This window comes from Candidatus Hydrogenedentota bacterium (assembly GCA_035450225.1).
Classification (GTDB): Bacteria; Hydrogenedentota; Hydrogenedentia; order Hydrogenedentales; family SLHB01; genus DSVR01.
Genome location: DAOTMJ010000036.1, coordinates 1 through 49,815 on the forward strand (window position 1 = coordinate 1; position 49,815 = coordinate 49,815).

At 59.9% G+C, this 49,815-nt stretch carries 42 protein-coding genes; 26 read left to right on the forward strand and 16 right to left on the reverse strand.

Annotation, left to right across the window (positions count from 1 at the left end):
* Positions 1-294: 294 nt before the first annotated feature.
* Positions 295-603: a response regulator gene (locus tag P5540_15640; protein ID HRT66250.1), complete on the reverse strand. Its 309-nt coding sequence runs from the start codon at positions 601-603 to the stop codon at positions 295-297.
* Positions 604-611: 8 nt separating this feature from the next.
* Positions 612-3,854 carry a PAS domain S-box protein gene (locus tag P5540_15645; protein ID HRT66251.1) on the reverse strand — a complete coding sequence of 1,081 codons (3,243 nt, stop codon included), beginning with the start codon at positions 3,852-3,854 and terminating at the stop codon, positions 612-614.
* A gap of 263 nt (positions 3,855-4,117) precedes the next feature.
* Here P5540_15645 and P5540_15650 point away from each other — a divergent pair, with 263 nt between their 5' ends.
* The 7 genes from P5540_15650 (at position 4,118) to P5540_15680 (ending at position 11,801) form a co-directional block, all read left to right on the forward strand.
* Positions 4,118-5,683: a sodium/solute symporter gene (locus P5540_15650; protein HRT66252.1), complete on the forward strand. Its 1,566-nt coding sequence runs from the start codon at positions 4,118-4,120 to the stop codon at positions 5,681-5,683.
* Positions 5,683-5,961: a hypothetical protein gene (locus tag P5540_15655; GenBank protein HRT66253.1), complete on the forward strand. Its 279-nt coding sequence runs from the start codon at positions 5,683-5,685 to the stop codon at positions 5,959-5,961. Before P5540_15650 ends, P5540_15655 begins: the two co-directional genes overlap by 1 nt.
* A gap of 119 nt (positions 5,962-6,080) precedes the next feature.
* On the forward strand, positions 6,081-6,746 hold the full coding sequence (locus P5540_15660; GenBank protein HRT66254.1) for a phosphatase PAP2-related protein: 666 nt from the start codon (positions 6,081-6,083) through the stop codon (positions 6,744-6,746).
* A gap of 265 nt (positions 6,747-7,011) precedes the next feature.
* Complete coding sequence (locus P5540_15665; GenBank protein ID HRT66255.1) at positions 7,012-7,815, forward strand: thermonuclease family protein; 804 nt, start codon at positions 7,012-7,014, stop codon at positions 7,813-7,815.
* An 18-nt stretch (positions 7,816-7,833) separates the two neighbouring features.
* Positions 7,834-9,048 (forward strand): GDSL-type esterase/lipase family protein, encoded by a 1,215-nt coding sequence (locus tag P5540_15670; protein HRT66256.1) that lies wholly within the window; start codon positions 7,834-7,836, stop codon positions 9,046-9,048.
* Between the two features lie 133 nt (positions 9,049-9,181).
* On the forward strand, positions 9,182-10,120 hold the full coding sequence (locus P5540_15675; GenBank protein ID HRT66257.1) for a glycosyltransferase family 2 protein: 939 nt from the start codon (positions 9,182-9,184) through the stop codon (positions 10,118-10,120).
* Between the two features lie 121 nt (positions 10,121-10,241).
* A complete protein-coding gene (locus P5540_15680; GenBank protein HRT66258.1) occupies positions 10,242-11,801 on the forward strand; it encodes a GDSL-type esterase/lipase family protein in 1,560 nt (519 codons plus the stop codon).
* A gap of 33 nt (positions 11,802-11,834) precedes the next feature.
* On the opposite strand, the gene P5540_15685 is transcribed toward P5540_15680, so the two are convergent.
* The 5 genes from P5540_15685 to recF form a co-directional block, all read right to left on the reverse strand.
* On the reverse strand, positions 11,835-12,017 hold the full coding sequence (locus tag P5540_15685; GenBank protein HRT66259.1) for a hypothetical protein: 183 nt from the start codon (positions 12,015-12,017) through the stop codon (positions 11,835-11,837).
* A complete protein-coding gene (locus P5540_15690; GenBank protein HRT66260.1) occupies positions 11,995-12,387 on the reverse strand; it encodes a DUF2304 domain-containing protein in 393 nt (130 codons plus the stop codon). The genes P5540_15685 and P5540_15690 overlap by 23 nt, the downstream gene beginning before the upstream one ends.
* A gap of 3 nt (positions 12,388-12,390) precedes the next feature.
* Positions 12,391-13,098: a glycosyltransferase family 2 protein gene (locus tag P5540_15695; GenBank protein HRT66261.1), complete on the reverse strand. Its 708-nt coding sequence runs from the start codon at positions 13,096-13,098 to the stop codon at positions 12,391-12,393.
* Positions 13,099-13,156: 58 nt separating this feature from the next.
* A complete protein-coding gene (locus P5540_15700; protein HRT66262.1) occupies positions 13,157-13,498 on the reverse strand; it encodes a DUF721 domain-containing protein in 342 nt (113 codons plus the stop codon).
* 136 nt (positions 13,499-13,634) lie between these two features.
* Complete coding sequence (gene recF / locus P5540_15705) at positions 13,635-14,708, reverse strand: DNA replication/repair protein RecF (GenBank protein ID HRT66263.1); 1,074 nt, start codon at positions 14,706-14,708, stop codon at positions 13,635-13,637.
* 370 nt (positions 14,709-15,078) lie between these two features.
* Here recF and P5540_15710 point away from each other — a divergent pair, with 370 nt between their 5' ends.
* The 4 genes from P5540_15710 to P5540_15725 all read left to right on the forward strand — a co-directional run bounded on the left by P5540_15710 (position 15,079) and on the right by P5540_15725 (position 20,967).
* Entirely contained in the window at positions 15,079-16,524 is a 1,446-nt protein-coding gene (locus P5540_15710) for a radical SAM protein (GenBank protein ID HRT66264.1), read from the forward strand.
* 85 nt (positions 16,525-16,609) lie between these two features.
* Positions 16,610-18,832: a glycosyltransferase family 39 protein gene (locus P5540_15715; protein HRT66265.1), complete on the forward strand. Its 2,223-nt coding sequence runs from the start codon at positions 16,610-16,612 to the stop codon at positions 18,830-18,832.
* A gap of 10 nt (positions 18,833-18,842) precedes the next feature.
* Complete coding sequence (locus tag P5540_15720; GenBank protein HRT66266.1) at positions 18,843-20,027, forward strand: GDSL-type esterase/lipase family protein; 1,185 nt, start codon at positions 18,843-18,845, stop codon at positions 20,025-20,027.
* A gap of 91 nt (positions 20,028-20,118) precedes the next feature.
* Positions 20,119-20,967, forward strand: a complete 849-nt coding sequence (locus P5540_15725; GenBank protein HRT66267.1) for a PmoA family protein — start codon at positions 20,119-20,121, stop codon at positions 20,965-20,967.
* A 2-nt stretch (positions 20,968-20,969) separates the two neighbouring features.
* On the opposite strand, the gene flgK is transcribed toward P5540_15725, so the two are convergent.
* Positions 20,970-22,664: a flagellar hook-associated protein FlgK gene (gene flgK, locus P5540_15730; GenBank protein HRT66268.1), complete on the reverse strand. Its 1,695-nt coding sequence runs from the start codon at positions 22,662-22,664 to the stop codon at positions 20,970-20,972.
* A gap of 274 nt (positions 22,665-22,938) precedes the next feature.
* Entirely contained in the window at positions 22,939-23,886 is a 948-nt protein-coding gene (locus P5540_15735) for a phage tail protein (protein HRT66269.1), read from the reverse strand.
* A gap of 303 nt (positions 23,887-24,189) precedes the next feature.
* Here P5540_15735 and P5540_15740 point away from each other — a divergent pair, with 303 nt between their 5' ends.
* From P5540_15740 to P5540_15755, 4 genes are all read left to right on the forward strand, one after another.
* Positions 24,190-25,236, forward strand: coding sequence for an alpha-L-fucosidase (locus tag P5540_15740; protein HRT66270.1), 1,047 nt, complete (start codon positions 24,190-24,192; stop codon positions 25,234-25,236).
* Positions 25,237-25,249: 13 nt separating this feature from the next.
* Positions 25,250-27,250, forward strand: coding sequence for a hypothetical protein (locus P5540_15745; protein ID HRT66271.1), 2,001 nt, complete (start codon positions 25,250-25,252; stop codon positions 27,248-27,250).
* Between the two features lie 3 nt (positions 27,251-27,253).
* Positions 27,254-27,622, forward strand: a complete 369-nt coding sequence (locus tag P5540_15750; GenBank protein HRT66272.1) for a response regulator — start codon at positions 27,254-27,256, stop codon at positions 27,620-27,622.
* A 73-nt stretch (positions 27,623-27,695) separates the two neighbouring features.
* Positions 27,696-29,045 (forward strand): sigma-54 dependent transcriptional regulator, encoded by a 1,350-nt coding sequence (locus P5540_15755; protein HRT66273.1) that lies wholly within the window; start codon positions 27,696-27,698, stop codon positions 29,043-29,045.
* A 42-nt stretch (positions 29,046-29,087) separates the two neighbouring features.
* On the opposite strand, the gene P5540_15760 is transcribed toward P5540_15755, so the two are convergent.
* From P5540_15760 to P5540_15780, 5 genes are all read right to left on the reverse strand, one after another.
* On the reverse strand, positions 29,088-29,798 hold the full coding sequence (locus P5540_15760) for an HAD family hydrolase (protein ID HRT66274.1): 711 nt from the start codon (positions 29,796-29,798) through the stop codon (positions 29,088-29,090).
* Positions 29,799-29,917: 119 nt separating this feature from the next.
* On the reverse strand, positions 29,918-30,640 hold the full coding sequence (locus P5540_15765; protein ID HRT66275.1) for a PIG-L family deacetylase: 723 nt from the start codon (positions 30,638-30,640) through the stop codon (positions 29,918-29,920).
* A complete protein-coding gene (locus tag P5540_15770) occupies positions 30,630-31,796 on the reverse strand; it encodes a glycosyltransferase family 4 protein (protein HRT66276.1) in 1,167 nt (388 codons plus the stop codon). Before P5540_15770 ends, P5540_15765 begins: the two co-directional genes overlap by 11 nt.
* A complete protein-coding gene (locus tag P5540_15775) occupies positions 31,793-32,923 on the reverse strand; it encodes a glycosyltransferase family 4 protein (protein HRT66277.1) in 1,131 nt (376 codons plus the stop codon). Before P5540_15775 ends, P5540_15770 begins: the two co-directional genes overlap by 4 nt.
* Complete coding sequence (locus P5540_15780) at positions 32,920-34,608, reverse strand: carbamoyltransferase C-terminal domain-containing protein (GenBank protein HRT66278.1); 1,689 nt, start codon at positions 34,606-34,608, stop codon at positions 32,920-32,922. Before P5540_15780 ends, P5540_15775 begins: the two co-directional genes overlap by 4 nt.
* A gap of 234 nt (positions 34,609-34,842) precedes the next feature.
* On the opposite strand from P5540_15780, the gene P5540_15785 reads away from it, so the two are divergent.
* The 11 genes from P5540_15785 (at position 34,843) to P5540_15835 (ending at position 47,428) form a co-directional block, all read left to right on the forward strand.
* Entirely contained in the window at positions 34,843-36,336 is a 1,494-nt protein-coding gene (locus P5540_15785) for a glycosyltransferase family 39 protein (GenBank protein ID HRT66279.1), read from the forward strand.
* 362 nt (positions 36,337-36,698) lie between these two features.
* The gene (locus P5540_15790; protein HRT66280.1) at positions 36,699-37,361 is read left to right on the forward strand and encodes a response regulator; all 663 of its coding nucleotides are present in this window, start codon (positions 36,699-36,701) and stop codon (positions 37,359-37,361) included.
* An 8-nt stretch (positions 37,362-37,369) separates the two neighbouring features.
* A complete protein-coding gene (locus P5540_15795; protein HRT66281.1) occupies positions 37,370-38,086 on the forward strand; it encodes a glycosyltransferase family 2 protein in 717 nt (238 codons plus the stop codon).
* Position 38,087: 1 nt separating this feature from the next.
* On the forward strand, positions 38,088-38,786 hold the full coding sequence (ubiE, locus tag P5540_15800; protein HRT66282.1) for a bifunctional demethylmenaquinone methyltransferase/2-methoxy-6-polyprenyl-1,4-benzoquinol methylase UbiE: 699 nt from the start codon (positions 38,088-38,090) through the stop codon (positions 38,784-38,786).
* A 54-nt stretch (positions 38,787-38,840) separates the two neighbouring features.
* Complete coding sequence (locus P5540_15805) at positions 38,841-40,187, forward strand: isochorismate synthase (protein HRT66283.1); 1,347 nt, start codon at positions 38,841-38,843, stop codon at positions 40,185-40,187.
* Positions 40,177-41,970: a 2-succinyl-5-enolpyruvyl-6-hydroxy-3-cyclohexene-1-carboxylic-acid synthase gene (gene menD, locus P5540_15810; protein HRT66284.1), complete on the forward strand. Its 1,794-nt coding sequence runs from the start codon at positions 40,177-40,179 to the stop codon at positions 41,968-41,970. The genes P5540_15805 and menD overlap by 11 nt, the downstream gene beginning before the upstream one ends.
* Before the next feature lie 11 nt (positions 41,971-41,981).
* Positions 41,982-42,779 (forward strand): 2-succinyl-6-hydroxy-2,4-cyclohexadiene-1-carboxylate synthase, encoded by a 798-nt coding sequence (gene menH, locus P5540_15815; GenBank protein HRT66285.1) that lies wholly within the window; start codon positions 41,982-41,984, stop codon positions 42,777-42,779.
* 32 nt (positions 42,780-42,811) lie between these two features.
* The gene (menB, locus tag P5540_15820) at positions 42,812-43,657 is read left to right on the forward strand and encodes a 1,4-dihydroxy-2-naphthoyl-CoA synthase (protein HRT66286.1); all 846 of its coding nucleotides are present in this window, start codon (positions 42,812-42,814) and stop codon (positions 43,655-43,657) included.
* Positions 43,658-43,924: 267 nt separating this feature from the next.
* Positions 43,925-44,872, forward strand: a complete 948-nt coding sequence (locus P5540_15825; GenBank protein ID HRT66287.1) for a 1,4-dihydroxy-2-naphthoate polyprenyltransferase — start codon at positions 43,925-43,927, stop codon at positions 44,870-44,872.
* Positions 44,857-45,936 (forward strand): o-succinylbenzoate synthase, encoded by a 1,080-nt coding sequence (gene menC, locus P5540_15830; GenBank protein HRT66288.1) that lies wholly within the window; start codon positions 44,857-44,859, stop codon positions 45,934-45,936. The genes P5540_15825 and menC overlap by 16 nt, the downstream gene beginning before the upstream one ends.
* Positions 45,926-47,428: an AMP-binding protein gene (locus tag P5540_15835; protein ID HRT66289.1), complete on the forward strand. Its 1,503-nt coding sequence runs from the start codon at positions 45,926-45,928 to the stop codon at positions 47,426-47,428. Before menC ends, P5540_15835 begins: the two co-directional genes overlap by 11 nt.
* On the opposite strand, the gene P5540_15840 is transcribed toward P5540_15835, so the two are convergent.
* Together P5540_15840 and P5540_15845 are read right to left on the reverse strand one after the other, a co-directional pair.
* Positions 47,397-48,596 carry a hypothetical protein gene (locus tag P5540_15840; GenBank protein HRT66290.1) on the reverse strand — a complete coding sequence of 400 codons (1,200 nt, stop codon included), beginning with the start codon at positions 48,594-48,596 and terminating at the stop codon, positions 47,397-47,399. The genes P5540_15835 and P5540_15840 overlap by 32 nt on opposite strands.
* 133 nt (positions 48,597-48,729) lie before the next feature.
* The gene (locus tag P5540_15845) at positions 48,730-49,755 is read right to left on the reverse strand and encodes a deoxyguanosinetriphosphate triphosphohydrolase (GenBank protein HRT66291.1); all 1,026 of its coding nucleotides are present in this window, start codon (positions 49,753-49,755) and stop codon (positions 48,730-48,732) included.
* Positions 49,756-49,815 lie beyond the last annotated feature (60 nt).

Here is a 49,815-nt window from a genome sequence, read left to right on the forward strand (position 1 = left end):
GTCCCTCCGGGACTTCGTGTCGAACACCGTCTCATTCGACCGATCTGAAAATGTATAAACTCCAGAGACAGACTGGACAGTCTGTCCCACGTTCCGCGGCCAAAAGATTTCCCATGCGCGTTCAGGGTAGGTGAATACAAGCAAGAACACGGTACTCTCAAAGTCTGTACATTAGGGTTTCAACCCATTGTTTTCCGTGGGAATCCAACCCTATGCGTCATTGCGACTTTGCGTTAATTTTGTTTTCAACACAGCCCGATCGGAAAGCATTCGGCGCCTACTGCCGCCTTGGGCTTATTCGTCCAAAACTTTCCGGACCGCGCGAAGCAGCGAGTCGCGCTGGTAGGGTTTCTGAAGCAGGTGCATGCCGGATTCGAGGATGAAATTCGTGTGGACGGCATTCTCGCTGTACCCGCTCGCAAACAGGCACCGAATCCCCGGGCGTTTCGCGCGGATTTCGTCGTATACGGCGCGCCCGCCTTTCTTGGGCATGACGACGTCCAACAGGAGCAGGTCCACGGCGCGGCCGTGCTGCCGGTATAAGACCAGGGCTTCCTCTCCATCGGCCGCGTCGAGCACCGCGTATCCGGCGCCTTCAAGAATCCGCTTGGCTAGCTTGCGAATCTGAAGGTTATCCTCGGCGAGCAGAATCGTTTCGCCCCCCCGAGCACCGGTTCGGGAATCGCGCGTTCGACGACCGCCGCGGATTGTTCGATAGCCGGCAAGTACACCTTGAATTTCGATCCCTTTCCGACTTCGCTGTAAACCTGGATCATGCCGTCATGCTGCCGCACGATGCCGTACACCGTCGCCAGCCCAAGCCCGGTGCCCCGGCCCTTTTCCTTCGTCGTGAAAAACGGATCGAAGATGCGCTGCATCGTGTCCGATTCCATGCCGCATCCGGAATCCGTGACGCTCAGCAGGACGTACCGGCCCGGAACCGCCCACTCGTGGGTGGCGCAGTATTGCGTGTCGAACACGACGTTCTGCGTTTCGATCGTCAGCCGTCCGCCTTCGGACATGGCGTCGCGGGCATTCACGCACAGATTCATGAGCACCTGTTCGATCTGGCTGCGGTCCGCCCGTACGGTCGCAAGGTCGTGGCCAGGGATCACGTCGAGTTCGATATGTTCACCGATTACGCGGCGGATCATGCGCGCCAGTTCGGCCACCACCGCGTTGAGATCCATGGGTTGCGGATCGATGACCTGGCGGCGGCTGAATGCCAGCAGTTGCCGGGTCAACTGGGCCGCGCGCTCGGCCGCACGCTGTACTTCGATCAGATCCGCCCGGATCTTGTCGCCGAGCGATGAATCGCACAGCACCAACTCCGTATAGCCTAGAATGCCCTGCAACAGATTGTTGAAATCATGCGCCACGCCCCCCGCCAACAGGCCCACCGCCTCCATCTTCTGCGCCTGCCGCAACTGTGCCTCGAGCCGCTTCCGATCCTCTTCCTCCCTGCGCCGATCGGTGATATCGCGCGCCGACGAAATGGCGCCGACGGGTTGCCCGTTTTCGTCCTTGAGCACCCGGCACCACCAGGCGAGCAAACGCGGTTCCCCGTCGCGCCGGCGCTGCATGCTTTCGATATAAATCACGTTTTCGTCGCCATTGAACAGCGGTTGAACTTCCTCGTAAACATGCTGATCGCCGACAAAATAATCGGCCGCTTCCTTGCCGACCACGTCATCCCCGAAAAACGCGAGGCCGGCCTCGTTGGCGTAGGTGTAAATTTTGTTGGCATCCACCTCCATAACGATGTCGGGTATGGCGGCCAACAACGCCTTTTCGTATTCAAAGAGCGCCCGCAATTCCTTCTCGGTCCGCAAACGTTCGGAAATGTCGCGGATAAGGCCGATGGTTCCCGCGGCCCGGCCGTCTTTCCAGAGGATGGAACTGTTCAATTCCCCCGTGAAACAGGAACCGTCGCGGCGCTTCATCTCCGCCCGGAAACCCTCTTGGGGATGCCCGGACTGAATCGCCGTCCAAAAGACGTCCAACGCATGGGAAGCCTCCCCTTCCGCCAGAAATTCCGAGAAAGATCGCCCAATCATGTCTTCCGGATCCAGGCCGAACACCAGCCGGACCGACGGGGAGACGTAGGTGATAACCCCCTTGTCATCGGTTGTATACAGGACGTCGGCCAAATGCTCGGCCATGCCCCGGAATTTTTCCTCGCTCGCGCGCAACGCCTCGGCGGCACGGTATCGCTCCTGGTAGAAGCGCAGATGCTGTTGCCGGAAGACCGATCCCACGGCCACGGCGGCCCCGACAAGCAGGAAGGCGATTACCGCAATCATCTGCCACAAGCGTTCGCGCAAAGGCGCATAGGCCTCGTCCAAGTCCTTCTGGGCAACGAGCAGCCATGGCGAATCGGGCACGGCGCGCAATGCGGCCAGCACGGGCGTCCCTTTGTAGTTGCGCCCTTCGACGATCCCCTCCTGCCCCAGCGCCGCCTTTGCCGCGGGCATGTCCGTATCGTCCAAGGAGAAACGCAAGACAAGCGCCGTGTTCTTCTGGAACCGAAGATCGTTCAGGTGAACGATCTCGTTTCCTTCCCGGCGAACGATTACGGCCTCGGCGGTTTCGCTCGGTGTGGGCCAGCGGTTGATAAACGGGTAGAGATAGGTCTGCGGATCGATGCGCAAGGCCAGAACACCTATCCCGCGTCCGCCATCCCGATCGTCCATTATGGGGATCAGAACGGTCAGGTATACACAGTCGTCGTATTCGTTCCGGTGAAAATCCTGCAAGGCCACGCGGCCTGTCCGCAGCACGTCCGCCGCGCCCGCCCGCACAGCGGACGATGCCGGCGACGACGCCTCGGGCGCCGACAGGCGTTCGGCACAATCCGCATCCATCAGGAAGACGCGATCATATTGATAGTGTTCCTGATACTTGGCCAGCCAACTCTGCAATTGACTTGCGATCATTGCGTTTTCCGGCTCGGCAAAGAAAGACTTGACCAGTCCGGCAAAGGCCTTGTTGCCAAAGAATGTGGCGCCATCGGCCAGTCGCTCGTTGCGATACTGCACGAGTTCGCTCACTTTGAGTTCGGCCACGGACGTCAATTCGCGCTCGATCTCGGCCCGGAAATGGTTCTTGTAATTTTGATAGTAGAAATGCCCCGCGGCAATCGTCCCGGCTATGAGTCCAAGGAACACCATTACGAGCAGCGAGGATGCACGGCGAACCGGCTCGTTATGCGGCCACAAACCCACCCGGGAAAACGACAGCAAAGCCACGCCCAGCGCCAGAAAAGCCAGCAGGGTTGAGACGGCCGGTGGAATAATGGAACCGCCATAGAAAAACGGGCGCCCGGAAAGATATCCCAGCAGCAAAACGGCGCATATCGCCACAAGCAGGCAAGCCAGAAAAAAGGCCTCGATGGCCAGCCGTGGACGTTCGGGCGTGGACGCAAACGAAGCCAGAAACGAAAAACCCGCCAACACGAAGCAAAACGCCGTGATGGGCGACATGTGGCCAAGCGGCGCGCCGCCGAAGGTGTCGGCAACGGATAATCCCAAGTGCTCGACCGGGAGTTGCACCTCGAGACACGACAACACCAGCAGAACGATCGCCGTTAAGGTTCCCACCAGATCGAGCGTCTTCCCCAGCCGCCGGGTTCCCTTCGCCGTCGCACACGCGCGCAGCATAATCGCCGACCCAAACACGATGAACAGCGCCGCCGTGCTCGGCGCCATGGGGATGAAATCCTTCGAAAAACTGGCCAGCCGCAGCCAGCCGAACGTCCATCCGGCCAGCGTGCAAACACCCAACCCTGCCGCCAGCGCGCCGCCGGCAAAAGCCGCGCGGAATGAGATCCTCGCCTCGCCTGCCTTATGCGCCATCACGCCGTTACCCCAAAACCGATTATCATGGTAGTGTTCCCCATGTGCGAAGTCAACCGCTTTGGAAAACTGTATTGGAAGAAGCGCATGGGTAAAAAAACAGGCTCATCCCTCGGTTACGGGCACGATACGAAACGAGCGAGGCTCGGTAAAAGGGATGATCTGAATTCTTGTATGGCCTTACGAATCGTGGCATACTTGGGCCTTCCAAGCGGCCCGCAGCGGGCAGTGTAACGTTTGATGCACGAAGCAGGGAGTGGTACATGGAACAATATATCGGGCTTCATTTTATAGACGTCATCATCATTTTCGTCTATATGGCCGGTTCCCTCATGCTGGGAATCTATTGCACGCGCTTCGTGGGCAGCGCCGAGGACTTTTTCATCGCCGGCAAGGCGTTGCCGTTCTGGGCGATCGGCTTTTCGATCGTGACCAGCGACATCGGGGCGACGGATTTCGTGGCGGTGGCGGGCGCGGCATACCGCAACGGCGTGTCGGCGGCGAATTTCGACTGGATGGGTTCAATGCCGGCGATGGTCATCGCGGCTTTCGTATTCGTGCCGTACTTCTGGCGGTCGGGCGTGTTCACGATCCCGGAATTCCTGGGCCGCCGGTACAACACGGCCGTCCAGTTCATCAACGGGCTCATCTGGGCGGTGGTGCTGTTCTTCATGCTGGCCATCATGCAATGGCTGTCCGCCGATAAACTCATGGGGACGGTACTGGGCTGGAATCCCTACTGGACGTTGTGGATTACGGCGGGCATCACAGGCATTTACACGTTTTCGGGCGGTTTGACCGCCGTCGTCTTCACTGACGTGGTCCAGTTGATCGTGATGTATGTCGGCGGTTTCGGACTGCTGGCGCTCAGTCTGTGGGAAGTCGGCGGATGGTCGGTGCTCAAGGAAAAGGTCCTGGCCAGGGGACCGGAATTCCAGGATCATTTCACCCTCTTGTTGCCCCATGACACGACGGGACCTTTTCCATGGACGGGCATCGTGTTCGGCCTTGGCCTCGTGATGGCCGTCGCCTACATGAGCGGCAACCAAGTCATCGTGCAGCGCACGCTCGGCGCGCGATCCGAGTGGGACGCAAAAGGCGGCATGTTGTTCGGCGGTCTCCTCAAAGCCTTCATCCCCCTGATGGTGGCCTTGCCGGGACTTTGCGCGATTGTGCTGGTTCCCCAGTTGGGACCCGAAAACGCCGATCGCGCCGTGCCTGAAATGATTCGTCTGTTGATGCCGGCGGGACTGCGCGGGTTGATGTTCGCCGCCCTCTTTGCCGCGATGATGTCGCATATCTCGGCCACCCTGAATTCCACCAGCACTATTTTTATCACCGACATCATCGGACAACTCCGCAACTGGGTCGGCAAGGGGCCGATGAGCGAAAAAACGGCGCTTCGCATGGGCCGGGTCATCACCGCGTCGCTGATCGTCTCGACGGCACTTCTGGCCGAGCCGATCGCGAACCGCGAGCAAATTTACGTCTTCATGCAGACGATTCTCTCGTTGTTCCAAGGGCCGTTGTTGGCGATTCTGCTCTTGGGTATCATCTGGCGCCGCGCAACGGGATACGGCGGGCTGGCCGGACTGGTTCTCGGCGTGATGTGCTGCTTTGTGCTCAAGTATACCCCCGGACTATTCCCGTCCGAGGAACCGTTCCTCTTCGTGGCGTGGTGGTCGTTTGTTTTTGCGCTCATTGTCACGATTGTGGTCAGTCTGCTGACCAAGCCCGAATCGGACGAAAAACTGCGCGGAATGGTGTGGAGTTCCGTCGTGCTGGACGAGGAGGCCCAGGAAGCACTGCAAGAAAGGATCGCGCACTAATGGAAGAAATGCTTCAGAATTTCTGCAAGGTCGTGTTCTATCCCGTCCTCTCGCCCATCTTCACCCCGATCGACAATGCCTTGCGCATGTTGCCCGACTGGGCCGCCGGCGTTTGCGGCGTGGGGTTGTTTCTGACCGCCATGGCATGGGTCGGCCTGTTTTTGAACAAGGATTATGTGAACCGGGGCCGTCCCTACAAGTCGGTATGGACCGATCTGCGACTATGGACCGTCATCTCCATGACCCCCCACGTGATTGTCTATTTCTATTTTAGATAACGTTTTTCCCGTGGAATTCCCGCTATTCCCCGCTTTTCTTGCGTGGCGGAACAGAAACGGGGGAAATGCGCGGCCCCGAATTCTTCGGAAGAGCGGTCACCGCCTGAAGAGATAACAGCATGTCATCGGAAACGGTTCCGGAAAAGCCCTCGATAAGCACGATCTGGCGTGAAGCCCTTTGGAACAGGTATTTTGCCGCCGAATGCGCGCTGACGTTGTTGCTGCTGGTCCTTTCGGTGCGGATTTGCGCGGAACTGATGCTGTTCGGCCAGGCGCGGCCGGGCGTTCCGCTCGACGATCCCGTTTTGCGCGCGATAGGCCCCATTCGCCTGACGTGGCCCATCTTTTTTGTGCTTTGGCCGTCCATTCTGACGGGCATTTATTTTCTGGCTCGCGATCCCCATCGGCTGGCCAAGGCGTTCCAGGCGATGGCGCTGCTCGTTTTTCTGCGCACCATCGCGCTCTATCTGGTGCCGCTCGAACCCTTGCCGACCATCATCCCGCTCGCGGATCCCATCGTCGAATATCTCGGCACGGGCTCGCTGATCACCAAGGACCTCTTCTTCAGCGGACACACTTCGGCCATGTTCCTGCTCTATCTGACAGCCACTTCGCCGCGCCTGAAATGGTTTTTCCTGGCGGGAACAATCTTCGTGGCCTTCGGCGTTATCGCGCAGCATGTCCACTACAGCGGAGACGTCTATGCCGCTCCATTCTTCGCCTATGGCAGCTGGCGGCTTGTTCTATTTGCCCACAAGCATCTGTCGCGGGAAAACAAGGGCTGACGCGGGCGTTGTGCGTTTTTACGTTCCATGAATGACAGACTGGACAGCACGTCCTGTTTTGCACCGGCGGAGACGGGGAACCAAAGAGCCGTCAATAAAAGACCATCCTCCACCCACGGATAAACGCTTTTACAAAAACTCCTTGATGCAGGCAAACGGCCTGTCAAAAGGCCAGCCAGTTGACAGGAAATATTTCATGGCATACACTGGAGTCGGTTGGAGTGAATGCAGATTGTCAGGCCCGGCTACGGAAAAGGGGATGGCCATGCAAAGAATAGTTGGTTTCGCCGTTGTGACGGTTGCTTGTACGATGGGCGCCGTGTCTTTTGCCGGCGCGGAGGAGTTCACCGGCAAAGTAACGTCGGTATCGTCCGGCCATATCATCCAAGTCGAACATGATGGACAACGCGACTTGGTCGTTCTCGACGGGGTCAAGTCGCCCGATTCCAAAACACCGGAAGGCAAACAGGCCAAAGCGTTCACCGCCAATCGGGCGCTCGATCAGGAAGTCAAGGTTGTGGTGGTCAAGCGTTCGGATCGCATCGTAACAGGCACGGTCTTTTTATCGGATGGGACCGATTTGGCGCAGTTGGTTCTTGGCGAAGGCATGGGGGTGTGGAACCGGATGACCGCGCCGGACAATGCGCGCTATCGGGATCTGGAGGCCGGGGCCAAAATGCAAAACCTCGGTTTGTGGGCGCTTGACGCGGTCCCGGCCGCAAAACCGAAAACGCCGGCCGGCCGATCGCCCGAACGTGTCCAAGCCGATGCGGACGGCGATTCACGCGATGCCACGGAGCCGGCGACCGGCGGCAAGAAACCCAAACTCGTATTGCGGGGCGATGCGGACGTAGCTGAAGCGGCCCGCGCCGAATTTGAACGGGAACAACAAGCGGTGGCAGAAGAACAGGCGCGAATCCGCGCCGAACAGGAACGGCTGATCCAAGAGGAGGAAAAGCGGATCGCCGAGGCGCAAAAGAAGGAAGAAGCCGACATGATCAAGGCGGAACAAGAAGCCATGATGCAGCAAGGCATCATGCCGCCTCCCATTCCCCTGCCGCCGCAATAATGTGGGTCGCTTCTTTCCGTGCGGCATTGGCTGGTCAATGTGGGGTTGCTGTGCGCGGGGATTGCCGCGGCGGTCGGCATGAGTGTGGCCGCCGATCGCGCGGCGGCTCTGTTTGTGGACGCCAATCCGCTTCCCTCCAGCATGGAACTGGTATTTCCGCCCGGTTCCGAAATGGCGTACGACACCGGTGAATTTAAGTACACCGTGCGCATCAACCGCTACGGGTACCGCGACGTGGAACCGCTGGCCATTCCCCGCGGCGCGTACCGCATCATGGCGCTGGGCGACTCGTTTACCTATGGATTTGGCGTCGAGGCGGAACAGACATGGCCCAAACAACTCGAAACCATGTTGCGCGCGCGGGGATGTCACGCCGCGGTAATGAACCTCGGCAAGCCCGGCGCCGATCCGGCCTTTTACGCGGACGCCGCCGAACGCGCGATTCCAGTGCTTAAGCCGAATCTTATCGTGGTGGCCCTCCTGCAAACAGACGACATGACCGGAGATCCCCCCCGATCCGCTCCGGCGCCTTCCTGGATTGTCCGGACCGCAAACCGGCTATGGCCCCATCTGCTGCAACTCGTGCAGGAACGCCGGGGCGTGTTGAAACCGGCGACGGCCTCGCAACCCGTCCGCCCGCCCCTGAATGCCAACGTGGAGAAAAATCGTTCCGATCAGGCCGACGCAGCGCGGCAGGTGTTGGAAAAAATGAAGCCGGATCAGCGCGCCCGGTACGATGCCCTCGATCCGGAAGTGAGACAGGCCTTTGAATCCGGAAACCTGAATCCATTTGTGATAAATGTCGCGACCAAATATCCCGATTTGCTGCGGAACGCGGCCCTTCCCGGCGAGGCGCATGCGAACGCGACGGCCATCGGTGCGGTGGCCGCCCATCTCGTCCGCATTCGCGAGGCGGCGCTCCATAACGGAGCGGAGGTACTGGTCGTTTCCGTGCCTCTGGGAGCGTATGTCAACGAAACGGCGCTGCAGGGGTACCGGCGCCTCGGTTATACCTGCGATTCGGCCATGCTCGCATCGGACGCGCCCGACGAGGCGATCCGCGCCGCGTGCAACCGGGCGGAAATTCCTTTTGCCACGGTAACGAGCGCCTTTCGGGAACACCGGACCGAATCGGATTTGTATTACGCACTGGATGGACACTTTACACCGAAAGGCCACCGATTATTCGCCGAACTAATCACCCCCGCCGTGCTCCAGGCGATGCGAAGATGAGGCCGCCGTTCATCCTGTGCCATAATGAATGTCGCATGCGGCCCGACTGCAATGTCTCTGTCAAGCGGCGAGACGGAAACGGCAACGGGGTGTCCGCCTTTTGGGTTTTGAGTGTCTCTTGGAGATTCTGGTAATGCACGACGAACGAACAGCGCCGGATTTTTCCGTGCTGATCACGTGCTATTTCGAGGAGAACAGCATCGAGGAATTCCATGCGCGGCTCTCGGCGGCCCTGACGACCTTGGGACGCCCCCACGAAATCATCATGGTCAACGACGGCAGCACGGACGCGACGTTTGAAAAATTGAAGGCCATTTTCACCCGCGATCCCAATGTTCGCGTCGTGATGGACCTGTTTAAAAACGCGGGCCAACAGGCCGCCATCACAGCCGCGATAACCGAGGCGCGCGGCAAGGCCATCGTGCTTATGGACAGCGATCTGCAACTCGACCCCGCCGATTTGCCGCTGCTCGTCGCCGAATACGACAAGGGGTACGACGTGGTAAGCGGCTATCGCGCCAACCGGCGGGATTCGTTCTGGCGCGTCGTGCCGTCGCGCCTGGCCAATATCATCATGCGGCGCGCGTCGCAAAGCGCCTTTCGCGACTTCGGGTGCACCTTCAAAATATACAACGCCAAAATTGTGCGCGCGTTTGAATACGGCCCGTTTCACGTGTTCAGCAACGTGGACCTGATTGCAAAGGCCCAGCGATGCCGGGAAGTGCCCGTGACGCATTTCCCACGCAAATACGGCGCGTCCGGGTGGACGTTCCGAAAATTGTGGGCCTACAACATGGACAACCTGATGAAAATGCTCCAACGTCCGTTTCAATGGCTCGCGGCGGCATGTGTGTTCGCCAGCGTTCTGTTTCTGCTGCGGATCTTGGCGGGTGTTTTCGTGGATTTTCGCGTGTTGGACCAAGTCACGACGGGGCTGATCCTCAATGCGCTGGCCTTCGCGCTCCTTGTGCTGCTGGCGGTGTTGTCGCTGATCGGCGAATTCACGATCCGCAATTTCATCAGCCTGCGAAAAGACCCCGCCTATATTGTGCGGGAAAAATGGGAACGGTAGGCGCATGGACAACGTGATGCAATCCATGTTGTCTCTGTCGCCGGATTTTCGGGTTTCGGATTCGTCCTTCGATTACGAATGCAGGTATACGCATGGCGAATGACCCCGGAAAACGTGCATTATGACGTGGATACGCCTGAAAAACATGGTGTTGTTGCTAACATCGCTGATCATCGCCGCCGGCGTGATCGAAGGCGCCGGACGCTTTCTCGCAAATCGGAAAGAACGGGCCATGCTGGTTTCGTCCGTTCATCTCAACTGGACAATGTGCCACGAATACGATCCGGTCCTGATGTGGCGGTTGAAGCCGAACCTGAAAGACGTGCCGCAGGGCTATTCGTTCAAGGGCGTGACGCAGCAGTGGACGGCTTCGACCAATGCACACGGGTTGCGCGGCGCGCCGCTTTCACCCAAAGGTGGGCGGTTCCGCATTCTCGCCATCGGCGATTCAAGGACCTACGGACTTGGTGTCGGCGACGGCGATACCTATCCGGTGTATCTGCAAGCGGCGTTCGACCGCGAGCAAACCGGCTCGGTGGATGTCGTCAATGCGGGCGTGCCGGGATATACCACGCTTCAAGGCCTGCAATACCTGCGCGAACGTGGAATGGATCTCGATCCCGACCTTGTGCTGGTCTGCTTCGCCTACAACGACGCGGTCGAAATTCCCGCCCCGGGAATCGGCGATTGCGACTGGGAAAATCCGAAGGCGTCTCCGTTCGGTTTCATTTCGCTGTTGAAAGACGCGGTCCGCGGCGCACATTTGGATCGCGCCCCGCTTTTCAGTCCGCGCAAGGCGCGGTTGCGCCCCGGCGAAATGCTCGACTGCCTTATCGAAATTCAAAACGTCTGCGCGGCGCACGGCGCACAGGCCGTGTTTCTCGCATGGCCGGCCCTTTCGGAAATAATCGGGGAAGAATTGAACCAGCCGCATTACGCGGGAATCGTCACGGAAGCGGCGCGCCTCGCCCACACGCCCGCGATATCGCTCCATGCATTGCTTGAAGAGCATTCGGACCGGATTTTTCTGGACGATATCCATCTGAATGCCGAAGGCAATCGCGTCGTGGCCGATTATCTGGCCGGTGAAATCAGGAAACTGTATGAAACCGGGTTGCTCTCGAATCGAACGGCCCGGCCGCCGAACACGGGAACCCCGCACGATCCGCTGACCGACGACGAAGCCGCCATGGCGCGCTATCGCAAGTGGATTGCCGCCGACCCGTCCTGTTTCATGCCGTACGAAAAACTGGATGTCCTGTTGCGGCGGCGTGGCGACGCCGAAGCGCGCATACACGAATGGCGGGCGTTTTCGGAACGTTTTCCGGATCAGGCCCGGCCATGGTTTGCGCTGGGACACGCCCTTTTTGCCGTAAACGATTTGGATGGCGCACTCGAGGCTTACCGCAAGGCCGCGGAACTCGACCCGGCCGACCCGGCAAAGCCGGTCAGCATCGGCGCCACGCTCTTTCGCAAAGGCGATATGGATGGCGCCGCCGCCGCCTTCAAGGCGGCCATTCAAATAGATCCCAAACACCCGCAGGTCCGTATGCGGTTTATCGAGATGCTGTGCGGTGCCGGCCGTTTCGCGGATGCCAAAGCCCAACTGGCCGAATGCCGGCAACTTGGCATCGAAATCCCTTCGCAACTCGCCCGACATGTGGAAAACGGCGGCAAATAACAAAGGGCGGCCCGCGCATATCGTTTCACGCAATTAGCGTTGCGCGGGGAAAAGTCCGTCGAGAATCGAATCCACGGCGGCCTTGTTCTCCGCGTAGAACGTCATCGAAAAGCGCAGAAAAAAGAAGAGGCTTCCGCCGACAAGCCACGCGCCGCATAAAATATCGGCCGCAAGCACGGCGGCTGCGCGCCACTTATTCGCCGGATGGCCGCTCATGGCCGTCCTCCAACCGCTTCAAACGGTGTTCGAGCAGCGCAAGCTCCTGCGCAAGCACACGATTCTCATCCGCCAGCCGCGAAATGACCATGCTGAAACTCAACACAAGACACAACAGGAACAGAAACGCCGTCGCGAAGAAGACCGTCAGAAACTGCACGTGCGTGACGCGCGCGATCCAGACAATGATCCCCGGGAAAATGCCCACGGCAAGGCCACCCGCCGATGCGCCGATCCACAATAGCGCATACCGTTCCTTGAAACGCCGCCGGCGCACCAACTCGATTACCAAAAGAAACAAGGCGAGACTCAAGATCAACAGGCCGATGCGGTGCGGCGCGGTGAAGGCGGCTTGGGATGATGGCTCCATGGATCAGGCGGCTCCTCCTTTGCGCAACATGTGGACGAGAATGGCCAGGCCGACCTTGACCATATAGTAGACCGCGTGGCGCGGACGAATGGACGTGCGCCCGCCCTGCCGTGGCAGCATGTCCACCGGCATTTCGGCGGCCTTGAGGCCGTTCTTGTACAGCATAATCAACGCCTCGGCCTCCGGGTAATCGTCCGGGTAGTCCTTGGCGAAAAGAGCGATGACCTTCCGGTTGGCCGCGCGAAATCCGCTGGTCGTGTCCGTAATGCCACCCCCAATCAACGTGTCCACAAGCCGGGACATGAGCGATTTTCCGATGCGGCGCGTCAGCGACGGCGCATAAGCCGTGTCGGCGACATAGCGCGAACCGATCAACAGGTCCGCCGCGCCTTCCTCCACATGCCGCACCAGATCCGGTATGCGGCGCGGCGGATGTTGCCCATCCGCGTCGCACTGCACCGCAATGTCATAGCCGTTCCGCAGCGCATACCGGTATCCCGTTTGCATGGCGCCGCCGATGCCCAGATTGAACGGGAGCCGCACAAGGGCCGCGCCACCGGTGTTCGTTACAACGTCCGGCGTGCCGTCCGACGACCCGTCATCCACCACCAGCACATCGCAACCGGGCGCATCGCGTCGGACATTCTCAATGACCTGCGCGATCGTCTCTTCCTCGTTATAAGCCGGTATAATCACCAACGTGCGACTCATAACGCCCATCCTACCGGGAGCACCGACGGCCGTGCAACCGCCGCAGCCCGATCCCCTTTCAATTCTCCCCGGACGGCTGCGCGGGAGGCAAGGGTTCCTCGTCGGGCGTAAGCAGCAGGAAAAGATCGGAAACGAGTTCGCGTTTGGCCCGCTGATTGATGCGTTTGAGGATATCCCATTTATGGTAGGCGTATTTGTTCATCCAAACCGCACTGTCCACTTCGATGGTCAATGCGCCATCGCGGATGGCATGCGGACGACCGTGCTCGGCAAGAACCGGCCCCACGATCTCGGGCCACCATTCCCAGATGTGCGCTTCTTCGATTTGGCGCCCCAGTTTGGTCGTCTTGGTCAGTTTGGCGAGCACCTCGCCAATGCTCTCAATGCCACGCTTTTTCACCTGAGCCTGCTCCGAAAATGCGCTTCGCCTCCACCCTGCTCGCGTTCCAGCTCGCGTTTCTGCTCGTTATCGTAAACAAAATTGCTCCAATAACCCGTGAAAACAGACGGTTCCGTCCGGGCCGTATGATTCGATCTTATTCTTTTTCAAGGTTGCCCTGCACGATTCGAAACGTCGCATGTTCGCGACTCAACAAGGAATGCCGCCGGTGAACGGCGGTGGCCGTCAATAGGCATTGAACGCCGGGATCCAGCGAATCGATCAACTGACGCGACCGATGTTCGTCAAGTTCGGAGAAAACCTCGTCGAGCATGAAGACCGGATACTCTCCGATGCGTTCCCTGACCAATTCGAGTTCGGCCATGCGGACGGCGAGCGCCGCGGTTTTTTGCTGGCCCTGCGAGGCAAACGCGCGGGCGGACTGTCCCTCGACGCGGAAATCGAGATCGTCGCGATGCGGCCCGCGCATCGTGGCGCGGCGGCGAATGTCGCCGGCACGGCCCTTGCCAAGAATTTTGGCAAAATCGCCGGGCGACGAGGCGTCCGGTTCATAGGCGATGGCCATTGTTTCCCCGCCGGCCACGCGACGGTAGGACTCGGCCGCGAATTGGGAAAGCCGGGCAATGAACGCCTCGCGTTCCTGCATCAGGACGGCCCCGTGCTGAACCAGTTGCGCATCCCAGGCGTCCAGTTGGGCGGCGTCCGGAACGGCCGCGCGAAGCACTTCGTTGCGCTGCCGCAGGGATTGCCGGTAAAACTGGAGCGCGGCAAGGTAGCGCGGGCTGATTTGCGAAAGTTCCATGTCGAGAAATTTGCGGCGATGGGCCGCCGTCCCCTTGATCAGGGAAATGTCTTCGGGCGAAAACAGAACGACACACAACTTGCCGAGAATGTCGCTGATCCGCGCCTGAAGAACGCCGTTCACCCGAAAGCGTTTGACGCCCTGATACCAGCGCGCGTCAATCGCGATCGGGTGCGGATCGCGCCGCGCCTCGACCCGGATCTGGAAAAAATCGGCGCCCGCCCGCACCAATTCGCTTTCGGAAAGGGCGCGATGGCTGCGGGCGGTCGCCGCGAACAGGATCGCTTCGAGCAACGATGTCTTACCCTGCGCATTGTCGCCGACAATCAGATTTATACCCGGCGCGGGATCGAACGCTACCGCGTGCAGGGCTCGAAAACCCTCGCATGTGAATCGAACAAGGTACATGAACGCGATTGTACGGCGAATGCCCCCTGGATTTCCCCTGCCGTGGAGATCGCGTCATCGAAATCGTCATCGCGCTCAAAACCCCGCTGTTTTCGCACTTGCCTAATCATGAAAGTTCAATTGCTTGCACAAATCGCCCAAGACTTTCTTGTTGTTTTTTATTTATAGAAGCCAGACTTTAAGGCATTAAAACAGGCTTATGGATATCTGGTGAAATTCGATGCGTTTGCTCCGGCATCGTGTTGTTTTGTCGCCCTGTTGTCTATATACTTTTCCTACGATTTGTATATAGAAAAAACCGTGAAAATTCCCCGGATTTGGCTCTTTGCGGATGCAACGACAGCCAAAAAGGGGATAGGAGTGCCGGGCGTTGCGCGTTCTTTTCGTGATTCGTATTCCGTATGCCATCGAACCGCATGGCGTCATGCTGTTGGCGGCCATTGCTAAAAAGGCCGGGCATGCGGTAGGGTTGACGATTCTCAAGAAAGAACCACTGGTCAAGGCCGTCGAAACGTTTGGGGCCGATGTCGTCGCCTACAGCGTCATCGGCAGTGAAATTGACGCGTTCAAGCAAGCCGACGATGCCTTGAAAAGCCGGATGCGCGCCACCGGCAAGCGCGTCTTTCGCATCATGGGCGGTCCCCACCCCACGTTTTCACCGGGCATTCTCGACGAAATGGAACTGGACGCGATTTGCCAGGGCGACGGCGAACGGGCGTTTCCGGAGGTGCTTCGGCGGCTGGAAAACGGGGAGGATCTCGCCGGCATTCCCAACATTGCGCTTACAGGCGCCGGGGCGGAGAAACGCGAACTTATCGTCGATCAGGACGCGTACCCGTTCGCGGATCGCGACCTGTACTACCGCGCGGTGCCGTATCTGCCGCACACGGGACTGCGGTCGTTCATTACGGGCCGCGGGTGCCCGTTTTCGTGCTCGTACTGCTACAACCACGCCTACAACAATATGTTCAAGGGTTGCGGGCCGATTATGCGGCGCCGGTCGGTCGAGCATGTGCTCGCCGAAATCGAGGAGGTGATCAAGCGGTATCCGCCGGTGCGGTTCATCCGCTTTTTCGACGATATTTTTGCGTTGCGGGCGGATGAATGGCTGGAGGAGTTTTCGGAAAAATACGCGGCCCGCATACGCATACCCTTTTACTGCCTCATGCGGCCCAACACGTTCACCGAAGATACGGCCCGGTTGCTGGCCAAGGCCGGCTGTTACTCCGTGTCCATGGCGGTCGAAGCCGGCACGGAGGCCATTCGCAACGGCATTCTGGAGCGGCGCTTGTCCGATGAGGAAATGGTGAACGCATTCGAACTGGCGCGCAAGTACAAACTGCGAACCTATGGCAACACGATGGTGGCCATCCCGGGCACGACGCTCGAAGACGATTTCACATCGCTTGAATTCACGCGCCGTCTCGGTCTGACCGTGCCCACTTTCAGCGTGTGCAGTCCCTCGCGCGGCACCAAACTGGCCCAAATTGCCGAGGAAAACGAATATCTTGAACCGGATGCGGATCTGATCACGCGATTCAGCGCATTGAGTCCGCTGAATTGCTATACCCGGCGGGAAAAGGAAATTCAGGCCCGCATCGCCTGCCTCGGCACCATGTATTGCACCGTTCCGAACTTCATGACGCCGTGGATAAAAAGATTGATTCGCGGCCGGCTCCCTCTCGGCATCGCGCGCAAGATCGGTTTTTCATTTACCGTATTCCGCATAGCCACCTGCCTGTTTCCACACGCCATTCCCCGGTCGCCGGTTACGATGTTCAAGGTGGCCATGGACGGCATTCGGTATTTCTGGTAATGGGAGGAATGGCTCCCGCCGCGCGCCCGGTCGTGAAGGGCGGTCATGGACGCCTGCGCGGCGGCGGCGAACCCAGGCGATGACAATGGTCAAGCGGATACATTTTCCCGGACGCTGGGACATCTGGGCCGGCGCGTGCATCGTGTTGGCGGGAGCCGCCCTTCGCTTGTACCGCCTTGCGGATCAAAACTTGTGGTTCGACGAATACGTGGGCGGGGTGGGTTTTCTCGGCGCCTCGACCTATTCGCTCTATTCGGCGTTGATTGACGTGCTCAGCACCGGACTCACCCCGCCGGTATACTTTTTCCTGCAATATGTCTGGGCACGGGTCGTGGGCGAAGACATCTTGTTGTTGCGCATGCTGCCGATGGCCTTTGGCCTGTTTTCGCTGCCGCTGGCGTATGCCGTGGGCGCGCGCGTGTTCGGCCGGACGGCAGGGTTGGTGGCCCTGTTCTGTTTCGCCGTGGCGCCCGCCCAAATTTGGGAAGCGAAAACGCTTCGCTTTTATGCGCCCATGATGTTTTTCTGCGCCCTTTCCGCCTACCTGTTCGTCCGGGCATTGCAGGACGGTCGTTTTCGATGGTGGGCGGGATGTCTTGCCATCAACGTCGTGGCCGTCTTCACGCATTTTTTCAGCCTCTTTCTTGTGCTTGCCGAAATGGTTTCGCTTCTCGCGATCGTTCGGACGCGTTTCCGGACGGTCGCAACATGGATATTGCTTCAATTGCTGTGCATTTTCCCGCTGTTCCTGAAAATGTACCTGAACCCTCCTCTGGTCATCATGAACGAACCGTTTCGATGGAGCAATTTCATAGATTGCTTTTGCGGCGAATCGCAATGGGCGCTGGCCGGCGTCTTTGCGTTTCTGATGCTGGCCATGGTGGTCATGATGGCGTTGGACGGGCTTGGCGTGAAACGCATTTCCATCGCCGGCGGCCGGAGACTTTGTTCTCCCCCCGTTCTGTTCCTGTTAATCCTCATGACCGTGCCGCTGCTCGTTGCGGGCGCGCTGAATCATGTATTCACGGTTGCGTATCTTGTTCCGCGGTATCTTGGCTACATGGCCATCGGCCGTTTTGCGATTGCGGGCGGCGTCGTGGCCTGTTTGCCGTGGCGGCGGTGGCGCGCGCCGGTCGCCGTGTTGCTTGCCGCGGGCTGCCTGTACGATCTTCGCGCCGGCCATGCGTCAACCGTCATTACGCATTGGTCGTCAACGACCGATTACATCCGGTCCAACGCAAAGCCGCATGAACCGGTGCTGATTTGCGACATTTTCGAGCCGCACATCATTCGCGCCAACGGGTGGGATCTCCCCAATCCCTTTCTGTGCGTCAACAATTTTCAGGTGACAACGGACGTGTGCGCCTCGATGATGGGGCGCTCGTCAGGGACGGCAACGATCGAACGCGCCTGGATCATCTATGCGCAGTGTCGCAATACCGGACCGATTCCCGAACTCGAACACAAACTGAACGCGGCGGGGCTCGTGTGCGAATTCAGGGAATTTCCCGGTTGGGAAAATCTGGCCGTGTATTCCGTAATGCGCGGAAGCAGCGACGCTCTTGTTCCGCCTCAATGCCTCTCCGACGAAGATCGCATGCGTTGCGAGGCGGAACTAAACACGCTCGGACTGGCGGAACTGGATCTGCCAAAACGCGAGAAATATATCCAGATGATCCTGCGCATGTTGCCCGACCCGTTCCCTTACAACTATGAGATTCTCGACGAATGGCAGCGGGTTTTCTTTTTGTTGCGCGCCGGCGAAATCGAACTGGCGGATGCCTACGCGCGGAACTACGAAGCCGAACCCACCCTGCGGGGGTTTGTGTCACTTGCAAAGGGAGACCAAGAAGCAGCCCGGGCCGCATTTGAACAAAGCCGGTTCCTCACGCCAACAAACGCGTTTTTTTTCACCGGGATAAAGACCCGCCTCATGGCCGGCGATTTTCAGGCCTGCCTCGAAGAGGCCGAAAAACTCGAGGCGCTGGGGCATGTGCTCATTATACCGTTCAGGGATTACTTTTGGTGCATGACGCATCCGGAAGCGCCCCGTCTTCCCTTCGGCGTCTGGGCCGTTACGGAAACGGATCAGGAGGCCATCGCGCCGTTTCTCGAAAGCCCGGTGCCCGATTTCAACGGGCAACTGAATCGGCACTATACCGCCGCCACCGCGATCGAAATATCCGGGCGGCAGGCAGAAGCGGCGGCGATGTGGCAAGCGATTGCGAGTCGTCTGCCGGAAGATCAGCCGCGTTGCAGGGAACTGGAAGCCGCCCTTGCACGGGCAGCCGCGCCGGGCGCGCAATAGGGAGAAACGAATGAGCAGGCTTCGCGCGATAGCCGTCAATCTGGCCTTGGTCGTTTTTTCCGTGCTTCTGGCGGATCTGTTTCTCCATGCCTGCGATGGGTTGGCCGGCAAATACCTTGCCCGGACGCTCCAAACGGGCCGTTTCGGCCTGTTGTTCGAACCCGGCCTGGAAGGGCATTCAAAAATGCACGATTATGAATGCCGCGAAATCATCAACTCGCTGGGCTTCCGAGACCACGAAGTCTCATTGAACAAGGGGAAAGCGTTTCGGATAGTAGCCCTCGGCGACTCGTTCACCTACGGCTGGGGCGTCAATCTCGAAGAAACGTGGTGCAAGCGGCTGGAGGCCAATCTGCGCCAAAAAGGATTGGACGTGGAAGTGCTCAATCTCGGCAAGCCCGCCGCGGGTCCCGAAGAATACGCGCGCATCGCCCATGTCGTGCTGCCGGTGCTGAAACCCGACATGGTGCTCATCGGCATTCTGAACGGCGACGACCTGCAACAATGTTTTTCGCCCATTCTCATGGCGCTCCGCCACCATCCCAATCTTGGAAGGCTGTACCAATACTGGAAAACCCGGGCGGCGCGCAACGGTCCGTACACCCCGCCGAAACAAAGCGCCGACGACATGCGCGCGTGGTTCGCCCGCAGCGCGAAAGACATCCTGGACGGCATGGGCCCGAAAATGCGCGCGCGATACGACGCGCTCGAACCCGCCGTCAAAGAAGCCTTTCTCGAAGGCACGCTGAATCCGTGGCTCATTTCCCACAGCACGGGCGAGCCGGACTATTTCATGAATACCGTTTCGCCGCGCCGGTTGCGATTTCCCGTATTCATGATGACGCACTACCTGCGCCGGATACACAAGGCCGCATGGCGGGAAGGCGCGCCGGTCCTGGCCCTGTCCATCCCGGAAGGTTTTTACGTCAACGACGCCGCGTACCGGAACGTTCAGCGCATTGGATTTCAGGTCGTTCCCGAAATGCTCACGACCCATGCCGTGGACGACGCCGTCGGCGAGGCATGCCGCCGGGCAGGCATCCCGTTTATTTCCGTCTTGGATGAAATGCGCCGTCATCGCGGAAGATCGGACCTCTATCTCGAACTTGACCGGCATTTCAGCCCGGCGGGCAACGCGCTCTACGCCGATCTCATAACGGACGCCGTTGCCGAACGGATTGCGCGCGCCCGATAGATTCCACGAAAAAAACGCATTGGATTTTAGGACGCCGTTTGCCCCATCATGATGCGAAAGCGCCGTGTTTGCGGCAGGAGGAGGAATCGCCTTGAACATCCGAAAATGGGCATGGGTTCCGTTGATACTCTGCGCCCAAGGGCATGCCGAAACATACGCCCTTGAAAAGATCTTGATCTATCGCCATGAAGCCCCGGATCTCCGCAAACCGTATGTCCAGCAACTGTTTTCGCCCTCCGGCATCAATGTCCTCCGCGACAACGTGCCGGATCACATCCATCATCACGGGCTTATGTTCGCCGTGGCGGTGGACGGCGTTGATTTTTGGGCCGAAACGCCGGCGAACGGCCGGGAAGAAAGCACGAAATTCACGGGCGGAAATCCGATCGAACAACGAATTGAATGGCGGAAACCGGCATCGGGCGAAGCCATGGCGATCGAACGCCGGACCCTTGCCGGAACCCGCGCCGGAAATCCTACTGCGACTCTCGTCACATGGCGTTCCACGCTGGCGCCGCCGGAAGGAAAGGACCAAATCACCCTTACCGGATCGCACTATTTCGGACTCGGCATGCGCTTTCCGCCCTCCATGGACAACACCGCCGTCTTCAGCAACGCGGAGAACGCGGAAGGCGAAATCGTGCGGGGCGACGAGCGTAATTTTACCGCGGCGTGGTGCGCCTGCCTGGGCGCCGTTGACGGCAATCCGGTGACGGTCGCGATGTTCAGCCACCCCGCCAACATAAGATTGGCGACATGGTTCACCATGGCAAAGCCCTTCGCTTATCTCTCGGCCACCCTGAACCTCCACAAGGAACCCTTGACCGTCGGGGCGGACAAGCCCCTGCGCCTCTGCTACGGCGTTGCCGTCTGGGATGGAGCCGTATCGCCGGAAACCATCGCCGCGCGGTATGCGGAATGGATCGCCCAGCCGGAGTAACGCTACGCGGCCGCGTTGAAAAGGGCGTCGAGCATGCGGTCAATGACGCTGATGACGCGGGCGGACGCCTCGAAGCCGCGTTGAAATAGCATCATGTTGGTGACTTCCTCGTCTATGGAAACCCCGGAAACTTCCTGCCTGCGCCGCAGAAAATCGTCCACGAAGGATTTCTGCACGCTGTTCTGCTGCTCATTGGCGCGGGCGTCGGTTCCGACGCGTACAATCGTGGTTTCATAATAATCGTTGATTGTGGCGGCGCCGTTTTCCAGGACCTTCATGTTTCGGAGGTTCGCCAAGGCCAGCGCGGCGGTGTTGTCGCCCGTGTCGAGCACATTCGTGCTGTACGCGGAGGTGAGCAGCCGGGGATTGTCCTCGATGGCCTTGTTGACGCCCATACCGGCGGCGTCATGACCCGTAAAGAGTCCGTTTATCCCCAGCGCCACCAGCGCGCCCGACGTGTCGTTGGCAAAGGAGAACGTGTAGGATGACGCCGCGCCGAGGCTCAGGACGCCATTGGCGACCGACGCCGAAAAGTGGCCTATCGCGTTGAGATCGGCCGCAAGACTGTCCAGCGTCGTGGCGGCCGTAACGAGAACGGTTGAAACTGCGGTGTTGCCCGACGAATCGTAGACGACCACATCGAAACTCCCCGGCTCAACGGCGAACGGCAATCCCGCGGCATTCAGCGCCGCCGAGGCATCCGTCACGGCATTTGCGGCGGAAACAACGCCCGAAAGATTGTCCAGGCCATTGCCCGCGGCATGAATCTTGTTGATCTCGCGGATAATGGTTGCCGCCAACGTATCCACCCGGTTCGTCAGCACGGCCAGATCCGTATCCCGGACCAGCAAGGCGCCATACAGCAGACCTCCCTGGACATTGACCGCCTGGCCGTTGTCGGCAAAACGGACCGTCACGAGATCTTGCCGCAGGGAATCGATACCCGGATCGCGCACGGCTTCCAACGCACGGAATTTGTCGCCATCAATAAACGATTCGCCGCCTATCAACACATCTATCTGGCCGTTGTCGCGTTCGCGGAACTGGATATTGACCGTGCCCGCAAGGCGATCCAGCAGCAGATCCCGTTCATCGCGCAAATCGTTCGCTTTGACCCCCGCCGCTTCCGAATTGCGAATCGTCACGTTCAGCGCGGCAATCTGCCGGGCCAGCGAATTGATGTCCGGAACCGTATTGACGACTTCCTCGTTCGCATTGGTTCGCAGCGCGTAAATCTGCCGGGCCAACTGGTTGAAACTGGCCGCCAGCGTTTCCGCCTGATTGACGACCGACATCCGCACCGCCACTTCCTCGACATTGTTCGCAAAATCGTTGAGCGAATCGAAAAACGCCGTGATATTTGACCCAAATCCCTGATCGCCCGGTTCGTTGAACAAGTCTTGAATGCGATCGAAATACGGCGCCCGGATATTCGACGCCCCAAGATTGCCGGCCTCGTTGCGATAGACCGTGTCGAGAAAGGTTTCCCGCAGGCGCTCGATCAGTTTGACCTGAACACCGCGTCCGATGGCGCCGTAGGACTGCGTGACCGGTGTCGGGCTGACAAGGTCCACCCGCTGGCGCGAGTAACCTTCCTTGTTTACGTTGGCGACATTGTGGCCGGCCACATCCATTTGGACTTGGGCCACCTGAAGCCCGGAACGGGCAATATCGAGCGTACTGAACAGGGTTCCCATGGGACCTCCAATCCGTTGCGGGAAGATCAATCCATGCCAAGGAAAGCAACCCGTGTTCCAATTATCGGCGAATCCGTTCAACTCCTTTAGTACCGGGCACTTGTGGAATTTCGGCGCCCACGCTTTTCCTGGACAGGACCGGCAATCCTTGCCGGACAGGGAAAAACACGTTCGCCAACGATTGGGCCTGTATGCCACAGTCATAAAAAAAGCACCGAAAATCGGCGCTTGTCATATTGCGATTATCTGTTGCCGAACTTGCGATACGGATGACTTACCCGCGCTCGACACGTTCAACGGCAAATTCCAGTTCCTCAACAATGTAGGTGTCGGAGTTTGCGTTCAATTTGGGCGCTTTCCAACGGCACGGCCACGCTTCATGATAGGTGTATTTACGTCCGGGCCGGCCGTTCGGCTTGGCTTCCGTAATCTCCAGGATGCCAGTGGGATCCTCGCCACTCGCGAGAATATTAATCCAGTCATACAACGCTTCGGAACCGGCTGGGCCTTCCTTTTTCAGGATAAGATTAGTCACAAACGGACTATCAGACGGCTCGTGGTAACGGGTCCCATTGTGCAGGAACCCCAATACGAGGGCCGGTTCGCCCCCCGACCATCCGGTCAAGGCATTCTCGACTGAAAACCGCCCGATGTGTTCCAGGGCTATCTTCGCTCGCACATTTTTCGGCGGCTGGAATGCCTTACCCGCATACAAATGAAGACCCCGAGTCGAACACAGGTAATTTTCCGTTACGGAAAGCGTTCCATCCAATCCGGGTTCCTCGGTCAAGAAAAATTCTTCCGGCCGGCCGTTGAAGAACGTATACCGGGGCTGGGCGTCGTCAAAACCCGCCTTCCCATCGGCTCGCAGAACGACCGTAATATTTTTGCGGATGTCCTTGCCCTTGGAAACCTCCTGCCACCATGTCTGAAGTTCGCCCGATGCAGCGCTTCCCGGTAAGGCGCGAAGTGTGATATTGGAATACTTGACCTTTCCGGGGCGTTTCCGAAGTACTTCCCCCGTGGCCTCGTCCTTTTCCTTGACGACTTCGACAATCAGATCGTCTATTTCCGCAGATACACAATCGTCCAACAGCGCGTCTCCGGAATCCCCGGACAAGAGGATGGCGAAATGGGTCGCATGGGCGGGTGTTTGCGGAAAAGCGAAAACACTAACGGCCAGGCTGACGATGCCCAACCCGATATAGTATCTTGTTTTCATAACCGGTCTCCTTCTCTGAATCAACCTTGTTTCATCAAACAAAACCGCCTAGTGGGATATTCCAACCGCAATCCCGTGAAAGTCTTTCGGATCATTCGAATAGTCGAATGCAAAGACTTCTCGCATTGTAGAAGCGGCGGCGATTTACAAAATCCAAATGCGTCAAGGCTCCTGGATAATCAAGCGTTCCCAATCAACCTTGCCTTAGACGGCAACGTCAACATGTAAACAGGTGTTCGGGTTGGTGTATGTCGCGGTCCGTGCTATAGTGACGTTGCGCGAGGGCGCAACGGAGGATGAGCCATGCGTGAAAACGATGTTTCTCGGCGGGGTTTCATGGCGGCGGGCGGCGGCCTGCTGGCGGCGGCCGCGATGCCGGAACAGGTTTCGGCCGAAGCGCAAAAGCCGGCCAAACGAGGTAACCAGCGGCTGTCGTTGGAACAGCTGCAGGCATGGGAAAAATGGGGCTACGGCATGTTCATCCATTTCGGCATGAGCACCTATGTCCAGAACGAACTGCCGGACGGCAATGCGCCCGCCACGACGTACGCGCCGGACAAATTGGATGTCGCACAGTGGGTATCCGTCGCACGCGACGCGGGCATGAAGTATGCCGTGCTTTGCGCCAAGCATGTGGCCGGGCATTGCCTGTGGCCGACGAAATACACGGATTACTCGGTCGTGAACAGCACCGACAAGACCGATGTGCTCGAACGGTTCGTCGCGGCCTGCCGCGACAAGGGCGTGCTGCCGGGTCTCTATTACTGCTCGTGGGACAATCACAACCGCTTCGGCAGCCGAACGTGGTCGGACGGCAAGGAACCCTTCTACACCACGTCGCTCTACCATGATTTCCAGACGGCGCAGGTCACGGAATTGTTGACACAGTACGGCGCCATCGCCGAGATGTGGATTGACATTCCCGGCCTGTTGGGCCGCGGTTACCGCACCTTCCTCTACCGCCACATCGCCGAACTTCAGCCGGAAATCGTCATCATGATGAACAGCGGCATTTCGACACAGGAAACCTACAACGTGGACTACGCGTGGCCCTCGGACCTCATCGCCATCGAGCGCAGCCTACCGGTCGAAAAGGGCTATCAAAAGTGGCGTACAATCGAGGGCAAGGAATACTACATACCCGGCGAGGTCTGCGATCCGATCGGCAAGGAATGGTTCTGGGTCGAGGGCGACGTGCCGCGCCCAGACGACGCGTTGGCCAAACAGTTCGAGGCATGCCGTGCGCGGGGCGTCAACTTCCTGCTCGACGTGCCCCCGGACAAACATGGCCTGATCCCGGACGAATCGGTCCAGGCGCTCATGCGCCTGCGCAAGAATGCGGGACTGTAAATGGAGGTCGGCCATGCGGACAGTATTAATGGCAGTCATGCTGACGGGAATCGTTATGGCGAATGCCGTGAGCTATGAGGGCAAATATTTCGCGGGCGAGGGCGACGAGGAGTATCTGCAATTGCTCGATACCTCCTATCGTCTGTTCTATCCCGATCCGGAATTCCAGAATATCTCGATGCTCTACAACCCGTCGTGGAACGGGTTTGTCGAAGGGCCGACGTGGGGCGCGTGGTGGATTCAGAACAGTTACGGTCCGACCTATTGCGCGCTGCCGTTCTTTCTGGAGCCGTATACCACCTTCGTCCAGAACTCCCAGGATCTGTGGTTCAACCTGATGGGCGACGGCCAACGCAAAGGCATGAAGGACTGGGTCGCGCCCGACGGCTGCCTGTGCGATGCCGCCGCGCCGGACATGATTTATTACAAACAAGGCGATGGCCGGATTGATATCCACGACTGGGGCATGGAATTCACCGCCGCCGGGATCGTCATGCAGTCGGAACTGCTACTGATTTCCCGCGACAGGAAGGCGATCGAATACTATCTGCCCATGCTCGAACGCAGCGCGAACTTCATCGAAACGCGCCGCGATCCGAAAAACAACCTGTTCCTTGCGGGACCGGCGGGCAACCTGCTCGCGCCGAGTTATGCGGGCTGGCACAAGCCGGACGGTACGTTCGACAAGGCCTATCTGGCGGGACTTTCCATCACGTACATCGCCGCCCTCGATCGCCTCATCGAGTTGGAGAAGATGGCCGATCGCGCCGACAAGGCCGCTTGGTACACCGAACGCCGCGATCTGGCGCGAAAAGGCCTGCCGCAACTCGTGACCGACGGCGGCTACTTCGTGAAATCCATTGATCCGGATGGGACGAAACACGGCGTGTACGGTGCGGAAAAGCACGGTTATTTCGAGGCCGTCTGCAATCATGACGCGATGGCCTTTCGTGTGGCGGATGACGCGCAGGCACGCAAGATCTACGAGATGATCGAGTCAATTCCGGGTCTGCGGCCGCACGATGTCATCATTACCAATTACCCCGGCCTCGACGATACCTACGCGGACACGAAGGATTGGCTCTGGTCCTTCGGTACGTGGGTGAACGGCGGCCATTGGACCACCTGCGAAGCCCGGATGATTCTTGGCTACTACCGGGTCGGCGCATACGACGACGCGCGTCGTTCGATGAAACACATCCTCGAATTCGCGCGTATCTTCCGCATGGACAATAACCTGACGGAATTTGGCGCGAAGGTTTACCAGCCCAAACAGCCGATCAACTGCGTCTACGACACATGGGGCGCGCCCGCCGCGCTGATTCGCGGCTTGTTCGAGTACATTTACACCGCGAAGGGTCTGTATCTGTACCCGCACATTCCGGAAGGCATCAAGCGGTTGGAACAACGTTTCCCGATCCGTTTCGGCGCCAAGCGCCTTTACCTTTCCACCATCGGACAGGGGCCCGTCACGGGCGTTTGGGTGAATGGAAAATCGTTTGAGGACTTTGATCGCGCGCGTATTTTCCTGCCCTACGAGGAAATCCCCGGCAAGGCTTGCGTGCTGGTCGCCATGGGCGGCGCAACGCCCGACAAGCCGCCCATCCCGCAGGAACATCGTAACCCGCCGGCGCCGGCGGACTCGGAGACCTTCTGGGATTTGAGCGATTTTTCCAAGGATATTGCGAGCGACGTGCCGTATGCCCGGATCGGCGCATTCTACAACCATCTGGCCGAGGCCGGTCTTGGCGAGACGTATGAAGCGCGCCATGCACGCCTGATTGTGGACTACGTCGCCGCGATGCACGCGCGCGCCGAACTTCGGGGCAAGGGCCGCCTGCCCGTATTGCCGGAGGAATCGCAACGCGCCGCCGAACAAAGCTACATTGACGCCGCCAATCGCCTGGCTTCCGGACTCAAGGCGAAAGTCATGTCGTATGACGGATCGTCGGATCCGGAGAAACGGCGAATGTCTGCGCTGTTGACCGAAATCCTACGGGAACAGACGCATTGAACCATGGCGCGCATATTGGTCATAGACGACGACATCCAGATGTGCGAAATGCTTGCCATGATGCTGGGCAGTGAAAACCACGAAGTGGCGATTGCGCGTGACGGCGCGGCGGGCATCCGGCTTTACAGGGAAACACCGTTCGATGTGGTGCTTTGCGATATTTTCATGCCCGGCAAGGAAGGCCTTGAAACGATTTGCGAATTGCGCGAACATGATCCCGGCGTGCGCGTAATTGCGATATCCGGAGGCGCCATGCGCGCCAAGATGGATTTTCTGCCGTTGGCGAAGCGCTTCGGCGCGATCAAGACCCTTTCCAAGCCGATTGGATGGCAGGAACTTCTGGAGGCCGTGGACGAGGCGATGCAAGGCTGATGCGTTTCCCAAGGAAAGCAATTCCTTGTTCTCGCATGGATTGGCGTTCGGGATGATAAAACGGGAAAACGAAATGTTGGGCGAACAACACGCCGCTGTGTTGCTGGTGGATCGCGAGCCGGCGCCGAGCCGCGAGATCATCTCCTATCTCGGCGATCGCGGCTATCATGTCGAATGGGTGGACGACGCCGAGAAGGCATTCAACCGGCTGGACGCGCGTTTTTTCGACGTGCTTATCGCGGAATTGTCCATTCATCGGGTAGACGGCATGCGCCTGATGAACGTGGCGCGGGAACGCAATCCCGACGTGTGTGTCGTTTTCATCGCGGGACCGGCTGACATCGAACGCGCAACCGAAGCCTTGCGGGAGGGCGCCTACGATTTCCAAACCAAGCCGATCAATCTTGGCAAACTGGAGGCGGTGATTCGCCGCGGTCTGGCGCACCAGCGGCTTGTGATGGAGCGGCACGAACTGCAGCGGCGCCTCGACGAACACTACGGACTGGGGAGCCTTGTCGGAAATTCCCGCGCGATGCTGCTTGTCTACAACGCCGTGCGCAAGTCCGCGCAGACGGATGACCCCGTGCTCATTCAGGGCGAACCGGGAACCGGCAAGGACCTGATTGCCCTTTCGCTTCATAACAACAGCATGCGCCGCGACGAAACGTTCGTCTCCGCGCATTGCGGCGGGTTGCCCGAACGACGGATGAACGCGGAACTGTTCGGCGTCGGCGCGGGGGGTGGGGCGCCGGGCCGTCCGGGGCGCGTCGAACTGGCCGATCGCGGCACCCTGTATTTGGACGAGGTGGGCGATCTGACCCCCGCGCAGCAGGATCGCATTCTGCAATTGCTCGACGGCAGGGGTATCTGCCGGGAAGGAAGCACGCGCCGCGTTTCCGCGCAGGTCCGCATTCTCGCCTCGACTTCCCGTTCCCTGGCGTCAACGGGTTTTAGCGGGGAACTGTTCGACCGGCTGCGCGGAGTCTTCATCGAGGTCCCGCCGCTGCGCGAACGCCGTGAAGACATTCCGATGCTGGCGCAGCATTTTCTTCGCGAGGCAGGCCTGGTTCACGGCATTCAGGGCATGGCGATCACCGCCAACGCCCTCGACCTGCTGATGCGTTACGACTGGCCCGGCAACGTCCGCGAACTACGGAACACCATCGAGGGAATGGCGGTGGCCGCCCGGGGCGGGCGTCCGTTGGATGTGGGCGACGTTCCGCCCCACATCCGCCGCGGCGCGGCGCCGCAGGGCAGCGAAATCCGTATCCCCGTTGGAACCGGCATGGCCGCCATCGAGCGAATGGCCATCGAGGAAACCCTGCGCCATTGCGGATACAACAAAGAAGCCTGTGCGCGAACCCTGGGCATCGGACTGCGAACGCTGTATCGGAAACTCCGGCAGTACCAGATGGAAAAGTGAGGGGATACGATACAGGCGCGACGTTGCGGCGTTATCCGTTTGTCACGTCAATTCGGGAATCAAATCCAGAAAGTCTTCCCAGGTTTCCAGGATGTAGTCGGCGTTCGTTTCCCTCCGCGTGTGCCCGTTGGTCCCCCGGAAGAGCGCCGCTTTTCCGCCCACCCCCTGAATGCCGGCGATGTCCGTATGTTCCAGATCGCCGATGTGCAGGATCTCGTCCGGCGCCACGCCGAGCCGCGCGGCGGCCGTCTCGAACATGCGCGCCTGCGGCTTGGCCACACCCACTTCGTCCGAAAAGGTCATCGCATCGAAACAGCCGGTAAATCCGTGGCGATCGAGCAATGCGCGCAACGCCGTCCCCGGGCTTACCCCCGAATCGGAAATCAGGCCCACAGGCCAGCGAAACGACGCGGCCTTGACCGCATCCAGCGCCCCTTCGATCGGTTCGGGAGGATGCCGAAGGATGGCCGTCGCGAATGCGACCGACAGCCGATCCGACACCGCCGGGGCAAGCGTGATGCCGAGTTCTTCGGCGGTCATCCGAACGGCGTCGTCCGGACCCAGCGTGCGTTGATCCTCGCGGTGGCAGCGGTTGAATTCGGCCCAAACATGGCGCAGCGCCTCTTCGACTTTCTCTTCCGCAACACCGGACGCTTCCGCAAAGGCCTGAATGCGAATCTTCTGCCGCGGCTCCGAGTTTGCGTCGCGGAACAGCGTGCACCAGAAGTCGAATGTTACCGCTTTGACAACCATAGCGCCCCTTCACTTGATACGTCCACGGCGCTATGGTATCAGGTTTTCCTTCCGGATGCATACTCCAACTTGAGAATCAAGGATCAAGGAGAAAAGGGCACGATGTTGGCGTTGGGGTGTTACACAAGGTGCCGGAACACCATGTAGCCTTCCGCGGCCTCGACAGAGACTTCGCGGCCCCGCACACGGGCGATGTACTCGACGTTCTGGACGCTGGAATGGTGAATCGCGTCGCGCATTTGCGACTCGTACATGCCGAGAGCCCGCAATTTGATGTCGAGGAAAGCGGAGATGTCCACGTAAAAGTTTGGGTGAAACTTCTCGCGCTCGAGACTCCAGAACAGCGAGGTGTTGTCGTAGCCGAGCACGATGCGCTGGAACGGCTTGATGGACGGGACGTGCGGGCGCGCGGCGGTGAACGCGGCGCGAAAAACGGCCTCGTGATCCTGGTTATACGAAGAAACTGGAATGGCGAGCATGGTCGGCTGAAGGCGGTCGAGGGCCAGTTTGCCGTCGCGTTCGATCCTCGCAATCAGGTCGCGCCGGGGAAGGGCATCGAGCCGCAAATGCGTTTCGGCGTCGCGGTACAGGATATCCCAATCGTCCACTTGCAGGAATGCCATGACGCAGCTGAATTCCTCCTCGCGCCTGCCGGCCGTGACAATTCCGTCCTTGCCGTCATAGTGCTTGAGATCGCCCACCGAACAGCAAACGACATAGGCGCTGCCCCCAAGCGACTTGATCCGCGCGATGGTTCCCGCGCATCCGAAACATTCGTCGTCGGCGTGGGGCGCGATGACGAGCAATCGCTGCGCCGCCAGGTAGGAATCTTCAGGGGTCAAGTCGCTTCTCCTTTATGAGCGCTTCATACAAAGCCTCAATCTTTTCCTGCATGCGTTCGAGTCCGTAATCGGGCACAATCTTCGCCCGCGCGGCTTTGCCCATGGCCCTGCGACGCGGTTCATCCGAGGCCAGCGCACAAAGGGCTTCGGCCACCGCCACCGCATCCCGCGGCGGAACCAGCAGGCCCGTTTGACCTTCCTCGACGATATCCGGCACGCCGCCGACTCGCGACGCCACGGACACAACGCCCGCCGCGCCGGCTTCCAGCAACACACGGCCCATGCCCTCGTTCAGCGACGTCAGAACGAACACATCGAGCGCCGCCATGAGAGCGGGCACGTCGTCGCGCGGTCCCAAGAGGCGGAACCGATCGCCCAAGGGCGCCGACATCGCGCGCAATTCCTGTTCAAGCGAACCTTGCCCAGCTACAAGGAACCGCGCCTTCGGCAACCGTTCGGCGGCGATTCGCGCCGCCTCCACAAAATACGCAAAGCCTTTGATCGGTTCAAGGCGGCCCACCCCGCCCACAAGAAAGGCGTCCGCCGGACAACCGAGCGCCCGACGCGTTTCGTCCCGGCGCGCGCGAGCCGCATCGAACGGCGCGAGATCGATCCCGCTGAAAATGACCTCGAATTGTTCGCGGCGCCCGATGCCCCGTTTCAGATGCGCCTCGATTCCGCCGGGGGTCAGCTCGATGAGGCGGTCCGTATGCCGCGCGGCATGGCGTTCCATCCCGATGAACAAACGCGTCGTCCAACGGTTGAAATACCCGTCGAAGATGTTCCCGTGCGGGGTATGAACGACAATGGGCACGCCGGCCTGCCGTGCGGCGAGGCGTCCAAGAAATCCGGCCTTCGACGTGTGCGTGTGTACGATGTCGTATCGCCGCGTTCTGAACAGCTGCTGCAATTCGCGCAACGCCAACAGGTCCGAAAACGGCGCCACGCGCCGGACGAGATGCGGCACGCGAACGATCTCGATGCCCGCCGCCCGGACGGCGTCTTCGATGCTGCCCTCGTCGCCGAAGGTTGGACCGCTGACAAGATCCGCCTCATAGCGTTCACGGTTGGCGAGGCGGACGCTGTGAAACGTGTTTTCCTGCGCGCCGCCCCTGCACAAACGGGTAATCACGTGGGCGATACGGAATCGTTTCATGGCGTTGTCCCCGCGATTTCGAGTAAACGCCGGGCAAAGACCATCCAATTCAGTTCGGTTTCGGCGCGACGGCGTCCATTTTCGCCGAGTTCACGGGCATGGTCCGGATGGTCCAGAAGCGACAAAATGGCGCCGGCAAGGGCATCGGGATCGTTCGGTTCGACCAGCAGGCCCGTTTCGCCGTCCCGCACCGCGTCCACGACGCCGCCGGATCGCCCCGCCACGACCGGTTTTCCATGGGCGCCGGCCTCGATGAATACCAGTCCAAACCCCTCGACTTGTCCATGATGGGATGAGGGCGCCTCGCTGGTCGGCAGCGCGAACACATCGCAAACCTGATAAAGCCCGGAAATCTCCTCGTCGCTCAATCCCTCGAGCAGCCGCACCTGGTTGCGAATCCCGTGCCGCCACGCCTCCTGCGTAATCGCGTAGATCGAGGGGCCTTGACCGGCAATGACAAGTACCGCATTCGGGTATCGTTCGAGAACGCGCGGCATCGCGCGCACAAGAATCTGGTGGCCTTTGCGCGGAACCAGGCGGCCCACGGCCAGGATGACGGGGCCGTGGCCATCCAGCACGAAACGATGTCGCAACCCGTCCAGGCATTCCGGCGGAAGCGGACGCGCTTCAGGCGCACCGGGATGGACAATTTCGATATGTGCCGCCGGCACGCCGAATTCAGCCAGTTTGTTCCGGGTAAACGTGCTGATGGCGATCACCTTGCGCGCCCTTGCATAGACGCGGCGGTAGAATGCAGCCACCGGCGGGACATGCCGGAACTTGAGAAACTCGTAAGCGTAGGCGAACGCGAGGTAGGGCCGTCCCGCAAAATAGGCCAGCGCGCCGCCATAGGCGATGTTGATCGGCAAGAGAAGGTCCGCGGACCGCGCAGGCGGCCACGCCGCGGCCATGAACGGAAGCAGGCGCAGCCAGCCGAGTCCGTACCCGCCGTAACGGATTACACGGACCGGTTCCGCGCGATCAAAGGCCTCCATTCCCGGAAACCGCGGCGCGACAACCGTCACCTCATGGCCCAGCGCGGCCATGCACCGGGAAACATGCAGCGCCACGGAGGCGATTCCTCCCGCGATAGGCGGATAGTCGGCGGTCGGAACAAGAATCTTCACCGTTTCACCAGCACGTGATTGCCGAGGGCAAGCGCGTCCATGCCGGTACTGTAAAAACAGCGGACGGCATCCGCAGGCGTATTCACAATCGGTTCGCCCATCACGTTGAACGACGTGTTCAAGACCATCGGAACTCCCCGGCGTTTTTCGAACGCCTCGATAAGGCGATAGTAGCGCGGCTGGACATCCTTCGCAACCGTCTGCACGCGCGCCGTGCCGTCCACGTGCGTAATCGCGGGCAAGCGGCCGCGTTGGGCCGGTTCGACCGGATAGACGAACAGCATAAAGGGCGACGACGTGCAACCGGTGAAAAATTCGGACGCGCGCTCTTCCAGACAACTGGGCGCAAAAGGCCGGAATTCCTCGCGATGCTTGACGCAGGTATTGAGCAGATCCTTCATTTCGGGCCGGGTCGGATCGGCAAGGATGCTCCGCGCGCCCAGCGCACGCGGGCCGAATTCGGCCCGGTCCTGGAACCAGCCGACGATATGTCCCTCCGCGAGCAGATCCGCGACGCGCGATTCGAGGTCCGGCGGGGTTTCGTACGACAACTTGGCCCGGTCGAGAAACGCGCGGATTTCTCCATCGGAGAACGACGGCCCCAGCCGCGCGTCCCGCAGGACGAATGCGCGCGGCGCGCCGGTCAGCCGGTGATGCAATTGAAGCGCCGCACCGATGGCTATCCCGTCGTCGCCCGAGGCGGGCTGGATAAAGATGTCCTCGAACGGCGATTCGCGGCGCAGGCGGCCGTTCATCGAACAGTTCAGCGCCACGCCGCCCGAAAGGCACAAATGCCTGAGACCCGTTGCGCGCCGCAGCCGGTTGGCAAGCGCCAACGCGGCCTCCTCAAGTATTTTCTGCGCCGAGGCGGCCAAGTTTCGATGGCGTTTTTCAACCGGATCGCCTTTTCGGCGCGGAGGACCAAAACGGTCCAGAAATTTCCTTGAAAAATAACCCGATTGCGGACCGGGTCGGTAGTGGCAGCAGAACCAAGACAGATCGAGACGGTATTGCCCGTCGGCATGCACCCGGACGATTCGCCGGAATTCGTCGAGGTATTCCGGTTCGCCGTAGGAAGCCAGTCCCATGACCTTGTACTCGTCGCTTGCGCGCAGGAAACCGAGGTAATCGGTGATCGCGGAGTAAAAAACGCCCAGCGAATGCGGATAATCCCGGCATTCCAATTTCCGGATGCGCGTTCCTTCGCCTATTCCCATCCAGGTCGCCGCAAATTCGCCCACGTAGTCTATGGACAACAGCGCCGCGCGATCGAAGGGACTCGCAAGAAAGGCGCCGGCGGCGTGCGCGGGATGGTGTTCCATGAAATGCAGCCGGGTGGCGCGACCGCGCAACCCTTGCATCCCATGGATGTACATCGCGTTGTGAAACGCTTCATAGCCCATGTAACCGGCGGAATAAAGGGGACTTCGGATCATCTGCCCCAGCCGGTACGCCCAGCGGCGCGCCATGCGCAATCCCGGCCGCATGTAACAGCCGATATGGGAAATGTCGCAGGGTGTGAGACCGGCCGTTTCAAGACACCACGCCACGGCGTTGCGCGGCACGCCCCCTTGGTGCTTGCGGCGCGTCAACCGCTCCTCGGCCACAGCCGCCACCAATTGTCCGTCACAGACCAAAGCCGCTGCGGAGTCGTGTGAATATCCGCCTATGCCGAGAATGTTCATACGGTTGGTTCGTCCAAATCCTGACGCGGATTATATCCGACGACAAGACGGGACTGTCCAAAATTAGTTTTCCGCGCCAAGCCGCAAAGCCGCCTTGGTTGTTTATTTTCACGGAAAGAGGACCCCACGACGGCCTCGTTCGTTCTGCAACTTTTGTAAAAACTTTCCCGCACGATTGCCAGGAATAATTCCTGTTTTTTCTCTGTTGTTCACAAGCATAGGATACGAATGTCCATGGGCCAGACACGACAATTATGGGCCGTGCTGATTCTTGCGGGTGCCGTGGGTTTGGGTTTTCAAGGATCGCATGGTTTTCTGGAATCAACAGAAGGGCGTTACGCGGAAGCCGCTCGCGAGATGCTCGAGACCGGCAATTGGCTGGTTCCACAACTCGACTACCACGCCCATTGGACCAAGCCGCCGCTCACCTATTGGGCAATTATCGGCGGCATGAAACTGTTGGGCGAAAACGAATGGGGCGTGCGGCTCTATAGCGCCGTCGCATTTGTCGCCCTGGCATGGGTGATTGCTCGGATTGGCGCGTTGCTATGGGATCGGCGCACGGGAATATGGGCGGCCCTGCTTTATGCAACGGCGCCATTTGCGGTATATGCCGCCAGTTCCGTTCAGACAGACATCCTGCTCTCCCTCTGGGAGGCCTGTGTCGTTCTCGCGTATTGGGAAGCACGAAATACACAGGCCATTCGTCTCCGTAAGGCCTGGATTGTCGCCTTGTGGATTTTCATGGGCTTGGCCTTCTTGACAAAAGGCCCCCCTGGCCTGTTGACCCCCTTGGCCGTTGCCGCGTTTGAGTTCTTTATGCGAAGAACAGGCCGCGAAAAGATAACTTTCCTTCTTCCAGCCGGGGTGGCGGCGTTTATCGCGATAGGTGGCGCGTGGTTTTTGGTGGTGATCCTACGCACACCGGGCTTGTTATCGTATTTCCTTGGAGAAGAACTCATCGGTCGCGTATTCACGGCCCAATTCAACCGCAATCCGCATTGGTATGCGCCCATCTATGTCTACGGCCTTCCGTTGCTGCTTGGGCTGGGGCCGATCGCCGCGGTGTGGTTCATCGCAGCCAAACGGTACGGGAAAAGCCTTCGATGGTCCGGGATTGGCAACCGGCTTCGGCAACATGAACATGGCCTGTTTCTCCTTGTCTGGCTTGGTTTGCCGCTCGTGATTTTTTCAATCAGCGAAAGCCGTTTGCTGCTTTATATCCTGCCCGTATTTCCAGCCGTGGCGCTCGCCACAGCACGGCTCTTAGCGGTTGCCTTCATGAGTGTAAAAACCGAACAACGTGTGTGGAAATATGCACTGGCCATGGCTTTCGTGCTTTTATCGGCGAAAGGCATTCTTGGGTATGTTCCGAACACCGCCGACACAAGACCCCTTTACCAATTTATTCAAAAGTTTTCCGGCAAGGACACCGAGTATCTCAGTTACGAAAGCACGCGGCTTTACGGTCTGCAATTTTATCTCCACGGTCATCTTACCCGTTTGTGGAAACTTCCCCAAGACAAGCAGACTCTTTCAGGCATAGATGCCGCACTCGACGACATGAAGTCCAATCCAAAGCACGAGACCTATCTCTTCGTAACCACATCCAAAAACGATTCCGCCGATTTGGAATCGCATCTGTCCTTCAGGGGAATCCCAATCGAGAAAGCCAATTTCCGTGGTAAATACGACATTTTTATTGCACATTTCCATGTGTCCACTTGAACGATCCAATGATTCCATGATCAAAATCAGCGCCCGGATCGCCCTGCCATAAGCGATCGGCCATTTATCGCCGCCTGAAACGGTCAATCGGGCCACGCTGTCCATTACCGTTTACCAGGACGTTCCTGCGGCCACTGGCCGGTCGGGACGATGAATGGACGCCTGCCTCCTTGGAGGCTTCCCCTGATAAGAAAATAAAGAAAGAGCGGATTATCTCCGGGTAAATCGCCCGAAAATCGGGGTTGACCTTTGGAATCGTTCATGTCATAATAGAAGTGTTGGTGACGGACACAGGGCAGTGCTGGGCTGGTCCCCGTCAATAGAGAGCGTTTGCTTCAAGCAAGAAACCAATGGAGATGCCAATGGTGTGTGAAGCGCGCATTCTGGTTGTGGACGATGATCCCGTAAGCATGGCCGTTATTCAGGGCTTGCTCGAGCGGGAAGGGTATGACATTTGCAAGATGGATACCGGCGGGGAGGCCTTGGATCTCGTCACGCTCGATCCGGCCTTCGATCTCATTCTGCTTGACGTCATCCTTCCGGATACGGACGGAATTACGCTCTGCCGGACGTTGAAAAGCAATCCCGGGACGGAGCATATTCCCATCGTTCTGATTTCCGGTTTTCGCACGGACGATACCAGCATACGGAACGGGTTGGAGGCCGGCGCCGATGGATATCTCCTGAAGCCTATCGAGGATGTGGCCTTGCGGGCATGGGTACGCGCCACACTGCACATCAGCGCGCTGCACAAAGAACTGGCGGCCCGCGTGTCGGCCGCCGCTCCGGGCGAGGAAGAAACCCTCCGCAAATTCGCCAAACTATCCCACGCGGTCAACAATCCGCTTCAAACCTTGTACGCGACCGTGGATATTCTTTCGTTGAACCTTCCGCAGAGCGATGAACTCAATGCGTTGACGGCCGATATTTTCAAACATGCGGAAACGGTGGCGAAACTGGTAGCGGAAGCCAGTCTCCAAGCGAAAGCCCTGCTCGAAAGCCGGGCGCTGGCCGGGAAAGGCTAGGGCGCGGATTGGCCATTGCGGATGCCGGGGAAGCGAAAGGGCGGATCGCGGTCGTCATTCCCTGTTACAACGCGGGCAACGCGGTCGCATCGGTCGTTGCGCGGGCGATTGCCGTCGTTTCGCGCGTGATCGTCGTGGATGACGGCAGCACGGACGGATGCACGGCGCCACTCTCTTCGATGCCCGTCACGATGATCGTTTTTCCGGCCAATCGCGGCAAGGGATTTGCCCTGCTTGAAGGTTTTCGCGCGGCGCTTGCCATGCCGGACGTGGAAGCCGCGGTGGTGCTGGACGCCGACGGCCAGCACGATCCCGCCGAAATTCCGGCCTTGTGCGAAAAGTGGCGGGAAACGGGCGCCGATCTGATCATCGGCGCCCGGACCTTCGACCGGCGTCTCGTGCCGTTTTGGAGTTGGTTCGGAAACGTGGCCACGGTTCGCGTGATGGCCTGGCTTTTCGGAATCCGCCTGCCCGACACGCAAAGCGGGTTCCGGCTGCACGGCCGCCGTTTTCTGGAATCCGTCGTCGAAACGATCCCCGGTGGACGCTACGAAACCGAAATGGCGATTGTGTTGAAGGCCCTGCGCGAGGGGTATGCCGTCGCGACGACGCCCATACGCACCGTCTACGAGGCGGGAAATCCCACATCCCATTTCCGGCGGCTGCGGGATTCGATGCGGGTTTACCGCATACTGGTTTCAGCGTGGTTCCGGAGGAGGCGCTGACATGGCGCCTTTGCGCGACGCATCGGGGGTCTGGCGCGTGTTCGACGGCATTGCGCGGCGCTACGATATCGCCAATACGCTGCTTTCAATGGGCAGCGACCGAATCTGGCGGCGGCGGCTGGCGGGCTGTATTTGCGAAGACGCGCCCGCGTCCGTTCTCGACATCGCCACAGGCACGGGCGAAGTTCTCATGGCGCTGGCGCGGCATCCCCGGCGGCCGGCTCGTCTGGTCGGCGTGGACATGTCGGCAGAGATGCTTCGCGTGGCCCGCCGCAAGGTCTATGGCGTTCCCTGCCTGTTGGCGCGGGGCGACGCATTGCGCCTGCCGTTTCCCGGCGAAACGTTCGATGCGGCGGCGATTGCGTTCGGCATCCGAAATGTCGCGGACCCCGGCGCGGCATTGGGTGAGTTCGCGCGCGTGCTGCGGAAGGGCGGGCGCATGGCCGTGCTCGAATTTTCGCTGCCGGGGAACGCATGGTGCCGTTCGGTGTACCTGCTGTACTTCCGCCATGTCTTGCCGCGCATTGGCGGCTGGCTGGCGGGGGATCGCGCGGCGTATCATTACCTCAATGCAAGCGTCGAGACATTTCCTTTTGGAACCGCGTTTTGTAAGATCATGGACGATGCCGGATTCGGCGAGGTGCACGCGCGACCCATGAGTGGAGGCATCGCGACGTTGTATACCGGCTTGCGCCGATAGAAAACGGAACTGATGCGACGTACAGAATTGACACCCGGTTTAAATGAACAGACATTGACAGATGTCCTCAACGACGCCGTTTCGTTGGAGGCCGAAGCCCCGTATGCGGCCCGAATCGAGATTCCTGTCGAGGAAAAGTCGCCGCGCCGGTGGCTGGCCGCGCAACCGCACGAGGAGAAGACATACTGGCGCGATCGCGAAGGCGTATTCGAGTGCGCTTGCCTGGGCGCGGCGGACTGCCTTTTTGCGAAAAAGGGCGGCGATCCGGAAACCCTGTTTGCCAAAATCGCCCAGTGGCTGACATTGGCCCATCCACGGCTTCGTTATTACGGCGGCTTCTGTTTTGATCCCGGGCGCCCCTTGCAGGATCCATGGAAGGCGTTCGGCGCCTACCGCTTTATTTTGCCTCGATTTGAACTGCTTCGAATGGGCGAGACACGACTGTTGGCATGCAATGCGCTGATTCGCGGCGACGCGGATGCCGACCGCCGGGAAATCGAGGCGGTCCGCGCCGGGTTTTCGCTCATTCGATGGCATGTGGACGATTGGGCCACGCCGGATGCGGTCAGTGTGGTGAACAAAACGGACAATCCCAAATGCGGACCATGGACCCGGCGTGTGAACGCTGCGTTGCGCGCTTGCGAAGCAGGCCGTTTCGACAAGGTGGTGCTGGCCCGCCGGACCGATCTGCGCATGAATGGTCCCGTGAGTCCATGGCGCGTGCTCGACCGGCTCGCCAATCATACACGCGGCGCCTATCTTTTCTGTTTTCAGCCGGAACCGGGAACCGCCTTTCTGGGCGCATCTCCAGAACGTCTATGGAAACGGGCCGGGGGTTATGTCCAGAGCGAAGCAGTCGCGGGAACCCGCCCGCGCGGCGGATCTTCGACCGCCGACAGGGAACTGGGCGACGCGCTCATGCACAACGACAAGGAACTGCGGGAGCACCGGTTTGTCGCCGAAGGCGTCCGGTCCGTTCTGCAACTGGTGTGCGACACGATGCGGGAAGACGACGGCGTGTCGTTGATTCGTTTGCCCAACTGCCAGCATCTTGCCCGGCGCTACGAGGGTTTGCTGGCGGACGGATACGAGGACCTCGATTTGCTGCGCGCGTTTCATCCCACGCCGGCGGTCGGTGGAACGCCTTCCGGCGAGGCCCTGGCGTGGATTCGCGAGACGGAACCGTTCAGCCGGGGCTGGTATGCGGCCCCTGTCGGCTGGATCGGTTACGATAGTTCGGAGTTTGCGGTCGCCATCCGATCCGGGCTGATCGTGGGCGACAGGGTGCATGCGTTTGCGGGAGCGGGCATCGTCCCCGGCTCCGTGGCGGCCGCCGAATGGGACGAATTGAACAACAAAATTCAACCTTTTTTGGATGCAACAAGCGGCCATGCCGAATAACTCCGCCGATATTGCCAACATCAATCGCCGTACCGGCGCGTTGATCGTGGAGGAACTGGTCCGGCAGGGTATAGATTTCTTCTGTATTTCCCCGGGTTCGCGCAGCACGCCCCTGGCGATGGCGGTGGCCGGTCATCCGCGGGTGCGGTTCGTCGTTCACACGGACGAGCGCGGCGCCGCGTTCTGTGCCTTGGGCTGGGCACGCGCCTCGGGGCGCCCGGCAGCATTGATTTGCACATCCGGCACGGCCGCGGCCAACTATCTGCCGGCCATTGTCGAGGCTTCGATGTCGGGTGTGCCCTTGATCATCTTGACGGCGGATCGTCCCCCGGAACTCGTGGACACGGGATCCAATCAAACCATTCGTCAGACGGGTTTATACGGTCCCTATGTACGCTGGGAATTTTCTTTGCCGTGTTCGGACGCCGACATTCCGCCGGAAACCATCCTCACGACTCTTGATCAGGCCGTGTGCCGCGCGATGCACGCGCCCGCAGGCCCCGTTCATGTGAACTGCGCGTTCCGTGAACCGCTGATGCCCGCCGTGCCGCCCGATTCGCCCGCGTTCGATTTCTCCTGTCCCCCGTTGTGCGGCTGGATGCAGGACCGCGCCCCGTATACCGCGTATGCCGCGCCCGAACGCTGTCCGGATACCCGAACCCATCAGGCGATTCTCCACCGCGTGACACAAACGGCGCGCGGTCTGCTCATCCTGGGCCGTTTTCAGCGGGCCAGGGATGCCGATGCGGCCCTGGCGCTTGCGCGGGCCTTGAACTGGCCCGTATTCGCCGATATCGCTTCCGGATTGCGCCTGGGAACGCCCGATCCCCCCTTCGTTCCCTATTGCGATTTATTATTGTCCTCGCCGGAGATCCACGCATTCTGCCGTCCAGAAATCGTGTTGCACATCGGTGCGCAACTCACGTCGAAACGCCTGCTGCAACATTGGCAGACATACCCCCCCGGCATGTATTGGATGGTCGCGGAACACCCGTTCCGGCACGATCCGGTCGGACGCGTCACGCAACGACTCGAAGCGGACGTGGCGCCGTTTTGCGAATGGCTCGCGGCATGCGTCGAACCCGCGCAACCCGAGGGGTGGCTCGATTCATGGATCCAATGGGCCGGCGCCGCCAATCACGCGATAGACGCATGCCTCGCGGCCTCGGATGCCTTGAGCGAGCCGGAAATCGCGCGGCTTGTCTCGCGCCATATTGCACCAAGCGGCGCACTGTTTTTGGGCAACAGCATGCCTGTCCGCGACATGGATCTGTTTGCCGTGCCGGACGGCCCCCGCGTGCCCGTCATGTCCAATCGCGGCGCAAGCGGCATTGACGGCTGCCTGGCGTCGGCGGCGGGATTCAGCCTCGGCGCGGACTCCCTCGTAACGGCCATTCTCGGCGATCTGGCCGTGTTGCACGATCTCAATTCGTTGGCTTTGTTGAAACGCGCGCGTGTCATCCTGATCATAATCAACAACGACGGGGGCGGCATATTCTCGTTTCTGCCCGTCTCGGCCTATACCCGTCATTTCGAGACCTTTTTCGCGACGCCGCACGGATTGCGCTTCGATTCCGCCGCCGCGATGTTCGGCCTGCCCTATCACGAGACCCGGGGGCGCAAGGAATTCATCGAAACATACCGGACACTTCAGGCCATGGGCGCATCGGCCATCATCGAGGTCCGCACGGCGCGCGCGGAAAATCTCTTGTGCCACCAAGCCCTGCGCGAGGCCGTGACAACGGCGGTTGCCGGAAAAAATCCCGCGGGCCAAGGGGCATAGGGAAAAAGGTCGTGGAGAACATCGCTTTCCGTTTGCATGGAAGGATTCATGGGACGGGTCACGCGCCATGGCTGGTGTTCCTGCACGGTTTTCTGGGGGATGGCCGGGACTGGGATGAAATCGCGACCGAACTGAAGACGCATTTTTCATGCCTCTGCGTGGACCTGCCCGGTCATGGCGCGTCGCGTGTCGAACGGCCCTGCGCGCCCGGGGAAATCCTTGACGCGCTGTTCAAACTGCTCGACGAATGCCGGATCGATCGGTGCGGGCTGATCGGGTATTCGATGGGAGGGCGCGTGGCGTTGCGCATGGCGGTGGCGGCCCCCGAGCGTATCAACCGGCTTGTGCTCGAATCCGCTTCTCCGGGAATTCAGGCGGACGCCGATCGCCTTGCCCGGCAAAAGGCGGACGCTGCATGGATGGCTTTGATGAAGGAAGGCGGCATGGAGGCATTTCTTGAAAAATGGTATGCCCAGCCGCTCTTCGATACGCTTTACCGCAATCCGGCTCGACGGGAGGAACTCCGTCAACGGCGCATGCGGCAAGATCCCCGCCAACTCGCGATGGCGCTGCAAAGCATGGGCGCGGGCGCATGGCCCCCGGCATGGAAGGACTGGCCATCCCTGCGCATGCCGGCGCTTCTCATCGCCGGGCGCGACGATGCCCGATACGCCGCCATGGCCGAACGAATGGCCGCGCAAAATTCCCGTGCGCAAGTCTGGCTCGTTTCCGGTTGCGGCCATAACGTGCATTGGGAAGATCCCGCGTCATATACTGCCGCCATTCAAAAGTTTTTGATGGACACATAGACGTTATCGGATTACCCGGAGGCATGTCGGCCATGACGAAAACGACAGAAACAAGCGTACAGCCCATTCAATGGCAGGAAGCCGGCGTTTACAAGGAAATTCTCTATCACAAGGCGGAAGGCATCGCGAAAATCACGATTAACCGTCCGCGAGTGCGCAACGCATTCACGCCCCTGACAGTGGACGAAATGATGCACGCCCTCAACGATGCGCGATTCGATCCCAACGTCGGCGTTGTCATTCTGACGGGCGCAGGCGACAAGGCCTTTTGTTCGGGGGGCGATCAGCGCGTGCGCGGCCATGCCGGCTACATGGACGAGCGCGGTGTGGCCCGGCTGAATGTGCTCGACTTTCAACGGCAAATGCGGACCTGTCCGAAACCCATCATCGCGATGGTCGCGGGATACGCCATCGGCGGCGGCCACATCCTCCACCTCATGGCCGACCTAACCATCGCGGCGGACAACGCGATCTTCGGACAAACCGGCCCGCGCGTCGGTTCGTTCGACGCGGGTTACGGTTCGGCCTATCTCGCGCGCATTGTCGGCCAGAAAAAAGCGCGCGAAATTTGGTTCCTGTGCAGGCAATACGACGCCCGGCAGGCGCTCGACATGGGACTTGTCAACGCGGTGGTGCCTCTGGCGCGACTCGAAGAAGAAACCGTGCAGTGGTGCCGGGAAATATTGGCGAATTCGCCGATCGCCCTGCGCTGCATCAAGGCGGCGATGAATGCCGATTGTGACGGACAGGCCGGATTGCAGGAACTCGCGGGTGATGCAACGATGCTGTTCTACATGAGCGAAGAAGGCCAAGAAGGACGCGATGCCTATCTTGAAAAACGTCCGCCCAATTTCGGCAAGTTTCCCCGACGGCCGTGAATCCTCTGATACGCGCGCGTGAGATCGCTTCCATTTGTCATGGATCATCTGCATCGCCATTGAAACATCCCGAAAAGGAAAGGGGCTCCGGTGTCCTGCATTCACCCCCCCCGACTCATACAGGCTTGCCTTGTTTTCAATCTGCGTACATTTGCGTCATCTGTGGACAAGAAAGCACATTCACGTGATTATCGCTACCTTGAAGAAGTACGATAACAATGGCAACAACGAAGGCGATGATGATAGCGATAACGGTAGTAGTGACGCATGGACGCAAAGCAGGCGACAGGCATGGACGGAAACATATCCCGTAACAACACCGAAAAGCCGGTTTTTTCGATTTGGTTTCAGGCCGCACGCCCCAAGACGCTGGCCGCCGGGATTGCGCCGGTTGTCATCGGATCGGCCATGGCCACGGCGGATGCGCGATTCCATGCGATGTCCGCTTTTTGCGCGTTTGCGGGCACGGTTCTCATTCAGATCGGGACCAATTTCGCCAACGATTATTTCGACGCCATGAAAGGCTCCGACACCGACGAGCGCATCGGCCCGGTGCGGGCCGTACAGGCGGGACTCGTCACCCCGGGCGCGATGCGGCGGGCCGCCACTCTGGTGTTTCTCGCCGCATGTGCGCCGGGACTCTACATTGTATGGCGCGGCGGATGGCCCTTTCTGATTATCGGTCTTGTGTCAATCCTCTGCGGCGTGCTCTATACGGGGGGGCCGTATCCGCTCGGCTATATCGGCCTTGGCGATCTGTTCGTGCTCGTTTTCTTCGGGCCGGTCGCCGTTGGCGGAACCTATTATGTACAGGCCCTGTCGCTGACGCCTGAGGCCCTTGTCGCGGGAGTGGCCGCGGGACTTTTCTCCGTGGCGATTCTTACGGTCAACAATCTACGCGACATCGAACAGGATCGAGTCGCGGGCAAGCGGACCTTGCCCGTGCGGTTCGGGCGCGCTTTCGCCCGCATCGAATACGCGGTTTGCCTTGTGGGCGGGGGTGCGGTCGTTCCGATCGTTCTTGCGGTGAAAACGGGTCGCTGGGGCGTAATGGCATCGGCGCTGGCGCTGGCGGCCGCCCTGCCGGCGATCCGGACGGTCTTCACGAAGACGGACGGCCCTTCCTTGAACGATGCGCTGGCCCGGACCGGCCAAATTCTTCTGTTGTTTGCGGTTCTCTTCTCGGTGGGATGGTTTTTATGGATATCCCGTTAGTACGCCTCTATCGCTACCGCGTGCCGCTGGCAAAACCATTGCGGCTGCGCGGCGCGGATTACCACGATCGCGAAGGGTTGATTCTGGTCTTCGGCGGCGCGTATGGATCAGGCCACGGCGATATCGCGCCCTTGCCGGGTTTCAGCCGCGAAACACTCGACGAGGCACAGGAAGCCGTTGTCCAATGGGCCGGGTTGTTGGGCCGGCTTCCGAAAGATCCCGTCGAACGCGAGAAGGCACTCGCTTTTCTTGACGCCACGCCGTCGGTTCAGTTCGGCATCGAATGCGCCACTTTTTCCTTCCGGCACGCCATTGGCAGCGAACGATCGCTGGGCCTGTACAATCCGGCGCGGCGCACGGTGTCCGTCAACGGCCTTATCGGCGGAACCGGCGATCCGCTTGACGAGGCCAAACGCTTTCGCGCGGAAGGCTATAGGGCCGTCAAGATCAAAGTCGGCCAAGAATCCGTTGCCTCGGACATCGGCCGCGTGCATGCCATTCGGGCGGCGCTGCCCATCGAGGTGGCCATCAGGCTCGACGCCAATCGCGCATGGTCATGGAACGACGCCTTGGCGTTTGCGCGGGGCGTCCGGGACGTATCCATCGAGTATATCGAGGAACCGCTGGCGGACCCGGATCGGTTGCCGGAATTCGCCGCACGGGGCGATTTGGCCGTCGCTCTCGATGAAACCATCGTCGAATGCCGCGACACGAACGGGCTCGCCCAACGTTTTCCGTGGGCCGCGGCGTTCATATTGAAACCGACACTCCTCGGCGGCGTTCGCCGTTGCGAGCGCATCGCCAACGAGGCGATCGAATTTGGAATCCGTCCGGTCGTCAGCGCCTGCTTCGAATCGGGTATCGGCATCGCCGCGCTGGCGCATCTCGCCAGCGCGCTGACCACGGAGGACATACCCGCCGGTCTCGATACCTACGGCTGGCTCGCCGGCGACGTGCTGCCTCGGCGTTTTGCGATTCGCAACGGACGGCTCGATTTGGACGAGGCCGACGAATGCGTGGCCGCGTGCGACTTCGGCGCCCTGGAAGAGGTATATGGTGGCTGACATTTTTACCGCCATCGGAAGGCATGCCCGAAGACGCCCGGAAACGTTGGCTATCCATACGCCGGATGAAACGATCACTTACGCCCGATACGAATCGGCGATTGGCGCAATCGCGGATAATGTCCGCGCATGGGATATGCGCCCCGGTTCATGCACAGGAATCGCCGCGTACACGAGTCTCGACTACGTGATGCTTCTGATGGGGCTCATGCGCGCCGGCGCCGTCGCGTGTCCCATGAACCCGCGCTGGCCCATGCGGGGAATCCTCGACGCCCTGCGCCCGATGAACGCGGAGCGTTTGTTCCTTCCCGCGCGAATCGAGGGCTTGGGCATCCGAACATTCGCCCTGGCGGAAACGCGCAGCCTTGCCGCTTCGGCTTCGTCCGGCAAGGCGCGAAAATCCGTTTCTTCGCATGGGGAAAAAGCGTCCCAAGTGAACCCCTGCCTTTGCATATTCACTTCCGGAAGTTCCGGAAAACCCAAGGCGGCCATGCACGGCCTCGCAAATCTTACGCACAGCGCCGAAACAGCCAATGCGAACATGCCGCTTGAGCCGGGCGACCGCTGGCTACTTTCCTTGCCGTTATTTCACGTGGCGGGCATGGGTGTGCTGTTCCGCTGCGCTGTCGCGGGCGCCGCCGTTTCCGTTCCCGCAACGGCGGAATCCATTGAAGACGGCATCATGCGATGCGGCGCGACGCATGTGTCGCTTGTCGCGGCGCAACTTCACCGTCTCCTCCAAACGGATCGCGGTGTCGAGGCCCTTTCGGGCCTAAAGGCAATCTTGCTCGGCGGCAGCGCCATTCCGGAAACCTTGATTCGGCGCGCCGTCGCCCTCGGCCTGCCCATTCATACCAGTTATGGCATGACCGAAACCGCAAGCCAAATCACCGCAACGCGCCCCGGAGACCCCCTGCAAAAACTGATGACGTCCGGGCGTCCGCTGGCGCCGGACACGGTGCGCGTGGCGCGCGACGGCGAAATTCAGGTGCGGGGCGGCTCGCTCTTCCTCGGTTATCGTGCCGATGAAGGCCTGCATCTTCCGTTGACGGATGACGGCTGGTTCGCGACCGGCGACTTGGGCGCTTTCGATGCGGACGGCTATCTCCGTGTCACGGGCCGCAAGGATCGCATGTTCGTCGCGGGCGGCGAAAATATCCACCCGGAAACCATCGAACATGCGCTTTGCGCGATTGACGGCGTCGGCGCGGCGGCCGTCGTGCCGATCGCCGACGAGGAATTCGGCCGGTTGCCCGTTGCGTTCGTTCTCATGGAACCACGGCTGGACGAGAAGCGCTTGCGCGAGGAACTGGGCAAGGTTCTTCCGCGTTTTCAGATTCCCCGGCGTTTTTTCGCGTGGCCCGAACCATTACGGCGCACCGAAGGCAAAATAACCCAAACAGGCCGCGCAAAACTCATCCGGCTTGCCGAATCACTGTGGGCCCACAACGATTCCCCGCCTACCTCGCGCGCCACTCCGCCGGAATCGTAGCGATGCACACGTCCGGGCTGCCCAGTTTGTGCGAAGTGAAGACAACCTGTGCGGACATGCGGTCCCAGCCCACGTGGGGATGCTCGCCCTTGCCGTAGGTCCGATGACCGGTGGTCAACAGGCGCGGGCGCGTCGTGCGGCCCTCGAACAGCATGATGTCGCCGTGCCAATTGTCGGCGGCGACCCATGCGCCGTCCACACTGCCGCTCGCGTGCCACCAGTTCCGTTTGGCGACCTGCTCCGGCGTTGCCTGGGGCCACCAGGCGCCCTCGCCGACAATGCGCACCTCGCCCGTTGCGATATCGAGCAGTTTCACGTGCGAATCTTCGATCGGTTTTGGATGCACGCCGCCGCAAAACATCATCTGATCGTTCACCCACCACGATTCATGCGTCACCAATTCGTCCGGAATCGCCTTGTACGGCATGCGGATGCTGCCGTCGCGGATGTCCACGATGTTCAACCGTTCAATTCGGCCCGCGAAACTCAGCAGGTTTGGATTGGTCCGGCTCCATTGCACATGGCCCCCGTAACCGGGCTCTTTCGGAAAACGGCATAGGGTTTTCACCTCACCGGTCTCGACTTGGATGGTGACGATGCCCGGAGCATCGTCGTCGTCGAAACGGCTGACGCCGACCGCCAGATGCTTGCCGTCGCAACTTTCGTTAAGCGCGGTATGTGGCGAACAACCCGTCAGCGTTGCGATCGATCGCTCCACAACCATCACGCGCGACCGCTTCTTCGCCGGATTCCGGGCGATTTCGACGGATGGAGCGAATTCAAGCACCTCTTTGCCGCGAAGGACGTAAACACTGTTGCGGCTGAGCGACGCCGTTGCGGAGCCGACCGGTCCTTTGGGCGTCTCGAACCGGATCAGTTCGCCGGTCCGGGTCAGATACCCCATCAATCCCCCTTCCCGGCGCGCCGAATAAAAATAAATGATGGAACTGTCCGTTGACCAGGAACGCTCATGAAAGTAAAAATTCGTGTCCGCCGCCGGATCGGATGTCAGAAACGTCAACGTGGCTCCCGTTTCTTCGTCCACCATCCGTTTATGCTCCGGCGGAAAAACCTTCAGCGAATAACTTTCCCCCCATGCGGCCAGTCCCCCGGCGATCGCCAACACAGTTGCAACGCCGGACAATGCTTTTCTGTAAAACGAATTCATGAAATTGCCTCCATACACGCACCAAGTAAGGGCGCTGATTCCTTGTTATCTCTTGAAATCGGCGAGAAGTGAAGATAAGAAGAGAATGGGAATAAGGGAAACACCCTCAAACCAAAACATCTCCTTGTCTTCTTCATGCACGCCAGCCTTGGGGGAAAAAAATGTCCTGGTAGAGGTGCAGGGCGTATTGATCGGTCATGCCGGCGAGAAAGTCCACGGTGCGGCGATCAAGCGGTTCGCCGGGGTCGCCTGCGGCGCTGTCTTCCGTCGGATTTTCCAGCAAATAGGCGTACAGTTCGCGCAGGAGTTTCTTGCCTTTGTCAATCTCGTGGGTGATGGCCATGCACGGGTAAACTTGCGCATACATGAATGCGCGCAACTCGTTTGTCGCATCGAGTATTTCGGCGGTCATGCCGATGGTTCCGTCCCGGCTGCCGTTGATGAGGGCGGTGACCATCGCGTCTATACGGGCGGAGGTGGTCGTGCCCAGCACATTGATGGCGGTTTTCGGCAAATCCTCCAAGGTGATGATGCCGGCGCGAATGGCGTCGTCTATGTCGTGGTTGACATAGGCGATCGCGTCGCACACGCTGAACAATTCCCCTTCCCGGGTGACGGCGTGCGAACCGCGTGTGCCCTGCAGGAGATGCCTGCCCTTCGAATGGTTCAGAATGCCGTCGCGAACCTCGAAGGTCAGGTTGAGGCCCGGGCCGTGCCGTCCCGGCTCGAGTTTCTCGACGACGCGAAGACTTTGTTCGGCATGGCGGAAACCCGGGGGATACACCTCGTTGAGCGCTGCCTCGCCGGCATGGCCGAAGGGCGTGTGGCCAAGGTCATGACCGAACGCGATGGCTTCCGTGAGATCCTCGTTGAGCGCCAGCGCGCGCGCGGCGGTCCGGGCAATCTGGGCCGCTTCGAGCGTATGCGTCAGCCGCGTGCGGTAATGGTCGCCTTCCGGCGCAAGAAAGACCTGCGTCTTGCGCTTGAGCCGCCGAAAGGCCTTCGAGTGCAGGATGCGGTCGCGATCCCGTTGAAAGGCGGTGCGGTAGTCGTGCTCTTCTTCGGGCATTGCGCGACCGCGTGATTCCGCCGCGCGCGCGGCGAACGGACTGAGCCGCTCAAATTCCTGACGTTCGATCGCTTCTCGGAGGGTGGCCATGGAACTCTCTTTCCCGGCAACGGGGCGTTTATGGCGTGGCGTCATGCCAAGACCAGAATT

What these genes read in the sequence shown, in the direction of transcription:
- ubiE (HRT66282.1), top strand. Translation starts at nt 38,088, where the DNA reads ATGGCGCCTTTGCGCGACGCATCGGGGGTCTGGCGCGTGTTCGACGGC.
- P5540_15650 (HRT66252.1), top strand. Translation starts at nt 4,118, where the DNA reads ATGGAACAATATATCGGGCTTCATTTTATAGACGTCATCATCATTTTC.
- P5540_15685 (HRT66259.1), bottom strand. Translation starts at nt 12,017, where the DNA reads ATGAGCGGCCATCCGGCGAATAAGTGGCGCGCAGCCGCCGTGCTTGCG.
- P5540_15755 (HRT66273.1), top strand. Translation starts at nt 27,696, where the DNA reads ATGTTGGGCGAACAACACGCCGCTGTGTTGCTGGTGGATCGCGAGCCG.
- P5540_15645 (HRT66251.1), bottom strand. Translation starts at nt 3,854, where the DNA reads ATGGCGCATAAGGCAGGCGAGGCGAGGATCTCATTCCGCGCGGCTTTT.
- menD (HRT66284.1), top strand. Translation starts at nt 40,177, where the DNA reads ATGCCGAATAACTCCGCCGATATTGCCAACATCAATCGCCGTACCGGC.
- P5540_15675 (HRT66257.1), top strand. Translation starts at nt 9,182, where the DNA reads ATGCACGACGAACGAACAGCGCCGGATTTTTCCGTGCTGATCACGTGC.
- P5540_15680 (HRT66258.1), top strand. Translation starts at nt 10,242, where the DNA reads ATGACGTGGATACGCCTGAAAAACATGGTGTTGTTGCTAACATCGCTG.
- P5540_15845 (HRT66291.1), bottom strand. Translation starts at nt 49,755, where the DNA reads ATGGCCACCCTCCGAGAAGCGATCGAACGTCAGGAATTTGAGCGGCTC.
- recF (HRT66263.1), bottom strand. Translation starts at nt 14,708, where the DNA reads ATGTACCTTGTTCGATTCACATGCGAGGGTTTTCGAGCCCTGCACGCG.
- P5540_15750 (HRT66272.1), top strand. Translation starts at nt 27,254, where the DNA reads ATGGCGCGCATATTGGTCATAGACGACGACATCCAGATGTGCGAAATG.
- P5540_15835 (HRT66289.1), top strand. Translation starts at nt 45,926, where the DNA reads ATGGTGGCTGACATTTTTACCGCCATCGGAAGGCATGCCCGAAGACGC.
- P5540_15780 (HRT66278.1), bottom strand. Translation starts at nt 34,608, where the DNA reads ATGAACATTCTCGGCATAGGCGGATATTCACACGACTCCGCAGCGGCT.
- P5540_15695 (HRT66261.1), bottom strand. Translation starts at nt 13,098, where the DNA reads ATGAGTCGCACGTTGGTGATTATACCGGCTTATAACGAGGAAGAGACG.
- P5540_15660 (HRT66254.1), top strand. Translation starts at nt 6,081, where the DNA reads ATGTCATCGGAAACGGTTCCGGAAAAGCCCTCGATAAGCACGATCTGG.
- P5540_15760 (HRT66274.1), bottom strand. Translation starts at nt 29,798, where the DNA reads ATGGTTGTCAAAGCGGTAACATTCGACTTCTGGTGCACGCTGTTCCGC.
- P5540_15740 (HRT66270.1), top strand. Translation starts at nt 24,190, where the DNA reads ATGCGTGAAAACGATGTTTCTCGGCGGGGTTTCATGGCGGCGGGCGGC.
- P5540_15825 (HRT66287.1), top strand. Translation starts at nt 43,925, where the DNA reads ATGGACGCAAAGCAGGCGACAGGCATGGACGGAAACATATCCCGTAAC.
- P5540_15655 (HRT66253.1), top strand. Translation starts at nt 5,683, where the DNA reads ATGGAAGAAATGCTTCAGAATTTCTGCAAGGTCGTGTTCTATCCCGTC.
- menB (HRT66286.1), top strand. Translation starts at nt 42,812, where the DNA reads ATGACGAAAACGACAGAAACAAGCGTACAGCCCATTCAATGGCAGGAA.
- menC (HRT66288.1), top strand. Translation starts at nt 44,857, where the DNA reads ATGGATATCCCGTTAGTACGCCTCTATCGCTACCGCGTGCCGCTGGCA.
- P5540_15715 (HRT66265.1), top strand. Translation starts at nt 16,610, where the DNA reads ATGGTCAAGCGGATACATTTTCCCGGACGCTGGGACATCTGGGCCGGC.
- P5540_15790 (HRT66280.1), top strand. Translation starts at nt 36,699, where the DNA reads ATGGTGTGTGAAGCGCGCATTCTGGTTGTGGACGATGATCCCGTAAGC.
- P5540_15720 (HRT66266.1), top strand. Translation starts at nt 18,843, where the DNA reads ATGAGCAGGCTTCGCGCGATAGCCGTCAATCTGGCCTTGGTCGTTTTT.
- P5540_15785 (HRT66279.1), top strand. Translation starts at nt 34,843, where the DNA reads ATGGGCCAGACACGACAATTATGGGCCGTGCTGATTCTTGCGGGTGCC.
- P5540_15690 (HRT66260.1), bottom strand. Translation starts at nt 12,387, where the DNA reads ATGGAGCCATCATCCCAAGCCGCCTTCACCGCGCCGCACCGCATCGGC.
- P5540_15665 (HRT66255.1), top strand. Translation starts at nt 7,012, where the DNA reads ATGCAAAGAATAGTTGGTTTCGCCGTTGTGACGGTTGCTTGTACGATG.
- P5540_15840 (HRT66290.1), bottom strand. Translation starts at nt 48,596, where the DNA reads ATGAATTCGTTTTACAGAAAAGCATTGTCCGGCGTTGCAACTGTGTTG.
- P5540_15770 (HRT66276.1), bottom strand. Translation starts at nt 31,796, where the DNA reads ATGAAACGATTCCGTATCGCCCACGTGATTACCCGTTTGTGCAGGGGC.
- P5540_15745 (HRT66271.1), top strand. Translation starts at nt 25,250, where the DNA reads ATGCGGACAGTATTAATGGCAGTCATGCTGACGGGAATCGTTATGGCG.
- P5540_15735 (HRT66269.1), bottom strand. Translation starts at nt 23,886, where the DNA reads ATGAAAACAAGATACTATATCGGGTTGGGCATCGTCAGCCTGGCCGTT.
- flgK (HRT66268.1), bottom strand. Translation starts at nt 22,664, where the DNA reads ATGGGAACCCTGTTCAGTACGCTCGATATTGCCCGTTCCGGGCTTCAG.